A 57,671-nucleotide genomic window follows, 5' to 3' on the forward strand; every position below is an offset into this window, starting at 1 on the left:
AAAATAAATAATTAAATTATCAAAAATCTATTTATAAAAAATCAAAAATCCAAAATCCAAAATCTAATAATCCAAAATCCAAAATCCAAAATCTAAAATCCAAAATCCAAAATATGTTGACTGATTCTTTTATTCGCGAACAAAGCTACACATACTTTCTCAATGAAGTTCCAGAATTACTACAAACTATTGAGCAAGAACTTTATAGCTTAGCACAAGATTATAGCATTGCTAAAGTACATAACTTAATGAGGGCTGCCCATACAATCAAAGGAGGAGCCGCTATTGTTGAGTTAAAAACCATTAACAAAATTGCTCATTCTTTAGAAGATATTATTAGATGTCTTTACAACTCAGAGGTTGTCATTGACGCTGAATTACAAACACTACTGCTACAAGCTTATGAATGCCTTCGTCTTCCTATAACTGCAGAAATCTCAGGTAGCAGTATTAATGATGAGGAAGTGCTTCAACGAGCCACTACAGTGTTTGCACGATTGCATGAAAAACTAGGTAATGCTTTAGACATTGACAATCGTATTCCCACTTCTGTAGAACTGGGATTTGATATTGTACAATCTATATTTGAAACAGGCGTACAACAACGCTTAGAAAGCATTGCTCAAGCTATTCAAGATGTACGCAATACAGATGAACTCGCGGATTTTTTACGTTCTCAAGCTGAAGTTTTTCTGGGTTTAGCAGAATCTTTAAATTTACCTGGGTTTGGAGAAATCACTAAAACAACTCTGGCTGCATTAGAAGCAAATCCAACTTGTACGCTGGAAATTGCAGAACTTGCTCTGGCTGATTTTCAAAGGGAACAAAAGGCAATTATAGCAGGCGATCGCACTGGTAGCGAGCCTCCTTCTGCAGCTTTACGCCAACTCTCACAACCCTTAATAAAAAGTTTTAATACCCTCTTATTACCCCAAGAAGAAGCTCATACAGATATAGTACGTGAGTTAACTGTAGATACCGTAGAAGATTTATGTGTTGATTCACCTGCTACCACTACATTATTAAGAGATGAAATCTCCAAATTATATAAATTTTTAATTAAAGCTGGTAGCACTAAAAATAAATCTTTAACAACTAGAGAAGCTAAGCTTTATTTAAAAGTTATCCGCTACATTTTGGGATGGTTTAATCATCAACTCAAAGTTCCTTATCAAGAACTTAGTTTAGCTCTACTTGTTCCTAAAGTACAGACAGAAAACTCTCTGGAGGAACTGGAAAACTGGTTATCTCAATGGCTTGAATTTTTAACCGAGCCAATGGATAACTATAGTCTTTCTCTCTACCGCCAAGGCATTATCTTCAAAGTTCTTTTTGCAGTTGCTAAATTTCAATATAAAACATTCAATAGCGAGCTTCCAGTTCTTCAAGCACTCAAAAACCGAATTATTCAGATAGCAAAAGAATATAAAAACTATCCTCCAATTACAGAACAAGAGAAAAATTGGCTAGATAGTCCAAAATTACAGAAGCTTTTAGAAATTAAAACAATACATCCTACATTAGCTCAAGCTAATGACTCTCTCATAGAGACAATATGGGGAACTGAGATTGCGAGCGCTTCAAGTATAGAAACGAACAGTGATGAATCAGTAGAATTTCCTCAGTCATTAGTCATTCAAGAATCAGCAACAATAGATAGATCCGAAACAGTTGCTGAATTTGTTACTTCCGATTCCAATTTAAAAATTGAAAAGCAAGTTGATGAAAAAAATCAACCGTCACAGAATGCTCGACAAAATTCATTTATTAGAGTTGATGTAGAGAGTTTAAATACACTTAATTACCAAGCAGGAGAATTACTCATTTGTCAAAAACGACAGCATCTGTACGATGAACAGCTTGGGGAAATTATTGAACAACTATTTCATCAACTCCAAAGACATCAAAAGACTTTAAACCAGTTACGTGAATTACCACTTCAAGGACAAAATTCTGCATCAAAGAACAAGCAAAACTTTGCTGATATAAAATTTGATACTTTAGAAATGGATGAGTATACAGAATTTAATGTTAATTTGTACTCAGCAATAGAAGAGACATTTCAACTCCAAGAAACAACAGAATCACTCGATCTACTCACTAAACAGGCTACACAAATTCAAGAAAAAAGCCAGCGATTAACACTCAATATTATTGACAATTTAGTAGAAGTAAGAATGATACCTTTGGGAGATATTCTCAATCCTTTTCCCCAGATGGTACAAAATTTAGGAAATTTGTATGGCAAACTTATAGATATAAAATTTACTGGGACTCATGTGCTAATAGAGAAAGCAATAGCAGAAAAACTATCTGCTCCTTTATTACAATTAGTCCGTAATGCCTTCGATCACGGTATTGAGCTACCAGAAATTCGACGCGATTTAGGAAAATTAGAACGAGGTTTAATTGAAATTTGTGCTTATCATCAAGGTAGCCAAACTATTATTGAAGTCCGAGATGATGGACAGGGATTAGATTTAGATAAAATTTGCACAAAGGCTGTAGAGCTTGATTTTATATCGGTTGAAGATGCTAGAAGCTATCTTTCTAAAGCGACAGAAGAAAAACTCCTAGAGCTTTTATTTTTACCTGGGTTTACCACTGCTAGTAAAGTCAGTGAAATTTCCGGACGGGGTATGGGATTAGATATTGTCCGTTCTCAATTATATTCTCTCAATGGCTCCATAACTGTTCAATCCTTACCCAATCAAGGAACAACATTTATACTTAAAATTCCTTTCTCTATGACTACCGATAAACTCATGCTAGTACAAGCTGGAGGTATTGTTTATGCCCTATTATTGGACAGTATTGAAAAAATTATTTTTCCTTCCGCTCACACAATTAAAGAATTTGAAGGTAAGAAAGTTTTGTACTGGAAAACAGACAATGATGAATGCATGGTTAGCATCCGTCATCTTTCAGAATTGATTGACTATAACAGTCGTTATGCTAGTGCCAGAACTCTACAAAACAAACAAACAGATAGCACAGAAAACCTGAAGAATCCCGTACTCTTACTAAGACGAAATCAAGAACGTGTAGGTTTAGAAGTTGACCAAATCATCGGTGAACAAGAACTAGTTATTAGACCTTTAGGTCAAACCATCGCTCCACCTAAATATATCTATGGCTGTAGTAGCCTAGCCAATGGAAACATGGTTTTGGTAATCGATGCTGCACTGCTGCTCGAACCATCTAACCAAATGCAAGCAGTACTTGATACCAAAGCATTATCACCAGCCACTTCTCAACAGAAAGCTTTACCTGTATCACCTTCAACACTAAAACCCATACCTCTCCTGAATTCATCATCAAAGCAAGAAGTTAGTCCTTATCAAAAACAAACTTATCAGACACCAAAAGTAGTTTTGGTGGTAGATGATGCTATTAGTTTGCGCCAAACCCTTTCTCTAACCCTACAAAAGTTTGGTTATCAAGTATTGCAAGCCCAAAATGGCGTAGAAGCTTTGGAACAGTTACAAGCACATCCAGAAATTCAAGTTATAATTTCTGATTTAGAAATGCCACGCATGAATGGATTTGAGCTTTTGTCCCATATTCAGCACAACCCAAATTTAGCAAATCTACCTATAGTTGTTTTAACATCTCGCAGTACAGAAAAGCACCGTTGTCTTGCTCGGGAATTAGGAGCCAAAGCATATATCACTAAACCTTACTTAGAGCATGAATTTATTTCAACAATTGAGAGTTTGTTAACAGTTAGCAGCGAGAAGTGAGCAGTAACCAGTGACCAGCACTCGGCGATCGCCTCGATCCGGTGGCTCCGCCACAGAATGCCTTCTAAGAGACTCCGCCTCCTGTCTTATACTCAGCACCGGATCGAGAGAGTGCTTTTAGAAGGGCTGTCACCTTCCATTGACGTTTCACTTATGACAATTGCAGAATTCGTGAGCACCTTGTTTAACTATAAGTGCTGAAACTGCAAATATTGGAACTCCTGAAATTTTAGAAGCTAAAATCTGACTGATGTCTATTGCTAGTTCTACATCACTTTGGTAAGCTTCAAGCTTTTCACAAAATTTCCACTCCTTACAAACAAAAAGGTTGATTTTTTCTTTGATACTTTTCATGTATGTTTTACCTTTCTTATAACTTAAAAAATTAGTTGTATCAAAAGGATTTACATCTATTTTGGCTGATTTTTCAGATAATATTGACTTTTCTAGCAAAGAATTTCCCAGAGCACAATATAACTCATTCTTTTTTCTTGATAAGTAATAAGTTGCATAATCTGTAAAATAATCAAAATGATCTGAGGAATCAAGAAAATTGTTGGATATATTGTTAGATATATTATGCATCTTTGACATCAATTATTTTGAACTCTAACTCTGTTTTTTATATAATGAAACAAATGTAAAGAAATGTAAATCAATAAAAATGCGTAATTTATAATTAAATTTTACACAAGTTATCGCATCAGTACAGCGCTCGACAAACCATAGCTAGTAGTACTTACCTGTGTGGTAGCAAGATGGTAAATTCTGTACCTTCTCCTGGGAGAGATTGACAAATTAAATGACCGCCATGTTTTTCCACCACAATTTGATAAGTGATAGACAAACCCAAGCCATTGCCCTTACCTACTGGTTTCGTTGTAAAAAACGGGTCACACATTTTATTTTGCACCTCTGCTGTCATACCCACACCATTGTCTGCTATACAAATAGCAACTTGATTATCTTGTCTCAATTCTGTGCGAATTCTAATTTGTCCTTTCTCCTTTCTTAATAAGCGATCGCCAAGGATAAATGCCTCTTCAATAGCATCAATTGCATTTGTCAGTACATACATAAATACCTGGTTAAGTTCTGCAGCATAGCACTGGACTAGGGGTAACTTAGCATACTCGTTGATAACTTGAATACTTTCAAGTTTTGAACTGAGAATCATCAGGGTATTATCAATTCCTTGGTGAATATCAACAGCTTTAAGAGCTGCTTCATCTAAACGAGAGAAATTTCGCAATGATTGGACAATATCTCGAATACGAGATGCACCTGTTCGCAATGAAGTTAACAGTTTAGGCAAATCTACTCGGATATATTCTATATCTATCTCCTCTGCTTTTCCAAGAATTTCTGATAAAGATATTAAAGGGTTTTCTAAGTAAATGTCTACTAATCTTAGTAAAGACTGAGTATACTCTGCTACGTGGTTTAAATTTCCATAAATAAAGTTAATGGGGTTATTAATTTCATGAGCAATTCCAGCAACTAATTGCCCTAAACTGGACATCTTTTCATTTTGGATCATTTGTAGTTGTGTTCGCCGGAGTTCTTCTAATGTGTTTTGCAATTCCTGCGTTCTTTGAGCGACTTTTATTTCCAAAGTGTTATAAAAATTTGCATTTTCTAGAGAAATTGCCGCTTGTGCAGCTAGGATGTGTAAGACTTCTACTCTATCTTGGCTAAAAGCACCTTTGGTCAGATTATTTTCTAAGTATAAAATTCCCACAATATTGCTTTGATGCAAAATCGGTAAAACAAGAATAGATTTTGGTTGATGTGTGGCTATATATGGATCGGAATTAAATTGTTGATTCTGGCTGGCATTATCTAAAACCAACGGTACATGGGTACGTTGAACGTAGGTAATTAGGTTCTTTGGCAATAGGTTACAAGCATTTATACTCTTTGATTGGCAAACCATCGCCTCATTGTCTTCACTTAAAAAAGCCTCCAAAAATAATTGATTATTTTTTTTGTTTAAAAAGAAGACTTTCTGAGCGCCTGCATTTTCCCGAACTAAATGCATGAGTTTTTTGAGCAAACACTCTAGAACAATTTCTCCAGATAATGCTTGAGAGGCTTTAACTACCGTTAACATATCAAAAGTTAGAGAAGCATTAATACTAGTAGAAGTTGTGGTAATAGTACTATCTTTAGAGATTAGTGTTGAAGCTTTAACAGTTAGGTAGGAGTACTGTGTTTCTAATTGTTGAACTTTAACTGTAGCTCCCCATTTCATATAACATTGGTAAGCTGTAGTCATATAAAGTTTAATAATCTCTTGTTTACCTTTACTTAACCAAAACTTTGCTGCTAATTCTAATGCCAAGGCTTCATTCTGAATAAACTCTTGTTCTCTAGCTGATTCAATGGCGCGATCGTATAAATCAATTGCTTCTAAATCCTTTCCGGTAATTCGGGCTATTTCTGCTTCTACTAAAAGATACCTATGTAAAAAATTTTCCGGGCAATTATCCGCCCAAATTTTCATTTGCTGCTGATTTTTCTGTAATTGCTCCAGATATTTTGCTTTTTCATTTCCATCAACTGTAGAGATTAAAAGGGAACGGGGAACAGGGAACAGGGAACAGACTGTAACGTAGGGGGATTTAAACCCCAACCGAAACGAGCAACTTGTAGAAGATGGGGTTTTAGACCCCCTTAAAACAGGGAACTGGAACGGTCTCACATGGATGTTTTTACTTCGTAAAAACACCCCTGTTCCCCGTTCCCCGTTCCCTGTTCCCTTCTTCGATAAATTAGCTAAAATGAGTGAAAGATAAAAATAATATTCAGAAGATATTGCGAAACCTACCATTGATTGAAGCGAATCTTCAGACAACTTCATATAATCTAAGGCAGTCTCAAATTGATTTTTTAAATAGGAAGATTGAGACTTGCAAATAAAATAAACACCTAGAGCAAAGAGATTTTTGTTTTGTTGGCATTGTGCCAAAAATTTAGATTCTGAGATTTGGCTATCTTTTTGTTCTAATTCATTGTCAAGCAAATCAAGTATTGCTAATTTGACTGCTAATATTGTCTCACTTCCAAAAATATGTTTTATTTGTTTTGTGAAAGACAAACAAACTGATATTTCGGAAAGAATTGATTTGAGTTCTAAGCCTTGAAAAAACAAATTACAAATTTTACTAAAAAGATTATATCCTCCAAATAAAAGCTCGCCCGATTCTAAACCTGCTTGATAACCGTCATAATTAATATTAGCTGCTCCTTTAATATGTTTTGACCAGCAGTATATAAAACTTCCTAGTGTAAAACTTGCTTTACAGATTTGAGCTTTATCATTAAATTTTGCCCCTAACTCTAATGCGTGTAAACCAAATTCATAACCCGAACTATAATCTTCAAAGAAACAGCCAAGAATCATGCCATAACTACAGTAAGCTTTTACTGATTCAGGAATATTACCGTATTTTAAAGAAAGATTAACTGCTTTTAAACAAACAATGACAAACAAATCAAGATTTGATTTGATAATAGTAGCTGGCTCAACCGCAATAAGTAGTTTTATGGCTAATTTTTTGTCTTCTAGCAATATCTGTGGCTTATTAACTATTGAGGCAATATCTTGATTATGTAATTTTTTTTCAACTTCTAGAATTTCATCCTTTACGACTGCCGTCAAATTCTCTTCAGGCAAAGGAATTTCTAGTAAATGAAGCCCTTTTTTTGCAGCTTCCACTGCTGCATCATATTTAGATTGTAAAGTATATTGTAAAACCAGAAGTCTGTATAAATCTGATTTGTGAAGACTGGATTTTGTTTGGGTAAGAGCTGTATGTATTAAAGTTTCTGCTTTGTCAAAATCACCATTTATAAATTCAACTTCGGCTCGTTCTTTATATAAACCTAGTGTTAAATCATGATGTGTGTTCCAACTATCTGCTGTCAGTAATTCCATAGCTGTTCGTAAGTATTTAACTGCAGGTTCATAGGCAGCAGAAGCTTTTGCCTTCTGTCCAGCTATTAAGTTCAATTGTACTAGCTCATCTTGTTCTACTCGCTCTCTGAAAGCCGTTAGCCCAGCATTTAGTTGGTTAACAATATCAAAAATATTTTCTTGTAATTGTTCTTTTGGAGTTTTAGACAATAGCAATTGACCAATTTTACGATGAGTCGCTTGCTTTTGCCGATTGGGAATCAACGAATAAACTGCTTGTTGTACTCTGTCATGCAGGAAACGGTATTCTAATCGCGACTCATCAAAGTCAAATTGTTTGAGTTCGCTTTCTCTAAAGAGTAAAGGAACTTTATAATCTTTGTTTAATGGCAAAATAAATCCCTGTTGTAGTGCTATCCACAAGTTCTCAGCTACTTCACGAATAGATTTTTGAGTTATAATAGCCAATACATCTAATTTAAAGCGATCGCCAATACAAGCAGCGTAAGTTAAAGTATCTTGCGTTTCTTTGGGTAACTGACTGATATTGCGTGCCATAAGTTCTACAACACCTAAGTCAGTGATTCCCACTGTTTGAATCTGTTCAATACTCCACTGCCATTGTTTTTGAATCAGATCAAACACCAGTAACATTTCTTGTTGTAGTGTCTTCAACACTTGAGTCATAAAAAAGGGATTGCCAGCAGTTTTGTTAAACAGTAAAGATGCAAGTTCTTGTATTTGAGGTGATTCTGTGCAATCGAGAGTATCGCATAGCAATTGATTAACACAAGCTAAATCTAAAGGTTTCACAGCTATATGATTGATTATCGCTCCTGCCTTTTGTATTTCTTCGACTGTTTGCATCAAAGGATGGTAGGGGCTAACTTCATTATCTCGATATGCACCAATTAAAAGTAAATATTGACTGTCTGGATCGGCGAGCGACAATTGCATCAATTTGAGTGAAGCAATATCTGCCCACTGCAAATCATCTAAAAAGATGACTAATGGATGTTCTTTCTGAGTAAAAACATGAAGAAATTTTTGAAAAACTAGATGAAAGTGATTCTGTGCTTCAGTTAGCCCTAGCTGTTGTACTTTTGGCTGTTTTCCAATAATTAACTCTACTTCTGGAATGAGATCGACAATTATTTGTCCGTTATCACCTAAAGCTGCTTGCAGTTTTTCTCTCCATCTTTGTAATGATACAGCATCTTCTAATAATAAGAATTGTATTAAACTTTGAAAAGCTTGAATAATAGCAGCATAAGGAATATTACGCTGAAACTGGTCAAATTTTCCTGAAATGAAATGCCCTCTTTGTCGTAATATCGGTTTTTGTACTTCATTGACGAGAGATGATTTGCCAATACCAGAGTAACCCGACACTAGTATCATTTCAACTTTGGATTTGGGATTGTGAATTCTGTGTTGGGCTTCCTCTTCCTCTGTGTCCCCTGCTACACGATTAAATGCTGCTAATATGTTTAACACTTCCTCTTCCCGCCCGTAAAGTTTTTGAGGAATGAGGAGATCCGGAGCGCGATCGCATTCGCCCGGTTTGAAGCTCGTCATTAGTTTAATATTATGAAGATGTGCAGCAATAAATTCCAAGTCAGCTTTTAGCCCCAAAGCATTTTGATATCTATCCTCAGCATTTTTTGCCATCAGTTTCATAACGATGGCACTAATGGCTGATGGTATCTGTGGCTTGAGTTGTTCAACAGCAGGAGGAAGTTGTGCAATATGACAGTATACTAACTCCAATGGGTCATTACTTTTAAAAGGTAATTCACCGACAAGAATTTCATATAAAGTTACACCTAATGAATAAAAATCACTGCGATAGTCTATAGTGCGATTCATTCTCCCAGTTTGTTCTGGAGACATATAAGCTAAAGTGCCTTCCAGTTGGTTAGTATTTATCGCTTGGGTTGTTTCGCTATCAAGTTGGCTGGCAATACTAAAATCAGTCAGCTTGACAATTCCAGTTGTAGGGTTGATGATGATATTTCCTGGTTTCACATCTTTATGAATAATATGATGTGAATGCAAGTCTGCTAGCGCTTGTGATAGTTGTATCGCAATATTTAGAAATGTAACTAAATCTAATTGTGTTGCATTTAACAGTTCCTTGAGCGATTGTCCGCCAAAGTCTTCAAATACAATTGCCAATCGATTTTTATAAGTTTCTTTTTTTAAAACTTTGACAATTCCGGGCAAATCTAGATGAGCAACAGTTTCGTACTCGTGTAAGAGGCTGGCGATCGCCTCTAAACACGGAGCGTCGGCTTTAAGAATTTTGAGAATAACTCGCTGCTGGTTTTGTAAAGATAGACCCCGATAGATAACAGTATGAATTCCCTCATAAATAATTTCAGTTAAATCATAGCCTGGAATGAATTGGGGCACGAGCATTTTGTAACCCTCTCGATAGACTTCAAAGTATTGGCTAAATACAGGATTCCCAAAATTTGCTCGCTTCTATTAGATAAAGTTGACAGGGTTGTTAATTTCGTGAGCAATAGCTGCAACTAACAATTTTGAGGCTTTGCAGGAAATCACCAATTGCAGCAAGGTTTAAACTTGCCATCCATATCCGTGATGGAAAGATAACCATCCTACAATACCAACTATTGCCAGAAGTGACCGATCGCGGTGATGTTCGGTGTAAACTGAAAGATATGCTTAGTTTTCCCAATAACATTAGTTGTAAACACATCAAAAACCCGGCTTTTTAAAAAACCGGGTTACTGGAAACAGAAAGATACATCAACTCAAACTTGATACAGAACTACAAATATTTGTACTCATTCTTCCAGCACTTGGCTCTGCACTTCGACTGCTGTTGCGGTAACATCAATTGTGCCATCTGGTGTAAAACGTCGAAAATGGCTGTTTTGAACCAATAACTGTTCCCCACAGTTGGGACACTGTAACTGAGTTTTATTTAAACCTGTAAATTCATATTGACAAACAGGACAGCGATCGCTCACCAAGTTACGTTGCAACCACAGACGAAACCCAAAAAACGCAAGAATGGGTGCCAGCAATAGTAGCCCAACAATAATGAGTACGGAATTTACTAACCAGCCCAAGCCCAACGAGCCAAGCAACCACATGAAGACTAGCAAAGTTAGCCAAGGGCGAAGATTAGACAGATTTACCTGAAAAGTTTTAAGGCTCATTTTTAAAAAACGTCTTGCTCTTCCTCTAGAATAGCGAGTTTCTCAGTTAGTTAAATAAGTCATTTGTCATTTGTCATTGGTCATTTGTCACTGGTTACCGGTCAACTGCTCTTGCAAGCGCCTTTGGAAAGCGTTGATGTCAAACAGAGTCAGTACCTGTTGTCTGAGCCATTGACCGTTACAACGCTGGTCTTCTGCTTTAAGTATTTCTATACAAGCTGCTGCTACAGCATTTGGATCTCGGTGCGGCACTCGCCATCCTAGTTTACCATCTTGTAATGGGTCAGCAGACCCATCATCATCTCCCGAAACTACTGGTATGCCGCAGGCCATGGCTTCTAAATAAACAATTCCAAAACCTTCTTGAGAAGGCATTACGTAAGCATCAGCAAGGCGATAGTGTTCTATCAATTCTTCTGTAGGAACAAATCCAGCAAAGATAACGCGATCTCTGACTCCCACATCTAGAGCTAATTGTGCTAATCTAGGCTGGTCATCACCACGACCGATGGCTAAATACTTGACTTCTGGAAAAACACGAGCTATTTGTGGCAATGCTTGAATAGTAATATCCACCCCTTTATAGATATCCCCCGACCACAGACGAGCGACAGTCATCAGTACTTTAGCCCCTGTCAAACCATAACGCTCCATCAATGCAGGTGATTTTGCTCCTGGAGTAAAGCGATCGCCGTTCACCGCACAAGGCATAAGGTTAACTTTACTGGGGTCTAGGTCATTAGCTGCACAGGCAACTTTGCTTGTATAGCGGCTAACTGTCCAAATACGAGCTGCTTTTTGCAGGCTAGATTTCATCGGAGGTGGTAACGGTTGCCAAACCTCTTTGCCATGAGTCATCACCGTATAGGGAATTCCCAAAGGATTGCACAACATAGCAACAAGAGGTGCAAGGTTAATATGACCGCAAAAAACGTGTTGGGGACGTGATTGTAACAGACAAAAAAGTAACGCTATCGAAAGTTTCAGGCGTTCGAGTTGTGGCGATTGAGACTTAAAGTAGTGAAATTTTAACCGTTCCGATTCAAAGGGATTTGAGACGATAGGACGATCTCTCAGAAGAAACACTTCTGCATAATAAGGTGCCGACAACGCCTGATATGCTCTAAAAATATCTTTTACATAAGATTGAATGCCACCCTCTCGTTCAAAAATTTCTATAAACACGAAGACATGATTGGTTTTTGGCATTTGTTATTGGTCATTGGTCATTGGTCATTGGGCAAAAAGGCAAAAGGGCATTAGTCAACAGGGCATCACCCTACTTTCTTCCTTGTCTCCCTTGTCTCCCTTGTCTCCCTTGTCTCCCTTGTCTCCAGTCCCCAGATCTGCAAAGAGAGGGAAGGCTTCCAATAGACCACTCCCCCGATGCGCGAAAATCTTTGAGGTATTTTGTACTCATCAGATTTTTATTGTTGTCCCTGTAGACCGTATTTGACGATGAGCAAGCAATTTCTTCCGTCTGTACCCCGTTCGTAGAGAACTTTATCTGCCAAGCGCCTCAGAAGAAACCATCCATATCCCCCTACTTGAAGAGTTCCTGGTTCTGGTTCTGCGATCGCATCTGGATTAAAAGGATTCCCCTGGTCCCAAATTCTAATCTCCAAGCGATCGATCCATAGAGAAACATCTATCTCTATAGTTGTTTCCGGCGGTAAGGAATGATGAGCGTGACGAACGGCATTAGTAAAGCCTTCTGCTAGTGCCAGGTTTAGGCGATACAGTTGGCTTTCCGACCAACCACGTGGTGGCAGGTTTTGCAGGCAAAATTGCTCAAACCACTGCTGCACTTGGTTAAGAAGCTTGAGTTCGCTCTTCACCGTCAGATGGTCTTGCTGCACTATGCTAAGCATTGACCTTGATTTAAACGTAAATGAGTTAAAAATGTGTGTACCTCTTGTATATCCCAGATTTGTGATTTTGTAATTACGTTTCGCAATCAAAAATAGAAATCTTATGATACACCCTAAATTATTACAATTGACGCCTGTTAATTTTTCTCAAAAGTACATATTTTGCACTTGTTGAAAAATTCACAGGCGTCTGATTGATGTGCTATTCAGCGACTGATTTAGAACAGTCCGAAGGTAAAGGACTTGTCAATTGGAAAAGTCGCACCAATTCCCAACCACAGAGTCACCAAAGTGCCAATCAAGAACACTGTTGTTGCGACTGGGCGGCGGAAGGGATTTTGGAACTTATTCACGTTCTCAATAAAAGGAACGAGAATTAGCCCCAAGGGTACGGAAGCCATCAACAACACCCCTAAGAGTTTGTTAGGAACTGAACGGAGAATCTGGAACACAGGATATAAGTACCACTCTGGCAAAATTTCCAGTGGAGTAGCGAAGGGATTTGCTGGTTCTCCAACCATTGCCGGGTCAAGTACAGACAAAGCCACTATAGCAGCAAACGATCCCATAATAACAACTGGGAACACGTAAAGTAAGTCATTGGGCCAAGCGGGTTCGCCGTAGTAATTGTGACCCATGCCCAGTGCTAGTTTGGCTCTTAACTTTGGATCGCTGAGGTCTGGTTTTTTCTGTGTAGCCATTTTTTAATGTGCTCTCCTAACTTAAATACATTTTAGTTGGTTGTTAGTTGTTAGTTGTTAGTCGTTGGTTGCTAATAACCACTAACCACTAACCACTAACCACTAACCCTTGAATTACAATGGACCCGAAATGCCTTGCTTGCGAATCATCAAGAAGTGCAACAGCATGAAGACTGCAATCAACCAGGGCAACACAAAAGTGTGTGCGCTGTAATAACGGGTCAATGTAGCTTGACCAACGCTGGAACCACCGCGCAGGAGGTCAGCTATGAGGGTACCAACTACAGGAATTGCTTCTGGTACACCACTAACGATTTTCACAGCCCAGTAACCAACTTGGTCCCAAGGTAGAGAGTAACCAGTCACACCAAAGGAAACAGTGATCACAGCGAGGATGACACCACTGACCCAAGTCAGTTCGCGGGGCTTTTTGAAGCCTCCGGTGAGGTAAACTCGAAAGACGTGCAAGATCATCATCAGCACCATCATGCTGGCAGACCAGCGATGAACGGAGCGAATCAGCCAGCCAAAGTTTACACCATTCATGATGTACTGCACGGAAGAATAAGCTTCCGCAACGGTTGGCTTATAGTAGAATGTCATGGCAAATCCAGTGGCAAACTGGATGAGAAAGCACGTCAGTGTGATTCCACCCAGGCAGTAGAAGATGTTGACGTGGGGAGGGACGTACTTGCTGGTTACGTCGTCAGCTAGCGCCTGAATTTCCAGACGCTCCTCAAACCAGTCGTAAACGTTGGCCATACAATCTCAATTTCCTAAAATTGACTCGCGGTTGATAAATCTATAAAGTTCTGAACTTAACTTCGCCTGTTATACCAATTTGAACAAAGAATGCTATAGATAGTTGGCTGAAATCAAGTCTACAGGACTTTCTCAATCCAAAATCTAAAATCTAAAATCCAAAATGGCATTTAGCTATGCTGCGCTCAGACTTTTCCCTAGTCCAGACTTTGGGATTTGAGCAAAGAGTATTTATACTCGTTTGCTTTTTCAATTGTCACAGTGTTAATAGTTTAAAAAAAACTTTACACTCTGACTAGAGGGAATGTATTGCGTTCTGTCTGCAGCCAAGCACCATCGGGTGATGGACACAAAGCAGAGTTTGGGGTTGGCGATAGTGAGTGCGTGCTGAATCTAACGGATAGAAAGGTTGATGACAGCGATGCATCACTTCTATAAAAAAAGTAACATAGTCGAGAGATAGATTTCACAAATGCAAACTAGCTGAGCTAACTCTGGCAATTTGGGTTGAAGTGATAGTGAATATGGGGTTCATGCACAAACACGTTTTTCGAGTAGGATTGTCATTCTTCGTCGCTTTTTGGTTGGGCTTTTGCAGCTTTTGTCAACCTGCGACAGCTTTAACAGAACAACAAAAGTTGATATCAGAAGCGTGGCGAATTGTTAATCGTACATACTTGGATGAGACGTTTAATCATCAGAACTGGGCAGTGGTACGGCAGAAGGCTTTGGAAAAGCCAATCAAAGACGACCAAACGGCTTACACGGTCATTCAGAAAATGCTTAAGAGCCTTGATGACCCTTTTACCCGGTTTCTTAACCCGGAACAGTACCGCAGTTTACAGGTCAATACCTCTGGAGAACTGACAGGGGTGGGATTGCAAATTGCTCTCAATCCCGAAACCGGTAAGTTGGAAGTTGTAGCTCCCATATCCGGTTCGCCAGCAGAAAAGGCTGGGATTAGACCGCACGATCGCATTCTCAAAATCGAAGGGTTTTTCACAGAGAATTTAACCCTTGACGAAGCAGCGACGAGAATGCGGGGACCAATTGGTAGTACCGTCACGCTGCTGATAGAACGAGATGCGGGGAGAGAGTTAGAAGTTCAGCTAGTGCGCGATCGCATTTCGCTCAACCCTGTGATTGCGGAATTACGCACATCTCCCCAAGGAACGTCTATAGGTTACATTCGCCTCACACAATTCAATGCCAATGCTCCAATGGAATTGGCACACGCTATTTCTAGTCTAGAAAAAAAAGGGGCTAATGCCTACATTTTGGATTTGAGAAATAATCCTGGTGGACTGTTACAAGCAGGAATTGAGATAGCCCGTTTGTGGTTAAACTCCGGTACTGTTGTCTACACCGTAAATCGCCAAGGGATTCAGGGAAGCTTTGACGCCTTTGGTCCGGCGCTCACCGATGACCCCCTAGTGGTTTTAGTGAATCAAGGAACCGCGAGTGCCAGTGAAATTCTAGCAGGAGCATTACAAGATAACAAACGTGCCCTGCTAGTGGGAGAAACAACCTTCGGGAAAGGTTTAATCCAGTCCTTATTTGAGCTATCAAACGGTGCTGGCTTAGCTGTAACCATCGCTAAATACGAAACTCCCAACCATCACGACATCAACAAACTGGGAATTCAGCCCGATATGCAAATTCCCACAGAACCCATCACCCGCGAACAAGTTGGTACAGAAGCAGATACCAATATCAAGCAGCCGTCACAACTGTTGAAAAAAAATGCGGTAGTGGCTAGGGGTAGGGTTAGGGACAAGGGGACAGGGAGACAAGGGGACAAGGGGGACAAGGAAGACAAGGAAGAAGCATTAATAACTAATCTTCAATCCTACCCCCTACTCCCTACTCCCTACCCCCTACCCCCTACCCCCTCCCAAGACGCAAGGCGTTCATAGGCATTGTCAATGAAGCGCTGTCCCGAAGAAAGCCAGTATTGGCACCAGGGCAAATGTAGTGGAGTGTTTCTCTCGTAAAGTTTTTTAGCAGCAATTTGGTACTTTCAATTTGCCGCCACCAATGAAAGGTTTTAGCAGTCCTTAATGGCATCGGCTCGCCCTGTAGATTGGGAAGAAGATGACGACCGGAAAACAACACACCCCCTTGGCTGCTGTAGTAAAGACAGGAGGAACCGGGAGAGTGACCGGGTGTCCAAATCATCCGTACTGTTGAATCTAAGGTAAACTCCTGACCAAAGGTAGTAATTGTTAACCCTGGTAGCAAATAAGCTTCTTGCTCTTGAATCAAAACCTTGCAGTTAAAGATTCGCTGAATTTCTTCTGTCTTACCAATTGCCCCTCGATGGGTGAGAAAGAAATAACTGACGCCCCCATGGGAATGTAAAAAATCCTGATTTATTGTGTCAATTGCCGGACAATCGATCAGGATATTGCCTTCGTTTCTTACAATAAAGTAAGCAGTCCCTCCCAATGTGTCTCTATTTGGTGGAAATGCAAAAATTGTTGTACCAGGCGAGAGGTCTGAACTGAGACTTCCTCCGTCTGGGAGTTCATTTGAGAAAATTGCTCGTGGTGATTTGGCTGTATTGCTTGACTCTTGAGGCAAGGGACACATGAGGAAAACTGTTATTGTGGAGGAGTTGTAAAAAATTGCACTTACAGTATACGCCAATGGTCAATTTTTTGACCGCGAGCCAAAATTAACACATTAAAATAACTGCAAATAGCATGACTTTTTGGTTTCTTCTTCTACTGGGACTCATTACTTACTTAATGGTTCAGCGTAGTGTCGCTAAAATCACTAAAACACCAGTGTGGTTGTTATGGTTGGTTTTAATGACACCAGCTTTGCTGTGGACTGCATGGACTGCAATATACGGAGCACAACAACCACCACCCAAAGAGCTAATGTTTTGGCCGCTCATTATATGTCCCGTATTATACTGGGTTTTATTTCAGTGGGGACGTCGTTCGCTTAAAGAAACACAAGTTGAAGCAGAAGCCCAAAAAACTTCACAGTTGCGAGAGTTACAATTGGATGTAGATCCTATCGCAGAACCAGTGCCAGTGCGTCCCATCGAACCCTCGGAAGAAACCCAGCTGCGAAATTGTTTTCCCTGGTCTGTATACTACATTCAAAACATTGAGTATCGACCGCAGGCGGTTATTTGTCGCGGTCAGTTAAGAACTGCACCAGCTAACGCATACGAAAAAATTAAGGCAAATATCGAAGCACAATTTGGCGATCGCTTCTTAGTCATTTTTCAAGAAGGTCTCAATGGCAAACCTTTCTTTGTGCTTGTTCCCAATACCCAATCTTCTAAAAGCACACCCAATACAGGCAGCGAAAAACTGACACGACCCGTGTTAGCTTCGATGCTATTAGCTGTCACATTGCTATCTACAACTTTAGTAGGAACCAGAATTGCAGGTGTCGCTACGGCAACATGGCAAGCTAACCCGGCTGAGTTATTGAAAGGTTTACCCTATGCTCTAGCACTGATAACCATTTTAGGTATTCACGAATTAGGTCACTATCTTGCAGCACGGTATTACAAAATTCGTGCAACTCTACCTTACTTTATCCCCATGCCTTTCTTTTTGGGAACCTTTGGTGCATTTATTCAAATGCGGAGTCCAATTCCCAATCGTAAAGCTTTATTTGATGTGAGTATCGCAGGACCAGTAGCAGGTTTTTTAGCAACATTACCGTTACTATTTTGGGGTTTGGCAAATTCTGAAGTCGTGCCAATGTCAGAAAAAACAGGAATTTTAAATCCTGATGCTCTGAATCCCAATTACTCCATACTGCTAGCAATAATTGCAAAATTAGCCTTAGGGAGCCAGTTAACAGCAAAATCAGCGATTGATTTGCATCCAGTAGCCGTTGCAGGGTTTTTAGGATTGATAGTCACGGCATTGAATTTAATGCCAGTGGGACAACTTGATGGGGGTCACATTATCCATGCCATTTTTGGACAAAGAACAGCAGTCGTCATCGGACAAATTTCTCGCCTATTACTGCTGCTACTTTCTTTAGTTCAGCAGGAGTTTTTCTTGTGGGCGGTTATTTTATTATTCTTACCACTGATTGATGAACCCGCTCTCAATGATGTAAGCGATTTGGATAACAAACGCGATATTGGGGGACTGTTAGCAATGGTCGTGTTAATTGCGATCGTGCTTCCATTACCGCAGTCTCTGGCCCATTTGTTACAAATTTGATTTGAATCTTCTCCGCATTACGAATTACGAATTAGTATTATGCCTTCACCTTTTCCTGGAATGAATCCTTATTTAGAAGATTCGGAAATGTGGCCAGAAGTTCATCACTGGCTAATTACAGTTATTGCTGAGCTACTGGTTCCACAGTTACGTCCTAAGTACAGAGTTGCTATCGAAAAACGAGTTTATCAAACGACATCTGAAGATTCTGTGTTAATTGGTATTCCAGATATTTCTGTGGGGCGAAATTTAAGTAGTGTTAAAGAGAGATCCAATCTTGCAGTTGCTTCACCCCCTGCAACACCTGTTACAGTAGAAATACCCATGCTAGAAGAAGTGGAAGAAGGATTTTTGGAGGTTCGAGAGGTAGGAACGGGTGAAGTTGTAACAGCAATTGAACTTCTCTCACCTAAAAACAAGCGATCGGGAGAAGGAAGGCGAGCATATGAAAGTAAGCGTCAAAAGATTTTCAGCAGCCTAACCCATTTAGTAGAAATCGACTTGCTCAGAGGGGGAACACCCATGGCTATTTTAAATGGAGCCATTCAAGCAAGTTATAGAATATTGGTAAGTCGAAGCGATCGCCGTCCACTAGCAGATTTATACCCCTTTGAATTGCAGCAGTCAATTCCTGTTTTTCCACTACCGCTACGAGAGGGAGATACTGAACCACTCGTAGATTTACAAGCGTTGCTACATGGGGTGTATGAGAGAGCAGGGCTAGACATGGCTATTGATTATACTTCAGAACCAGTCCCACCCCTGTCTGAAGCTGATGCTACGTGGGCACATGATTTGTTGAAACAGCAAGGTTTACGGTAAAGTTTAGAACCAAGAAATACGTACTATTGTAATTTTATTTACGGAATATAAAATTTCCTATTTGGTTCGTAGTAGCGCTTTAGCGCATACATCCATACTACAAACTAGTAATAAGTATTTATACTGCTATCTTGCACCTACACCCTAGAAGGGTGAGGCCATACAACAATACGGTTCAGTTAGAGCTAGAAACCTGATTTTGCGTAGGTTGGGTTGAGGAACGAAACCCAACATTTTGCAGACGTTGTTGGGTAACGCTATCGCTCTACCCAACCTACAATTATCCTTAACTGAACCGTATTGCGCTATACAAACGAAGAGGGCACTACGCAGGCTAGAAATTCGTATTTTTCGTCTTATTGATAAAAATATAAGTTTATTAAAAACTTGAAAATTCAGTATTAATACTTTGGTGCAAGATGTGAGTATACTAACTTATTGATACTAAAGGAAAACTTTAGTAAAGATCTTGCGCTTCTGCATAAGCAAATTTTCTCAGCGTGTGTCCGCCACAGACTGCGGTTAATTATTCATTTTTTTGTACTTTTAGAAGAACTTTATTATACCTGCTTAAATTGACTGAAAATTTATTTGAGTTTTTGGGAATTCTAAGAAATATGGCAACCCTAAGGTAGGGATACCAAATTCCACATCTCGAAAACATACCTGGCTGGGAATAGGACATGGAACGAGAAACACCAAAAAAGTTAGAAATTACATGCTCTCTCAATCTAAATCCTGAAGATTGGTTATGGGCTACCTGGCCAGTCTCTAAATCTCGCACGTTGGCGATAGAAATATAACGAGGCTTCGGCAAATACCCTTTCGTAAAGTTGTTCGTCTTTCTGAAATTGTACTTCACAGAAATAAACAACTCCCGCACCTTCATTTTCTGGTGGGAGAAATACCCCATCAATCTCAAATTTAGGTTCTTTGACAGCTACCGAATCAAATCGGTATGCACTCGCATTGTTTGGGGCATTTGTCAAAAGTTCAAAAAGCAGTGAGGGGGATTGTTGAAACAATTTATAAAAGATGGAATCGCGGCGCATGAATCATTTAAATTGAAGGAAACAAATTGACAATACATTTTATATTACATCCCCTGCATATTTATTTTCCTAATAGGATATACAATTTCCCTTTTTGGTTAGTTTTGTCAGAGAAAAATCAAATCAACATTGCTGGGATTTAAGCATACCTGAATTTTCTTATACACTCGCGTTTGTTGTAGTGTAATCTTCAACATCGAATCTAACTCTACTTAGCTCAACTGTTCAAACTTGTAAACTATAATTGTCGTTACTATCTCTAGTATCATCTAGCTCAATAGTGAGGCGACTTCTTGACAAGTTCTGGTTAACAAATGCCTTGCTTCTTCTGGTGCTTGTTCTTTAGTGACGGTGGTGGTGAAATATGGGTAGGATTGTCATCCTACCCAATGAGATAGTTGATTTTTTGCAATTCTTTAACGAAAGAATTGGGTGAGGCGAACTGTTTGACTTATGAAAGATTGTTTAACCAAGCCTGCAAATCAGTCAAACTGGTAAAATCCAACAGTGCTTCGCTCAAATCTTCCAGAACAGGTAATGGCAAACCGGAAATTTGCTGACTTACTTCCTCTGAGAGTTTCTGCCCAATGCGTTTAGTTAGGAGTCGAAGAATGAGGTTAGCAGCCTCTTCTTTTCGTCCTTCAACACGTCCTTCAACACGTCCTTCTTCTTTAATTTCCTTGTACACTCGTGTTTGTTGTAGTGTAATCCCTAACATTAATTCTACCTCCACTCGGCTCAACTGTTCAAACTTATAAACCATGATTGTCGTCACTATCTCTATTATGACCTGACTCAATGGTGGGGGGGCTTCTTGACGAGTTCTGGTTAATAAATGCCTTGCTTCTTCTGGCGCTTGTTCTTCGTTGATAGTAGTGAGTACCATCAGTGCTACCCATAAAGGCAAGGAACGGATATCACCTAACTCATTCAAGTACACCCGATGTACTTGGTCGCCGTTGAGTAAGGTGCGATGTGGATAAACATCGCTTTGTTCAAGACTGCGTGTTGGGTAAATTATCACTGCTTGCCAGTCTTTAAATCTTGCACGTTGGCGATAGAAATATAAGGCTGATTCAGCAAATAACCTTTCATAAAGTTGCTCGTCTTTCTGAAATTGCACCTCACAGAAATAAACAACTCCCGCACCTTCATTTTCTGGTGGAAGAAATACCCCATCAATCTCAAATTTAGGTTCTTTGACCGCTACCGAATCAAATCGGTATGCACTCGCATTGTTTGGGGCATTTGCCAAAAGTTCAAACAGCAGTGAGGGAGATTGTTGAAACAGTTTGTAAAATATTGAGTCGCGGCGCATGAATTATTCTACTTAATTGAACGCAGAAAATTGGCAATAGATTTCATCTTACATCCCCCGCTATTTATTTCTCTAACAAGATATGCAATTTCCCTTTTTGGTTACTTTTTGCAGAGAAAAATCATCGCCTCTTGCGCGAAGGATTTTGATAAACTACCAGTAGGTAGGGCTAAAGCCCACCAGATTATTCTATTTTCGCTAATACATGACTTGGTGTCTTTGTATGACGAGCCAGATATCTGTCAGCACCAAATTAAGAGAGCCTTTCCAAAATATATGATTGCTTATCGGGGTAATGCGATCGCGTGCTAATTCTTGCAAAATCTCAGCAGGTGTACTGCGATTAGCAACTACTTGTGCGCGTACTATTTCATCTTCATCTTGGGCTAATTGCGTGAGTACATCAATAGGTGTGTTTGGATTGCTAGCAACAGCTTCGCGGACAAAATATCTTACCTTTTGACCGTTGAAGCCACAGCCACTTTTATCTATTGCTAACTGTCTCAATGTATCAGGTAAAGTGTTGGGATTATTTGCTACTTCAATACGAACATCATGATAGTGATGTTCGGCTATTTTTGCCAATACATGATTTGGTGTGTTTACATGACGAGTCTGGTAGCATGCTCGACAGCGTCATTCATGCTGCGGTCACTGCGGCGATTTTCTTTGGTTTAAAGCAAGTGCGTACCCACCTCTGTTTGTTTGATACGTCAGTGGTAGATGTCACAGAAGAATGTTCCGACCCAGTGGAAACCATTATGAAAGTTCAGCTAGGAGGAGGAACGGATATCGGTCAAGCTTTAACTTATGCTGCATCTCTAGTCGATAATCCCCGCAATACAATTGTTATTCTAATTACAGACTTCTACGAAGGAGCGCCAGTACAGCAACTGCTAACCACTACCAAGCATTTGGTTGAAAGTGGTGTCACGCTATTGGGTTTAGCAACTTTGGACGAACAAGCAAATCCCGATTATGACCGAAATATTGCCCAGCAAATGGTTAATCTTGGTGCTCATGTAGCAGCCATGACTCCCGGAGAATTAGCCCAGTGGGTAGCCCAAAAAATACGCTAAATAAACTATGCTACGTTCAGATTTACTTGCACTGACTGCAGATGATTTAACGGTTCTTAGCAACCGGGGTTTGGTGAAACGCGCTCTCAAAGAAATAGAAGAAGGAAGAGTGTCATCTACCATAACAGAAGATGCTCGAGGAAATGTTATTGTACGCTGGTCGGATGAAGTAGAATGTGTTGTGCCAGCAGGGGAAGAATTGAGCGATAAACATTGTAGTTGTTCTGCGATCGCTGTTTGCCGTCACGTTATTGAGTTAATCAAAAGCAGCAAACCCATCGCTCGCATTCACACCCTAGCTTGTACTGTCAAATTTTTAGTTCCAGGCGATATCCGCTACACTTACTGCGACTGTTCCGAACCCAGCCCCTGTCGCCATACTCTGTTTGGGGTATGGGCTTTTCGCCAACTCAGCAGCGAGCAAATGAGCGGGATAATTTCTACTCAAAAAGAAACCACACCCGTTCCTATCGATGTCTTAGATGAGATTGAAAATAACTTGCGATCGCTACTTTTTGTTGGAATGAGAGGGCTATCTGCGACTGCAATTGGGCGTTTGCGTCGTTTGGAACAAACTTGTCGCAATTCAGGGCTGATATGGAATGCAGAAATTTTGGCGGAACTGGTGCAAGAAAAAGAACGCTATGATTCACGCGATGCTCGTTTTTCACCCACAAAGGTGGTGGAACTTATAGGGGAACTTTGCATTCGTTGCGATGCAATTCGTAACGATACCGGAGCTGTCCCTCAATTATTTATTCATGGCTCTCAAGCAGACAAACTCACGGAAATTGGAGCAGCCAGATTGCTTGGTTTGGGGTGTGGCGTCCAAGTACAAAGGCAAAATGTGCGCTTAATTGCTTACTTCCAAGATACAGATTCAGGAACGGTTGTTGCTGTGTGTCAGGATTTTGCCGAATCTTCACAGGAAGCCAACACAGAACCTCCCGAATTTTGGAAAATGGCTGAGAAACCAGCCTTCAAACAGGTGAGTTTTAAGACATTGGGTGCGGGAGAGATGTTGCTAAAAGGAGGAAAGCGAACTCCCAATTATCAATTTTTACCAAGTCGCACTCAGGTCATAGTAAACCCTCAAACCTTTGAGTGGGAATCATTGCGTTCGCCCTTATTGGTGGAAGATTTTCACTCACTGCGATCGCATTTGCAGCTACAACCCCCCAGTTCCCTTCGTCCAAGACGGCTCACTGAAAATTTTCATGTTTTCTGGGTTCATCAAGTAGAAAATGTTCAATTTTCAAGCATTGAACAAGCCGTTATTGCAGTGCTTTATGACTGCGATCGAAACCAAGCCATTCTAAAGTTTCCTTACACTTACCGCAATAGAGTAGGTACTGAAACTCTGTTAGAACATCTCTTAAATAAGCGCTTGCTATTTGTTGCAGGGCATATCTACTTAAGTACGGAGGGATTAGTCATTACACCAGTTTCTTTGATTTTCCAAACAGGTGAAAGTCGCATTATGCTGCAACCTTCGATTTGTCAACCTCTAGAAATTGACAGCAATTTAAATTTATCAAATACAGAAAACACCTTTTTAAAGGACGATTTATTAGATGGTTACAATCGCCATCCGATCGCCTCTTTTTTAGAACAGCTACAGCAGGTTATGAGCGATCTAATCGTTATGGGATTAGAAAGAATTGACTCTCAAAGTTTACGCCATTGCCAAAACATTTGTGATTTTGGTAAAGCTATGGGTTTTGTTGATTGTATAAAACGGATGACTCAATTCATTAAAATTTTAGAACAAAAGAACAATAGTTTGGATTGGGATTGGCAACCCGCCACTGAAATTATTTTAGAATTGTCTCTTTTAATTAAACTCTCTCAGGATATAATGTACCGCGATTGAGTAGTGAGTACAACTGCCTTACCTCACAGTTCATAACACTTGTTCAGTTCCTAATGCATTAAAGCATTAGCTCACCCTTATAGTTTCTTTTTTTATTTTATATGTCCAATATACAGAATCTGAGAAAATTTTGGTGGCAGTGGGTATTAGCTAATACTGTAAGCATATCTGTAAGCTTAACTCTTTTTTTAGTTTTCACAAAACTTTTGAAAAATATTAGACCACCCTTAGAACATAATTTAGGGGTGACCATAGTTTATCTGACCTTTGCTGTTCCTGGGACTTTAATTGGACTAGCCCAATGGCTGGTAGTTAGAAAAAAAGTTCCTAGAGTTAGTCCTTGGTGGATACTAACGAATATCCCCGGTTTGTATTTAGGAACGATGAGCAGCTATCTTGTTTTTTTTGTTGGTATAGGGTTTCTCTCCGCACCTTTACTGGCGTTTGAGGAACGAAACCCAACATTTATCAGCATTTGTTGGGTTTCGCACACGGTAAACCCAACCTACTATTTCCCAAAACCTACGTAGTATTGGTAATGCCCCTAATTAGGTTGGCACAAACTGATTAATGCGTTCTAGCCAAGTGTGATTGTCATCAATTGTAAGAATAATTCTATTAAAAGATTCATTTTTAAGATCTAGAGTCAAATAATCTCGGTCTCTTGCGACGTACCAAAATTCCTTACCTCTGCTACTATAGTAGGTTCCCACTTTAAGTACCCCTGGAATAATCAGACCGGGGCTACGAATTTCTGTCCAACTACTTGTTGGTGGAACAATCGAAACGGCTTCAATATGATTGAGGGGAATCATAAAATTTTTGTTGATATTGAATGCCAGCATTTGCTCATACCATTCCCATTGAATTTCTAATTTTTCATTCATCAAACTGATATTCATTTGAATTCCTCTTTATAAGACTTGGATAAGTTAAATTTAAAGAAATAATTGAATGAGGCTTGTTTGCTTTGTCCACACCTCTAATTTTGTTCTTAGTTAATTTAAAATTACAAGATATCACCCGATTGGCTCTTCCTCCATTAGATTCAACCAATCGGGTGATAAATGAATGGGAATGATGAACATCAACTTTCATCCGTTTCGCATTTGTCCAATCTTGTACTTAAGTAAGTCGGCGTAAATAATCATTATTGGTTCGTAGTTGCGCTTTAAGTTTACTATTAACAACATGACTAGTACAGCACGGCATAAATAAGGCAACCATTAATAACATACAAAAAGCTTAAATTACAAGCTTTTGCGCCTTCTGCCATCTGCCCCCGAACTTCTGCCTTCATGTACTAGCATCACACCCCCGGCTTAAGTACTTGTTATGGCGACAGGATCGGGTTACGCGAGTCTTCTTACTTATGAGACGTTATCTAACCAAGCCTGCAAATCAGCCAAACTCGTAAAATCTAACAGTGCTTCGCTCAAATCTTCCAGAACGGGTAATGGCAAGCCAGAGATTCGTTGAGTGAGTTCCTTTGAGAGTTTTTGCCCAAAGCGTTTAGTTAGGAGTCGAATAACGAGGTTCGCTGCTTCTTCAACACGTCCTTCAACACGTCCTTCAACACGTCCTTCAACACGTCCTTCAACACGCCCTTCAACACGTCCTTCTTCTTTAATTTCCTGATACACTCGTGTTTGTTGTAGTGTAATCCCTAACATCGCCTCTATCTCCTTTCGGCTCAACTGTTCAAACTTATAAACCATGATTGTCGTCACCATCTCTATTATGACCTGACTCAATGGTGAGGGGGCTTCTTGACGAGTTCTGGTTAACAAATGCCTTGCTTCTTCTGGCGCTTGTTCTTCGCTGACGGTGGTGAGTACCATCAGCGCTACCCACAAAGGTAAGGAACGGATGTCCCCCAACTCATCCAAATACACCCGATGTACTTGCTCGCCATTGAGTAAGGTGCGATGAGGATAAACATCGCTTTGTTCAAGACTGCGCGTTGGGTAGATGATAACAGCTTGCCAGTCTTTAAATCTCGCACGTTGGCGATAGAAATATAATGCAGATTCGGCAAATAATCTTTCGTAAAGTTGTTCGTCTTTCTGAAACTGTACTTCACAAAAATAGACAACACCTGCACCTTCATTTTCTGGTGGGAGAAATACCCCATCAATCTCAAATTTAGGTTCTTTGACTGCTACCGAATCAAATCGATATGCACTGGCATTACTTGGCGCATTTGTCAAAAGTTCAAAAAGCAGTGAGGGTGATTGCTGAAACAATTTATAAAAGATTGAGTCGCGGCGCATGAAGCATTCTACTTAATTTATTCAGGAAAATTTGCAATACATTTCATCTTACATTTCCCGCGCATTTATTTTTCTAAAATTCTACGCAATTTCCCTTTTTGGTTCCTTTTGGTAGAGAAAAATCAACTCCCCTTAATGTTAAGAAATTATCACTCTTCCAACCGCAGAACATCAAACTTTAACAGATACATCAGCGTGCGAAATAATTCTACTGGAGGAATATGTGGATGTTTGTTAAGGATTGTCTCAAGAGATTGGGAGCCATCTTTGACAAACGTAGCTAATACAGTATCTAGGGTGGTTTTTGTATTTCTTCTCTCTGCACCAAAGCTAGTCATCCAATTTTTCTGAAGTTCGCTTAAACCTTCTGAAGTTGCCATAGAACCAAGCCCTAAAACTAATTCATTGGTTAACTTGGGATTTGGATAATGAGCAAACAACGCGAATGGATCGTCACACAGAGGGTAAGGTGGCTGACCGGACTGCATGGGAACAGAAAGCGTCCCTGTAGAGCGAATTTCTGCTAGTTCTTGCCATAAATTCTCGTAAGCAGCAATAACTACTTTCCAGTCATATACCTCTCTAGCACGTTGCTTTCCATTTTCCCCAATGTGCCGTCTGAGTTCGGGATTTGTAATTAATGTTGCGATCGCATTTGCCGCCGCCTCAATATCTACAGCTGTTACCATTGAGGTATGAGCAATATAAGAACTGTAATTCACGCTTTCATTAAGATATGCAAAAGCCAAATCCCGTGCTGAACCGGGAGGTGGTATGAGAGTAGGAATTTTCCAACCATCAATTTCATGACGCACGGATTCTTGATAACCATCCCAATCAGAAACAATGACAGGTAAACCAGCAGCCATTGCCTCTATAGGTGTCAATCCAAAAGTTTCTTGAATATTATCAGCTAGAGAAATAAAAATATCAGCAGCAGACCAAATGCCCGAACGAATTTCTGGTTTGCGTCCATCTACAAAAATACAATTGACTGATGGACAAAAAACTTGAGGACTGTTTTTAAAACTAGCTTCCTCTTTTTCATCTTCAAACCAGCCTGCTTGTACAAAGTGAATTTTAGTTTTAGTAGCTTGTGCTGCTTTTTCCAAAGCTAAATACATTGGTACGGGATGGGCTTTCGCATAGAAACACAACCGTCCAACAAATAAAACAACAATCTCATCTTGGGGAATACCAAGCACTTGACGCAAACGACTGCGAGTGGAAGCAGCAGCAGTTCCCTGTGGAAAAGCATCACAATCCACACCAAGAGGAATAATTGGTAATTGAAACTCAATTTTAGGTCTGCCACCCGTTCTTTGTGCCAAATAATCAGCCCAAGTATTTAGGAAACGCTCAACAGCAGTTTTCACTGCAACAGATGTGCAAATCAAAGCATCCCAAGACTGAAGAGGAGCAATAAGGAAATCCCCAATTCCCTCCATCGCTCCAATACTTGCAATCGTATGAGTCACTCCACAAATACTGTATGCGTTTTGATCGGCAAATCGCCGTTGCCATGCCTGTTTGGAAAGTAACGGTTCGGGACGGTAAATTGTACCTGCTTGTGATAAAAGTTGAGGATTGTGAGATGTCAACCACTGAACTTTACGTTGAGATTTCATCCATGGTTGGATGCGCTGACAAAATTCTGAAAACTCATTTAAACTTCCCGTATAACAAAACAAGGACTCCGCAGTGCCATGCTCAACTAAGGCTTTGAGAAAACCTTCACCTGCAGCTTGACGACCGAGGAGTCTTTTTCCACGAGTTTCAAACCCATCTGCTTTATAAAAAACTGCTGCTGTATTAGTCATATCTCAGTCACCAGTTATCATACCAATTTTGGATTTTAGATTTTGGATTTTGGATTGAACTGCTCTGCATTTGAATTGTTTCAAAACGCGCAAACAATAGTCATGATAACTGGTCACTGGTCATTGGTCATTGGTCAAGTGTCATTTGTCAAGTGTCAATGAAGTAGTTGCTTCCGTCGCTTTTGCAGGTTGACCTCCACCCATGCGAATTTCAGTCGTTAGGGTTGCCATGCTAAAACCGCCAAACCGCTTTAGAGTACCAACTCGCATCCGCAAATTGGGACTGGCAAACCAAAGACGTTCCTCAGACCACATCGTTTCGTACTCTGTTATCAGAGTTAAGGTGTCATCACTGCCCATCTTATAGCGTCCCGCAACGGGCGCTTTCTCTGCATAGCCCATTTCCCGCAATAACCTACCTTCATTGGGATTATCTTCATCTGGTACAACAGCTAACACTGTGGAACCAGCATGCTTTTCTTCATCCCATTCCATCGTGCCATTCCAAGTTACCCTAGCACCACAGGAAGCAAGGCTTGGATCGATTTCGTTATGCTGGCAAAGTTTGATGACTTCAGGATGATCTTTTGCTAAAGATTCAATTACAATGTCCGATTTACCATCTTCCGATTGCTTAAATGCCAAATGATGACTGGTACGATGGGAAAACCATTTCCCACCACTTAGTTCAAAAAACTCTTTTATATCCATAGAAAGAATCTACCTTTCTTCACAATCCTTCTCTTTTCCCACTTATTTTAAAGGTAGCAGGAGGTGTGCAAGTTAATCGATTTTAAATCTTGAACCGCACCCTCGACGCAGATGAACGCGGATAGAAGAAAGATTTATGCGCGTGCGTCTGCTACGGGCTGCGGTTTTATTTATTTTCTCTCAAGCTTGATAACCTGCTTCTTCAAGTCGCTTCAAAGAAATTCTTGATGCTTCACAAACGTGTGGATGGTTATCTTTTTCCAGATATTTTAGGGCAGAGACGCTCTTGGGGGTGGGAAGATTTCCTAAAGCTTCTGCAAGACGTTGGCGTACCAACCAATCTTCTGACTGGGCAAAGCGTAAAATCAAGTCTACAGACTCAACATCTTTAATTTCTCCAAGCGCTGAAATCGCAGCTTGTTGCAAAACTACTTCCTTGCTGTCGAGAGCTTTAATAAGGATATCACGGGCACGTTGGTCTTTAAGATTACCAAGCGATACGGCAGCGCTAAAGCGTACTAACCAATCAGTATCTTCGTAGAATGCACGCATCAACGGCTCAACGGCTCTTGGATCTCCTAAGTAGCCTAAAGCACCAGCAGCATCAGCACGCATACCGTAATCTGGATCTGTTTCCAGAATTTTGATCAGAAGAGGATAACATTCTTCTGTTTGCTTGATGCCTAGAGCAAAGATTGCCATCGATCGCAGTTGGATGGATTCGTCATCTAACACTTTCTTAATCAAAGGCACTGCGTCTTCTGCAGGAACTTCCCTCAAAGATGCAAGGGCTACCATGCGATCGCGTAAATTCTCACTTTCCAACTGGGTGGAAATTTCCTGTATGCTTGGAGTCGCCATTTAGTTTAAGGTATTTCTCTTATCTCTGTTTGTATTAAGTATTATTACAAATTCTCAGGCAAATGCGATCGCCTTAGCAGTGTGTATATCCGTACTGGGGACTGGGGACAAGGGGGACACGGGAGACACGGGGGACATGGAGTCCGCAGGAGAATTAAATAGCTTTTACAATCCACGCATCCACGCATCCAAGCATCCCCTCACTTATTTTGCCGTTCTTGTAGTTGCAGCACGATTTGCGCGTGTAGCTCGCGGGTAAGGGGATAAAAATAAGCTAAAACTAAGCCAAGAATTAAAGCGATAGCTGGTATGGGACCAATAGAGAAGCGAATGACATCTAATACAGATTCTGGTTGGTTTGGTAGCGGGATTTCTGTTGTAGGTTTAATATACCCAGCTGCACCTAACCTTTGCAGGACTATGTTCACAGCCAATCCCAAACAGATTTTCTGCACAAACACGATGAAACTATAAAAAATGCCTTCCCGACGCTGTCCTGTGTTTAATTCATCAAGTTCAATCACATCAGGTAGCATCGACCAGGGAACAAGATAAGCTGTGGATACTCCAAAACCTGCTAAAACTGCTAAAACGTACATCAACACAATTTGACCGGGTTGTACGAAAAAAAGCCCACTCTGAGCAATTAGCCACAAACCCATTCCCATAAAGTACACGGCTCGTTTGCCATAACGTCTACTGATACCACTCCAAACAAATAGCATAGCCATAGCGGTTCCTTGCACTGCCAAGAGTACTGAGCTAATATGCCATTGGGGAAGGCGCATCCAACTGGTGACAAAGTAAGGAATAATACCAGCTGTTAGCTGAACTGCTAACCAAGAACATAAATAAATGCCTATTACAAATAAGAAAGGGCGATTTGTAAAAGCGATTTTAAGTTGCTGTAGAAAAGGAATAGAAACTGTTTGTTCTAGTTGTGGGTGTTGCTTTGCGACAGCTTGAGCGCGACTTTTAGTTCCCCAAACACACCAGTACAAGGGCAACACTGAGACAATGGCACAGATAGCTCCTAGTAGTAAATACTGTGTACTTTTGTTATCGGGAACGACTAGGGAGATGACTAAACCAATTATGAGAGCAAGAATGCTACCGCCAATGGAAAAGCTAAAGCGAAAACTGTTGAGACTGGTGCGTTCGTCGTAGTCTTGAGTTAATTCTGCTGTGAGAGCAGTGTATGGTAAATTAACAACCGTGTAAAATGCATTAAACAAAATTGAAATAGCAGTGTAATACCAAAACAAGCCCCACTGATTCGCATTTTCGTTATTACTAAAATGAGGGACAATCCACTGCAAAAAAAAGAACACTCCAAAGGGAATTGCTCCCCAAATCATCCAGGGATAACGCCTTCCCTGCTGACTTTGAGTGCGATCGCTCAACACCCCCACCATCGGATCGTTGATTGCATCCCACACTTTGCCCACAAGCTGAGTTTGTCCTGCTAATTGGGGTTGCAAACCTGCAACATCAGTAAGGAACGGTGATAGATAAGAAATCCCAATCATAGCAGTAATTGCCGTACCCAAATCTCCAGCACCAAAAGCTAATTTGGTACTTAAGTCTAGCTTTTCACTTTCCGGAGTTTGCTGGGCATAGCCATCAGAGTCAGAATTGTTCATAAAACTTTATACTTATAATGAAATCAACTATGTTGCATATTGTCCAGTGTCGTTTGTCATTTGTCATTGGTCATTTGTCATTGGTCATTTGTCCACTAACCACTGTACGGGCGCAATGCAAGAGCGCCCCTACTAACCACTAACCACTAACCACCAACCACTAACCAACATGCCAGACCTTTACGTTTCTTGGTCAGATTATCACCGAAAAATTGAACAACTGGCTGCTAAAGTCTACCAGTCTGGGTGGGAATTTAACCAGATTGTTTGTCTTGCGAGAGGAGGACTGAGGGTTGGAGATATTCTTTCCCGCATTTATAAGCAGCCTTTGGCAATTTTGGCAACATCATCTTACAGTGGTTCGGGAAAGCAAGAGAGAGGAAATCTCATCTTTTCTCGCCACATAACCATGACAACTGAACATTTGGGTTCGCGCATTCTTTTAGTGGATGATTTGGTGGATTCTGGGATTACGCTTCAACAGTGCATTCCATGGTTACGGGAAAACAGCGATTCTCCCATAGAAGATATTCGGACAGCTGTCCTCTGGTGCAAAGCTTGCTCTGTTATAGTACCGGATTACTACGTCGATTACCTACCAGACAACCCCTGGATACACCAACCTTTTGAACCATACGAATTAATGAATCCTGCGGATTTGGTCGAAAGGGTTAGTAGATAGTGGATAGTGTTTGGTTGTTAGTTGTTGGTTGTTAGTTGTTAGTTGTTAGTTGTTGGTTGTTGGTTGTCAACAACTATCCACTAACAACTATCCACTATCCACTATCCACTAACAACTATCCAAAATGGCAAAGTAAACAGCAGTAGCACAGTTCCCATTGCTAATGCAGTGACAGCAAGATCTCGATCCAGGTTGAAGGTTTCGGCAAGAACTAATGTGGCAAAGGCTGGAGGCATTGCCATTTGTAGCAAAATAACTTGTGCTACTGCTCCCGTTAAACCAAACAAAGGTATAATGCTGCTAACTAATAAGGGAACAACTAACATTTTGATCCCCACACTGATGATGGCTCTTGGGAAACTTCGCCAAGAATTGAGTTTGCTCAGCCGCATCCCGATTAATACAAGGGATATGGCAACAGAACACCACGCTAATTTCTCCAAAAGAAAATCGATGGGTTGGGGAATTTGAGCCTGTCGGAAGAGGAAACCAAATCCAAAACTCCATAAAGCTGGATTGATGAGAATAGCTTGGAGCACTTGCTTGTGACTTTGGGCAGTATCGCCAAAACGGGCTGCTAGAGCAACACCCAATCCGTAAGCTCCTAATGTCGATCCCAGCAAATCGTAAAATAATGCCCATGCAAAATACTGAGTGCCAACTATTGACAGTGTGACAGGATAGCCAATATAACCTGTGTTACCCACCATTGCCGCTAAGATAAAACTACCTTGCGTCGGTTTCTGGGGTGTAGTATTGGTCAAATGGGTTTGTCCTTTAATTCCTAGCCAAGCTAAAAACGCCCCTAGTAAAATGGCTAAGAAGGCGATCGCTGGTGCAATCCATATCGGTCCCGACAAGTCAGCTTTTCGTAAAAAAATTACAATGCTTATCGGTACTCCTACCCAGAAAAGGAATCGACCAACTAGGGTAGGAACTGTGGCGGGTGACTTGCGTCCCAGGATATATCCTAAAAGGACTAGACCCACTAGCAAAAGGTAGAGTTCTAAGAGTTTAATCAAAACTGGGACTTATATAAGTAGATGCAAAATATTACCTAATTTCGTTTCCTTATATCTAGTTTACAATTTTTATGGTTATTTATAAAAGGCAGGAGTGGACTTGTGAGTAATGCTGGTTTTCCCGAACAACCACAGGGCACACCATCTAGTAAAAGTGAGGATATCCCGGCAGCTTTACGCGATACTCCTGATGCAGAAACCAAGGTGCGCTTCCGATGGTTCATTTGGTTGGGTGGAGGAGTAGCAGGAATTGTCCTGCTGGCTTTGTTGAGTGGTTCGTTGTTTCTTTTTATTGAATCTAAAAAACCAAGTAATTCCAAACTTGCTCCTGCAAGTCCAAATTCTGCAACTTCGCAAGAATCTCGAAATTCTGAAATAAATGAAGATTTAGTTTTGGGGCATTTTTCCTACTCGGAAGCCCCTTTAGCTGAACTTAAACCGATTACTGGTGATGGACGTATCAAATTGAGAGCCACTGCTGCTCAAAAATATCAAGAGATGGCAGCAGCAGCAAGAAGCTCGGGGGTTATTTTAGTTCCAATTTCCGGTTTTCGCTCCATGCAAGAACAAGAACAGTTATTTTTTGTGGTTGGTGCTCAGCGAAACCAGACACCCGCACAACGGGCGGCTGTGAGCGCCCCTCCCGGTCATAGCGAACATCATACAGGTTACGCTGTAGATATTGGCGATGGAGCTGCACCATCGACTAATCTCAATACTAATTTTGAAAAAACAAAAGCTTTTCAGTGGTTGCAAGCAAATGCAGCCCGTTTTAGTTTTGAGTTGTCATTTCCTCAAGGGAATCCTCAGGGAGTGAGTTATGAGCCTTGGCATTGGCGTTTCGTAGGCGATCGCGGTAGTTTGGAAACTTTTTACAGAGCTAAGAATTACAAACCAGCCCAAGAAAAATAACGTTACCGTTTGCACAAAGCTGCATAGAGAGCAATAATTGAATCGAATACGCTCGATTGTAGGAGCGCTATGGTATTGCGCCCCTACATCTATGATAACATTCATCTGAGAACCAAATAATGAGTCATAGGTTTGTGTGTGAATGGTTTAACGCTCCCATGATTGACGCCACGGGTCAGGTTTTAGGTGGTATTTCAGTAGCTGTAGATATTAGCGATCGCAAACGTGCTGAAGCTGCTGTCATTCAAACCGATGCTCAGTGTAAAGTGAGTGCTAACATACACGACGGACTCGATAGCACTCTCCTCATTCTCAAATATCGCCTCAAAGCCAACGAACACCGCCCTGCGATCGATGTTATTAAAGAATATAGCGAGTTGCCTCAAATCCAATGCTTCCCCAGTCAAATCAATCAAGTGTTTATGAACATTTTGGCAAACGCCATTGACGTGTTTGATGAGATGGCTCAAACTCGGTCGTTTGCTGAAAGTCAAGCTAATCCGCAACAAATTACTATTTATACAAAGGCGATAGAAAACTGGGTACAAATCCGGATTCGCGATAATGGTAAGGGGATGACACAAGAGGTATCAGCCAAAATTTTTAACCATTTGTTTACCACCAAAGCTGTTGGCAAAGGAACGGGATTGGGACTGGCGATCGCCCGTCAAATTGTAGTGGAAAAACATAATGGATACCTAAGCGTACACTCTACACTAGGTCAAGGAACAGAGTTTACAATTTTGTTACCTGTGAAAGAATAAGCTGGCAAAAACACCTCAAATGTATTGCGTAGGTGTCTTAATGTTTACCAGGAGATTTGTGGCGGAAATATTCTTCCATAACTTGCAGTACCATAGGAGCCGCAACGCTACCGCCACCACCGCCAGAGTGTTCGGCAAATGCTAAAACCACAATTTCTGGCTTATCACTTGGACCATATGCACCAAACCAAGCGTGGTTTGCTTTGACTCGCCGCTTCCATGCTTCAGCAGTACCGCTTTTCCCAGCAGATGGAGGAATGGTGGTCACATTAAGTGCTTTCCCCGTACCTTCAGACACCACTTTTCGCAAGCCGTCGCGCAAAATTTTCACGGTACTTGGCTTCATCTTTAGCGATTCCCGCCAATTTTTCAATTCTTCGTTGTCTTTCAGTAAGTGCGGTTTCACTCGATAGCCACCGTTGGCTGGAACAGCAAACATGACAGCCACTTGTAGCGGTGTCGTTTGTAAAGCCCCTTGACCGATAGACATATTAATGCTGTCCCCCACAGTCCATGGCATTTTCCAGACTCTTCGCTTCCATGCTTCGTCAGGAACGTTCCCTTTGGTTTCTTCAGAGACAAACTCTATTCCTGTTTTCTTACCAAACCCGTATTTCCGCGTCCAATCAATTAAAGTAGGACCACCAACGCCCCGACCAATTTGGTAGAAAAATGTATCGCTACTCCATGCCATAGCCCCTGTAAATCCTAGAGGACCGAATCCTGCATGGTTCCATTCTCCAAAAGTCACCCCACCAACTGTCAGAGAACCATAGGTCTGCAGTACGGTGTTGGGAGAAAACTTACCTGATTCTAACCCAGCTGTTGTAGTGACAATTTTGAAAGTACTGGCGGGTGGATAGGCACTGCTGACAGCCCGATTGAGCAAAGGATGGTTGTCTCCCTGTACGGTTTGCCAATCTTTTTTAGAAAGTTTTTGCTTGGAGAAAATATTTGGATCGAAGGTGGGGTGAGATACTATTGCTAAAACAGCACCGTTACGTGGATCGAGGGCAACAATAGACCCGTCACGACGACCTAAAGCTTTTTCAGCGGCTTTTTGTAGGTTTAAATCTAAAGTCAGGCGAATATCGTTCCCTGCTTTTGCTTGTTTTTCTCCCAATACCCGAATTGGGCGACCTTTACCATCCACTTCCACTTGCTGACCGCCCCATTCACCCCGCAGTGTTTTTTCATACGCCTTTTCTACACCCATTTGACCGATGACATCACCAAGTCGGTAGCCGTCTTTTTTCTTTTCTCTCAACTGTTTTAATGTCAATTCTCGTGTATAACCTAGTACATGGGCAAAAGCTTCCCCGTGAGGATAATAGCGGACAGCCTCCGTATGAATTTCTACACTTTGCAGTTCATTGGCATACTCTTTCAAGGCAGTCACTTCCGCTTCGTTGAGGTTGCGGGCAATCCGCACAAGAGCCATGTTTGGACCAGCCTCTTCTAATTTCTTGATAATCTCGTCTTCAGACATATCAAGAATTTTTGACAAACGCGGACCGACAACCGACCATGATGGTTTTGTGTGTGCCATGGGCCATAAGTACACGGAACGAGGATAGCGAGTCGTAGCTAGCAGTTTGCCATTGCGATCGAAGATATTGCCTCGTTCTGGTTGTTTGGGGATCATCCGAATCCGATTGGACTCTGCTCTTTCTCGAAATTTTGGTCCCTCAACAATTTGTAAGTATACTAAACGAGTGGCAATCCCCGCAGTCAGTAGTAAGGTAAATATGATTAAAAATAAAGGCTGAGAACCGCGTCCAACGGTACGTGTTTCTCTTTTTTTAACTAGCGGTTGAGGTGATTGCAGTAGTGCCATATAATCAGCAGGAATTGCAAGAACGGGAGTATTTGTATAGGATTACACTAAAATTTTACCTAGTTTTTAGGAAACTAACTAGAGTAGTGCGGTTTTATGTAATATGTTTTAGCTAAAGAATAAACCAAAGTGTCACCCGTAATCTGCTTAGCAGAATACACATATAGGAATCATTTCAGGAAAATTGCAGAATTTACCAAAAAATTAGTCCGAATTGTAATTCCAGATCGGTGAACCATGATAAACCCTTGCTAATTTTATACTATTTCTTTCATAGCTGCCCTGTGTCCTTTGCCCTCTGCCCATATTTGTAATTTCTATGGTTCAAATTTTTTATACTTACTTGGATTTTTCTTGTGGAAGTACTCCTCTAAGACTTGTAAAACTATAGGTCCACAATCGCTACCTCCATGTCCACCAGAATTTTCACCAAACGCCACCACCACAATTTCTGGCTTATCTGCTGGAGCGTATGCCCCAAACCAAGTATGATTGGGACGACCAACTCCAGCCTCAGCAGTACCGCTTTTTCCAGATGTTGGAGCAATAGATGGTACGTTCAAACGCTTACCTGTCCCTTCAGTCACTACCTTCCGCAGTCCATCTCGAAGAATTCCGATTGTACTTGGCTTCATGTTTAATGATTCTCGCCATTTTTTTGATTCTTCGTGGTCTTTAAGCAGATGGGGTTTGACTCGATAACCACCATTAGCTGGAACAGAGAACATAATAGCTGCTTGCAGTGGCGAGACTTGTAGCGCACCTTGTCCGATGGACATATTAATGGTGTCACCCACAGTCCAAGGAATTTTCCATGCTTTGCGCTTCCATTTATCATCTGGAACTAATCCTTTCGATTCTTCGTCTGTCAACTCAATTCCAGTTTTCTTGCCAAAGCCATACTTACGAGTCCATTCGATTAAGGTAGGACCGCCAACTCCCTTACCAATTTGGTAAAAGAAGGTGTCGCTGCTCATTGCCATTGCCTTTGGAAAGCCCAAGGGTCCGAATCCAGCATGGTTCCACTCTCCAAAGGTTACGCCACCAATGGTTAAGGAACCGTAAGTTTGCAGCACCGTACCAGGAGAAAATTTTCCCGATTCCAATCCCGCAGTTGTGGTGATGATTTTAAAGGTACTGGCGGGAGGGAAAGCACTCAGGGCGCGATTGACAAGGGGATGGTTTTTCCCTTGTACGCTTTCCCAGTCTTTTTGAGTGAGCTGTTGTTTGGAAAAAATATTGGGATCGAAGGTGGGGTGAGATACTAGTACCAAGACAGCACCGTTGTTTGGATCGATCGCCACAATGGCACCCTTGGGAAATGTTAAAGCTTTTTCAGCTGCTGTTTGTAAATCTAAATCTATAGTTAGGTGAATATCATTGCCTGCGCGAGCTTGTTTTTCTCCCAACACGCGAATTGGACGATCTTTGCTATCCACTTCTACTTGTTGACCGCCCCATTCTCCTCGCAACAACTTTTCATACGCCTTTTCTACCCCCATTTGACCGATGACATCTCCAAGTTTATAACCTTCTTGTTTCTTCTTTTTCAACTGTTCTTGGGTTAATTCACGTGTATAACCAATAACATGGGCTATGGCTTTACCATGAGGGTAATAGCGTACTGCTTCTGTATGAATTTCAACGCCAGAGAGTTCGTTTTCATACTCTTTTATAGCCGTGACTTTGGCTTCATTCAGGTCGCGTGCTATCCTCACAAAATTTGTTGCATCCGGACCGGCTTGGTCTAATTTCTCTTCCATCTCCTCTTTGGAGATTTTAAGAACTTGCTCGAGACGCGAACTGACCACCGACCATGATGGTTTTTTATGCGCCATAGGCCACAAGTACACAGAACGGGGATAGCGCGTTGTTGCTAACAGTTTGCCATTGCGATCGAAAATGTTACCTCTTTCTGGTTGTTTGAGGATTGTCCGTATCCGGTTTGCTTCTGCTTTTTGTCGCAGTTTCGGACCTTCAACAATTTGTAAATATACTAAGCGAGCGTTAATACCAGCCATCATCGCAATGGTAAATATGATAAAAAATATAGACTGGTAATTTTTTCCAACAGTCCGTAAGCCCTTATCTCCGAGAAATCCACTAAATCCAGATGATTTTAAAGAAGCCATAAAACAATACCATTATCAGTAAGAATTCTTTTTGATATAAAACGATCGGAAAAAATAGAAATAAGTGTATTTACGGGGAAAATAAACTTAACAGTATATTTTTCTGTAAGTTGTTTTTGACCGATAGAATAAACCAAAGTGTAACTTCTCATTTGCCTAATCGACTACTTCCATTAACAAAAACACTTATACTCTCAGGATTAAATCAAGTACTATGGCTCAGACTCTAATCCAGAATCAAGGGGGAACTGCAGGTTTTGAACCACTAGATGTGGAGTTACTTAACGTTTTTAAGTTTTTTAACCAGGAACCTGCTGTCCACGGAGTAGACTTGGATATTCGACAAGGAGAATTTTTTAGTATCCTTGGTCCTTCTGGTTGTGGAAAGACGACCACACTTCGGCTTATTGCTGGGTTTGAAAGAGCAGATGCAGGTCAAGTGCTGATTCGCGGTCAGTCTATGACTAGTGTTCCCCCATATCGCCGACCTGTTAACACTGTGTTTCAAAGTTATGCTCTGTTTAACCACTTGAATGTGTGGGAGAACGTTGCTTTTGGACTGCGTCTCAAAAAATTCCGCAAGCAGGAAATAGAAAGCAGAGTCAAACAAGCTCTAGAATTGGTAAAGTTGGAGGGTTTACGATCGCGTTCTCCTCTTCAACTGTCAGGGGGACAACAGCAAAGGATAGCCTTGGCAAGAGCGATCGTCAACCGCCCTGCAGTCTTGCTTCTAGATGAACCCCTTGGGGCGCTTGATTTAAAATTGAGGAAAGAAATGAGGGTTGAACTGTCCAATTTACACAAAGAATTGGGCTTAACTTTCATTATGGTGACTCACGATCAAGAAGAGGCGCTGTCTTTATCGGATCGGGTTGCTGTCATGAATCAAGGTAAAATTGAACAAGTGGGGACTCCCAGCGAAATTTACGAACAACCCCAAACAGTATTTGTTGCTGATTTTATTGGCGATACCAATTTATTGGCTGGTGAAATCACAGGTGTGGACGCTTCTAACGTTAAAATTTTAACAAAAACAGGGCTTTCCATTGTTGTGACTCGTGAGGAAAATACACCCACCGAATTATCACAAGCTGTAATTGTCAGCGTGCGCCCTGAAAAAATACAGCTATCTCTTTATAAACCCAGCGTAGAAAATAACTGCTTTGAAGGACGGTTAGTTAACATTATGTATTTGGGAACGCACATCAATTATGTTGTGCAATTGATAAACGGTTTACAGATTAATGTTTTACAACCTAATACGTTTGTTAATTTGCCAGATCGTGAAACTCCTATCTATGCTTGGTGGATAGAAAGTGATTGTTTGGCTTTAGTCAATGGTCAATAGTCAAGATTGCGAGAGGCTCCTTGAATGAAACTCAGCACTGGTTAAGACGAGCTTACAAACGCCATCTCCTAACAACGGAACAGATAAATTCAATGAAAACAATCATTAACGAACTAGCGCCCAAATTAAATTCATATCTAAACTCCATTGGGAACGTACCTAATACAAATGACAAATGACAAATGACAAATGACAAACAGAAGAAGATTTATTAGAGGAATAGCAGCGCTATCTGGCTTGTCCCTAGCAGGCTGCGGTTGGCGGCTTGGGAACGTGCGTGCATCCGCTACGACAGGTTCCCGCGACCAAATGTACATCTACACATGGGAACAATACACTAACAAGGATTTACTAAAAACTTTTAGCGCTCAAACGGGGATCAAAGTATTGGCAGATTTGTATGATTCCAATGAAGCCATGCTCAGTAAAATCCAAGCGGGCGGTGGTAGTGCCTATAGCGTGATTTACCCAAGCGATTATATGGTACGGAAAATGGTAGACTTGGGATTGCTGACAAGATTGGAACGCGATCGCATAATCGGACTAGATAATTTATTTCCCAGGTTTCAAAATCCTATCTACGATCCCAATAACCGTCATAGTATTCCTTTTAGTTGGGGAACCACAGGTTTTATTTATAATTCCGAAAAGCTAAAAACTCCACCTGAGAACTGGGACTATCTTTGGGAGAACAAACAACTTCTGTCAAAGCGGATGGCGTTAATGAACGATTTCCGAGAAGTCATGGGTGCAGTTTTGAAGATGCTTGGTTATTCTTATAACTCAACAAATGAAAATGAAATTAAACAAGCTTTTGACACGCTAAAGGTTCTTCAACCAGATATTGCTGCTTTTACAACTGATGCATGGCGCAATCAAATTATTGCAGGAGACTTGCTCCTAGCAATGTGTTATTCATCAGATGCCGTTAAAATTATTAAAGAAAATCCCAAACTTAAATACGTTATTCCCAAAAGTGGTTCTTCTTTATGGACTGACACTGTCGTCATTCCCAAAATAGCCCCCAATATTGAAGCAGCTTATGCTTGGATTAACTTAATCTTACGACCGGAAGTGGCATCTGAAATGAGCCAAACTTTAATTCTTTCCACTCCCAACCGTGCTGGATTTGAGCAATTGCCAAAGAAAATACAAAATAATTCTAGTTTGTTTCCCCCAGAAGCGATTTTAACAAAGTGCGAACGTCTGGCTCCTTTGGGTCAAGAAGTTGAAGCGCTTTACGAACGTTACTGGATTGAGTTAACTAGTGGTTAGTGTCACTCACCGCTCAATAAAGTCTACCCAAACTTACCCACAAGTGGATAAATGTGGTCAACCGGAAAGATAGCGGTCAATCTTTCCTCCCCAGAAGGATTCACACCTTCACTACCAGACGGGGCATACACTCCCATGCTTGTGCTGAAGCTTTGGAAACCCAAAATTTCCGGTGTTCACCAAGCTGTCGCCTGTAGACCCTGTGAGAGTAGGTAAACCGAACCAAGCATGACGAGAACCTAGCTTCAAGTAATACTTATTGAATCTCTGCCAATATGCAAAGACGTGCTGACGAGGTTCGGGTTGAATCGAACTCTGAAAGGCGTATCTCACTGGCATTCTCTCATAGTAAATGTTCATCCCACGACGCGCTAAAACTAAAGAGGCGGCGCTATCACTTCCCATACCATAGCGTTTCATATATTTGACAACGCCGATTTGGCTAGAATATTTGGGACTTACCTCAATCACTTTGATGCCTAATTTTAAGCATCTAGCTTTTAACAATTCTTTGAACTTAGCATATGCAAAACCGGATAGCATCCGATTGTACTTACGACCCCTGGAAAATTGTTTCTTCTTTTCAGAAAAGTCTAACTTCTCAATCACAATTGGCTTTTTAGTAGCTAGCGCTCTGTTGGTCAGTTCTGTAATGGCACCAGCCAATCTTGCTTCAGTTTGGTCGGTTGAGCATGAATGTAAATCTAAATTGACTTTTCCCCAAGCTACAGGATTCCCATGACAGTTGGTCGCACACCAGCCAACAGAGTCCGGATTTATATCTAAGCCAATGCATCCCAACGATTTTTCGTTACTAGTAATAGCAAAATCTACTAAACAGGTAATAGCGACTACCCATTTCCCTTTGGGATTTTTACTAAACACATAAGTGAGAGCCTGGTTTAATGCCCAAGCAGTAACTATCTTGTCATAACCATGAGGATTAATTTTGTAGAGTGGTAACTGTACTTGCGCTCCAAACGTTTCTTCTAAAAAATAAGGAACACGAATTTTCAACTGTGGAATAACATCTGGAATTAGCTGACAGATTTGATTACTGTTAGTTTCGTTGGTACTACCTACAAAAGCCACTTGACCCAAATTCCCCAAATTTACCTTGACACCACCCTGGAGCACTCTGGACTTGCGATCTAGATACATCCTCAGTTGACGCTTCTTTTGATGTAACTGTTGTTTAGCTAGTTGCAAGTAAGTCTTGCCATGAGACTTGCCATTAATAGGGCAGGCATCATCAAATTCCGGCTTTTTATTTAAAGGGGACACTTTCTTTAGTTTCCCAGTTTTAGTTTTTTGTGGGGATTTTATTGCTAAGTTACGTTTTTCTACTGTCCGGACGTATTCCCGATGAGCTTTGAGTCTTTTATTTAACTTTTCCGTCTCCTGCTTAACTAATTTAATTTTGGCATCCAATATCTCAAGATGTTTTTTGTAAGATTTTTCAGCTGAGTCTAATTCCCCAGTGACAAAATTAATCACACTATTGGCGTGACGTTTATTAACGTTAAATGTATTTTGAATTAAAGAATTAAGTTTTTCTTTTTTCATGTCACTTTCTAAGCCAGCTAAGACCATCTGTGACATGGATGCTGCTATAGGTGAAAATTGCTCCAACATATCAAGAGCAAATATTTCCCCAGACAAATTATTAGAAATTTGAGTGACATAAGTTTGATAAACTTGAGGCATTGCTTCGACTTATCAACGCATCGTATATTGTATCAATATACGCAGGAGATGTCAATGCCATTTCCCAAAAATCATAAACTAGGTGCGTTGCCCTATGGGGATGAACCTAAGAACAGCAAACCTATTTGCTTTAAAGGTCGATGCATGTCAATGGGAGAAACTCAAGGCAGTTCCCAACTGGCTTGAGCAATTAAGAGGTTTTGTCGATCAACTCATATCAGATCTCCCCAAAGACGACTAACAATGGGTAGAAGTGGGTAGCAATCAGCTAACAGTTGCTAGCCCTAAGATAGCTCTTTCCAAGGTGCTTGCTACCAAACTACATATAAAAAAAACTAATTACGCGCTTGCTCAACTTAGGCAGAGAAAACGGTACCATAGCTTGTAATATGTCTTCCGTGGTTGTGGTCGAGATTGATAATCTCAGGCAGTAAGAGGGTCTTTGGATAAGATTCCCTGTAGTTAGTATCGCTTGTAGCTTTAAGAGCAAAGCGGTGAATTTAATTTACAGGCAGGAAATTAGTACCCAATTTCTCATGACTCTTGATTCTCTACTTGCAATTGTAAATCACAAGCTATTGGAAACCCAAAACCGTCCTCTGAATGATACAGAGACCCTGATACTGCGAGGTATTTGGCAGAGTCAAACTTACGGTCAAATGGCTCAAGCAGGAGGATATAGTCCTGGCTACTTGACTAATGTTGTTGCTCCAGGGTTATGCCAAAAACTATCTTTGATTGTTGGTAGGCGCGTGACCAAAAAAAACTGTCGGGCGCTGTTAGAGTTTTATGCAACTGCACAAGCTTTTCCAACAAGAACTGCTCCGTCAAAACAACTTTCCACTCACTTTTTGACAAATAAACAAAAATCCCCTCGCTTTCCGAGTGGTTCCGTTCCTGTGGATTCACCCTATTATATTCACAATACTGCTATTCAGGAACAAGCGTTTGCAGAAATTAGCAAACCAGGAGCTTTAATTCGGCTTAAAGCGCCGAGGGAGATGGGTAAAACCTCTCTGCTGTTAAGAATTCTAGAGTACGCTAAGAATCTTGATTATTTTAACGTTAGCCTAAATTTAGAGGAGCATCTTGAAGGAGAAATTTTAAGCGACCTCAAGCGATTTTTGCGGTGGCTGTGTGCTAATATCTCTTTGCAATTAGGACTTGAGCTAAAACTAGACGACTATTGGAATTGGGATTTGGGTAGTAAGGTCAGCTGCTCTCTTTTCTTGCGGAATCAAGTGCTTGAGCGTATTAGCTCTCCAATAGTTCTGGCATTGGATGATGTCGATCCTATTTTTAAACATCCGCAACTGGCAAAAGAATTTTTTCCTTTGTTGCGATCGTGGTACGAAGAGGCTAAAAGACATTCCATTTGGCAAAAGTTGCGTCTGATTGTCGTATATTCCACAGAAGTTTATGTTCCTTTACAACTTCATCAATCACCCTTTAATGTGGGATTGCCGATTCAGTTAAGGCACTTTAATCTAGTTCAAGTACAGCAGTTATCCCAAAATTATGGGATTGATTGGGCAGATGATAATGAGGTAAAATTTCTCACAGATATGGTTGGGGGGCATCCAGCACTAGTCCATCTGGCACTATATCACCTGAGTGGTGGTGAAATAACTTTAACGCAACTTCTTGAAGATGCTCCTACGCCAGTGGGCATTTACTATCATCACTTGCAGCGTCATTGGGCTGCTTTACAGGCACAACCAGAACTCGTATCTGCTTTTGAAAGGGTCATACAGACCACGAACCCTGTATTACTAGAACCCGTACTCGCTTACAAGCTGAGTAATATGGGATTGATTAAGCAGGAAAACGATCGCTCGATTCCTAGTTGCGAGTTGTATCGGCAGTATTTTCAGCGAAAGTTTTCCTCTCCTACCTTGAAAAAGCTAGTATAATTCTGAGTAAATACAACCATCAGAAAGTTCGCATTAAAAATTTTTGTGGTAATTGGGGAGCGTCAGGAAAATTAGTTGAAAGGAGGATAACAGGCTTTACTAGAACAATTTGTACTGCCTGGAATGAGTATGATAATAAGTATATAAAACCATTTGAAATAAAGTGAAGTGCAAACAATGGAAAAATAATATTAATTTCATAGATTGTTCTATTGTTAAAGAAACAGTTATCACAGTTAAAGCAATTGTTAATACAAATCAATTTTGGCAAACTGTGAGTAAGTCTCATAGGTCAAGAATTGACTATTACGAAATTGAACAATTATGAGTAGGTTAGTTGTTTTAAGCTTGGGTCAGGGAAATTTGCGTGATGGCTTTGCTACTGTCACTGCACAAATTGGTGAAGCCAGCAACTCCTACCAGATGAAAATTAATGCTAGTTTACCAGCAGCACCAAAAATTTTAGAACTCTATCAAAACTGGCAAGCACTTTACTATGCTTTCTATCAACGCCTGAGTTGTTGGCGTACCAGTCTTGAAACAGACGATTATCTTGAAATTTCAGAAGTGGGACTCACTCATGTTTCTGAGGTTGATATCGCTAAATTATCTCAAAAGCTGTCAAAAAGACTAAATACATGGTTGGACTCTAGAGAATTTCGTAAAATCGATCGGCAATTACGTACACAATTAAAACCATCGGATGAAATTCGCTTCATTATCGAAACAAACGATCCTTTATTGAGACGTCTGCCCTGGCATTTGTGGGAGTTTTTTGAGGATTACCCCTATGGAGAAGTAGCTTTAAGTGCAACAGAGTATCAAAATTCTAATAAATTTCCCATTAATCATCGAAAGTTTCAACTGAAAATTCTGGCGATTTTTGGGAACGCGCAAGGAATTGATATCAGTCATGATAGGATATTTTTAGAAAAATTAACCCATCGAGCAGAAATTAAATTTTTAGTTGAGCCAAACTTACGCGATTTGAATGACCATCTTTGGCAGGAAGGTTGGGATATTCTTTTTTTTGCAGGTCATAGTTCCAGTCAAGACGAAGGAATTCTACAAATCAACCCCACAGATACAATTTCCCTTGAGAAACTTAGGTATGCTCTTAAGGAAGCGATGGGACGTGGGTTAAAACTCGCAATTTTTAACTCCTGCGATGGTTTGGGGTTGGCGCAACAACTCGAAGATTTGAACATACCTCAAGCGATCGTGATGCGGGAGGCTGTTCCAGATGTGGTTGCTCAACAATTTTTAAGGTATTTTATAACTGAGTTCTCCTCTGGTAAATCCTTATATGCTGCAGTACGTTCTGCACGAGAAAGATTGCAAGCGTTAGAGAAAGAATATCCTTGTGCGACTTGGCTACCAATTATTTTCCAAAACCCAGCCGAACCATCAATAGTTTGGTTGCAGGATGGGATTCGGATTGAGTGGGAGGACATGGTGAGTTCGCCAACATTAACTCCTAGTTTTAATCTTAGGGGGATGCAACCAGAAATGCGATCGCCCGTAGCCACCCAAGTTTTTTCCCAACCCATTAATGTCCATCAAGACCTATTACCTCCGTATCCCAGTGGTTCTGTTCCCCTAGACTCTCCTTACTATGTTGAAAACACTGTAGTTAGCGCACAAGTTTGCAGAGAAATTACTAAACCGGGAGCTTTAATTCGGATTAAGGCTCCAATGTCCATGGGGAAAACTTCTCTGTTGTCAAGAATACTGGAATATGCCAGCTGCATTGGCTACCGCACCATCAGCTTGAACTTAGAAGAACAAATTGACCGAGAAATTCTGAGCGATTTGAATCGATTCTTACGTTGGCTGTGTGCTAATATTTCCCGTCAGCTTCAGATAGCACCACAGTTGGATGACTATTGGGATGAAGATATTGGGAGTAAAGTCAGTTGTTCGCATTACTTGCGAAACTACATACTCGAACAAATTGATTCTCCTGTGGTTTTGGCTTTGGATGAGGTGAACCAAATTTTTGAGCATCCACAGGTGGCGAAAGAATTTTTGCCGTTGTTGCGATCTTGGTACGAAGAAGCGAAAAGACGACCGATTTGGCAAAAGCTGCGTCTGATCGTAGTTCATTCTACAGAAGTGTACGTTCCCTTGCAATTTCATCAGTCCCCTTTCAATGTCGGGCTTCCGATTCAGTTAAAGGGCTTTAGTTTTGAGCAAGTCCAGCAGTTAGCGCTATGTTATGGATTGTGTTGGAAGGATGGTTTGGAAGTCGAACTTTTAATGGAGATGGTTGGAGGACATCCAGCCCTTGTACACTTGGCACTTTATCATCTCAGTCAGCAACAAATCACTTTGGCACAACTGCTGCGAAGTGCTTCTACATCCACGAGCATTTATTACCATCACTTGCAGCGTCATTGGGAAATATTGAAAGCACAGCCAGAATTAGCATCTGCTCTTCGGACAGTGATAAATGCTACTGAAGCCGTGCAGTTAGAATCTGTTGTTGCTTATAAGCTCAGTAGTATGGGGTTGATTAAATTGGATAACAATAAAGTAACTCCCAGTTGTCAGTTATATCGTGAGTATTTTCAGTCTAAGTTTCCTCTTTTCAAGTAATTGATGAGTTTGAAAAAGGGAGTAGAGAGTGAAGAACTTTCCTTTTTCATGTTTGGTTGTGGAATTTTTCCATCATTAGCTGACTTGAAAATAGAGGATAGGGCATATTTGCCCATTTTATACGTCTTGCTGCACGCAGTTTATGACAGCTACTTAGTTTTTATATTTTGCAATTTTGATGTTTGTAGTTAAGTCGAGCAAACAAATTAAACTTTAGCGATAACAGGGAAACTACGAACATTTATGTTTTTTTAAAGTTGAACTACTTATTAGAATTGCAGATAAAGATTGTCTAATCAAACAAACTATTAGAAATAAACAAAATTAGTATTATATATAAATTTTGTTCTATCAAACTCATAGAAAACTCATATCTACTAGAAATATAAAAAAATGTAACTTTTACAGAAGCTTATGTTCTGTAATATGTAGAATAAACGTATTCTGTACTTGGGTATTACATTACGGGTGTAAGTAAAAGAAGCCAAATCCCTAAATACTATCAATCAAGACTGTAGTTTGAGTTCTACTAAAACTGTTAGTCGAATGGAGCAAAAAATTAACCCATTTTCTACAGAATAATTGCTATTAATACAGGCTTGTACTCATTAAAGGTGTCCTTCGAGGTAGTTGCTGAATAACCCGTTTTCTTGTAGATGCACGCTATGGTGTGTTTGTACATATAGGAGATATCAAGCTTTGCAATAGAAAGCAACCGGGTTTTTTGCTCTCCTGGTTGACTGCTGTACCGACGATATAGCGCGGCATAAATTATAATCACTGCAACACAATCGATATGAGAAATATTCGAAATCTCATTTTCATTTCAATTATCTCTATTTCAATTGTGGTCTTAGGTTGTGTTTCGACAGGGCTGGCAGACACTCAAACCAACAAAGAACTTCAGAGTCAGAGCCTGTTACAATTCAAACCAGAAATCACTTCTGAAATTCCACACAATCCCAATTTAGCTAAACAACAGTCGCTTTATCCCAACACACCAAGAGTAGATTTTATCGACAATTTTGCTTGGCAGGTTTTCCTTGCTTTAAATTGGCCTGCTGATTGTCAGCAAGGAGAACCCTTACGAAATGAGAAAATTGGTGAGGTTCCAAATGCTCCCCGTGTTTGGGAGTTCTATCATACTCCAGAGACGATATTCCTTTCAGCAGGAAAAGAACCATCCACACAACCAACTAAACCTTTTACTTGTTTAAGTCTTATCTCTGAAAGAGGTTTACAGACAGAAGACTCAAGCTTACAACTGACAGAGTCAGAGAAACTAGATGGCAACGAAAAGGGTACAAATGCAAATAAACCCCTTGTTGACCAGCAAGGCAACTACATTATTATGGAGGCATACATTAACCCACAAGAATTCAACCAAATTGTTGAAAACAAGTGGTATGACGCTGTCAACTTACAACAATTCAATAACGAAGACAAGAAGTTTGCGCTTGTGTGTAGCGAAGATGCAAACGCCAATTTGCTCAATGTCCCTTGCAGCACGTATCAGAAAGAAGGTGCGATTGAGATCAAAGCCGCTTGGCGAGTTTTCGCTCCACAGACATCTAACGAGGAGAAAGCTCGTTACTACACAACTAAGAGACAGAGGACGATCCCAGCACAGTCAACCGAATGTACAGAAGGTAACGCACTTTGTAGTGATATCGGTCAGGAATTTAGTCAGATAGTTGAGGTAGGTTTAATAGGCTTTCATATTAAGCATAAAACGAGTGAGCAGGGGTGGATTTGGTCTACCTTTGAACAGGTAGATAATGTTCCCGATAACACTTCAAGCCGGACTCGTTACACGCTGTACAACCCAGATTGTAAGGAAAACTGTAAAGAAAACAAGCCATATGTAGAAAAACCATACCTTTGGCGTCAAGAGGCTCCCCATGCTGTCAAAAAGGTAGGAGACAAAATTGAGAATCAAATTCCGTCACAGATAACTCGCTCACCAAATTCATCGCTCAGTTCTCAAAGATTGGAACAGAATAAGCACTGGCAAGAAGCATTGACAGAAATCTCTCAATCATCGGTCTGGCAATACTACCAACTCATTGGTACTCAGTGGCTAACAAACCCTAGTCTGCCGTACAACACAAATCTCAGGGACGTTACGCCAAAGTCCCCGTTAGCCAATGTTGCTATAGAACCCTACATCCCAAATAGTAGTTGCATAGAATGCCATACCGGAGCAAAACTGCGAGCTAGTAATCATCCTTACGCAGACTTTAGTTTCCCAATAGGTAGAGCTAATCCTAGTAATTATAGCCCGACAAACACTCAATAGATCGTTCTAGGGCTAGTGTTACTACCCAATGACCGTTTTCTAGCTAAACTTGATTGTTTTGATATCTAAAATCAACCAACTTAAGGAGTTTTAAAAATGGCAGAACAGTCTAATACAACCTACATGACATCATTACCTGAAGAGTTACGCACTCCAGAAAATATCGCAAAGATTCGGATTATTATCAAGCAATGGACTCAAATTATAGCTTGGACATGGACTACTTTTTTGGCATTTGATGGAGATGAGGCAAAGAAAAAGGAAGAGCAACAACTCAAGAATTATTTCAGTTCCATTCTTAAAAAACAAGCCCTAGCTCGTCTGGCAGCAATTGAGTATGGCGATCCCCCATCAGCTCAATTAGCAGAAGAAACAAGCAAAATTATCAAAGAAGTTATAATTGCCAATCAAACTGCACCAGATATTCAACTGACCTTATCTGATGTTTACCGAAAACTGACTACAAACGACTACATTTTTACCGATCCTCTCATACAAGAGTTTCGCTTTGAGGTAGTAGTAGATTCCTTTACTGGTAGAATTCGCAAAGATGAAGCAAATCAGGCAAAATACCTTGCTACTATTGCCTATCCACCACGTCCTGAATTGAGTGAATTTACTGTCACAGAAGAACAATTGAATCAGTGGATAAAAGACAACAATAGCGGTGAATACCTCCCTCCATCTGTTTATATTCCTGTTTCTGGCTCCTAAACTTCCAGAAATTTAATGAATGCTAAGTAGTTCAAAGTAAAAAAATATAAAATGTTTGTAGTTGCTTTAAGCCCAAAGACAACGTAACTACGAGCTTAAAAACATTTTATATTTAATTTATTTGAGCTAATGATAAAGAGGTAGAAATTATAAACAAAAAAATTAATTTTTTTGATTCTACCTCTTTTTTTATATAAAAAATTTATCTTTGGGCATTTTACTGTCAACTTTAAATAGCATATGTTTAGAAAACCTAAGTTTAAGACTTGCTTTCGCATCGAAACAGTTGAGACAGAAGGAGTGTTCCTCGTGTCTGAAAGAGACACGATTGTACTTCAAGATCGCATCTACCAGTTATTATGTCCCTTGCTTGATGGTAATCAAACTGTGGATGAAATTATTCAGCAACTCCAAGATAAGCTACCGATGCCCTACATCTATTACGCGCTTATGGAATTGGAGCAAAAGGGTTATATTGTCGAACATGAAGAGGTTTTGCCTTCAAATATAGCTGTGTTTTGCGAGCATTTGAAAGTTAACAATGAAGATGCCCACCGCCGATTACAAACAACTAGAGTGACTGTCAGAGCTTTAGGAGAACTGTCCGGATCGGAATTGATTGCTACTCTCGAATCGCTGCAAATTCAAATTGTAAAAGAGGGAGACTTTGAAGTTGTCTTAACAGACGACTATTTGCAAGCAGAATTGGTCGAAATTAACCAAAAAAACTTGGAGCGCTCGCGTCCTTGGATGTTGGTCAAACCAATAGGAACCGTTATCTGGATGGGACCGATTTTTCATCCTGAAAAAACAGGTTGTTGGGAATGCCTATCCCAACGCTTGCAAGGTAACCGCCCAGTTGAAGGATTTATCCAAAGACGCAATAATGTTTCATCACCTTTAACGCCACCACTGGCTGACTTACCTTCAACACGACAAACTGCCATAACAATGGCAGCAACTCAAATCCTTCAGTGGATCGTAAAGGCAGAAAACAAGCGCCTCGAAGGGATACTAGTGACCCATGATACTATTACACTAGAGACACAAAAACATTATCTCATCAAACGTCCTCAGTGCCATAGCTGTGGCATTCTTAAACAGCAGCATTTGAAACCCGTACCTTTGATACTTGGAAACAGGAAAAAAACCTTTACGGCTGATGGCGGACATCGCTGCGTTTCGCCAGAAGCCACCTTTGAACGGTATCGATACCATATAAGCCCTATTATAGGAGTAGTGCGAGATTTGGGCAAACTCTCCTTCGACGCGAACAGTTTAACTCATACCTATTTCGCCAAGCATCATTTTGCCTCAGTGTTTGATGACTTAAGTGTTTTAGAAAAGAATATTGGAGGCAGAAGTGCAGGAAAAGGGAGAACAGAAGCTCAAGCAAGAGCAAGTGGTTTTTGCGAAGCTATTGAAAGGTACTCTGGCGTTTTTCAGGGGGACGAAATCAGAGTCAAGAGCAGTTACCGAAAAATGAACAACAAGGCTATCCATCCCAATACCTGCATGAACTTCAGCCAAGCTCAATATGATGAACGGGAGGTGTGGAACGCTCATTGTGGCAGTTTTTTTCAGAGGGTTCCTGAACCGTTTGATGAAGAAAGAGAAATTGAATGGACACCTATTTGGTCATTAACTTACCAAGACTTCAAGTATCTACCAACCGCTTATTGTTATTTTGGCTATCCCATGCCTTATAAGCCAGACTGTTGGGCAGACACTAATGGGTGTGCAGCAGGCAATACTTTAGAAGAAGCGATCGTACAAGGTTTCATGGAATTGGTAGAGCGAGACAGTGTTGCCTTGTGGTGGTACAATCGTACTCAAAGAGCGGCAGTAGATTTGGAGAGTTTTGACGAGCCGTATTTTCAAGACTTGAGACATTACTACCAATCGCTCGATCGCGAACTTTGGGTTCTTGATATAACCAGCGACTTGAATATTCCTGTCTTTGCCGCAATAAGTTACAAAAGCAAATGCCAGGTTAAAGACATCATATTGGGTTTTGGTGCTCACTTCGATCCAAAGCTTGCCGTTCAAAGAGCGCTGACGGAAATGAACCAAATTCTTCCTGCTGTCTTAACTGCTGATGCCAATGGCATAACTCAATATGCTAACTCTGCTGAGCCACCCGTTCTCCATTGGTGGAAAACGGCAACGCTGGAAAATCAACCATACTTAATACCAGATAAAAGTGCTGCCCTCAAAAAGCCCTTTGATTATCCTTATATAGAAAAAAATGATAATTTTCTTGATGATATTAAGCTCTGCCAGCAAATTGTAGAGCAACGTGGCATGGAAATGCTAGTCTTAGACCAGACCCGTCCTGATATCGGACTGAAAGTTGTTAAAGTTATAATTCCTAGAATGCGCCACTTTTGGAAGCGCTTAGCACCAGGACGACTTTATGATGTTCCAGTAGAACTGGGTTGGTTGAAAGAACCGATACCAGAAGATTTCCTGAATCCAATACCCATGTGGATGTAATTTTAGTTGTTGGTCAACCCTGTCATGCTTGAAGGATATCGAATTATTGATGCAGATTCCCACGTCTATGAGCCACACCATATATGGCAAGAGTACCTCGAACCTGCGTTTAAGAGCTTTGCGCTGTCTCCAGAACTAACGCTTGCAGGCGAAAAGATTGTAAACAAATACTCCAATCGGCTCCGTCAAGAAGGTGCCAAACAAGTGACTCAAGCGTATCCCCTATCATGGTTGAACAACTTTGATGCTGAGTCTCACGTGCAAGCTATGCAGCAGATGGGGGTTGATATATCGTTTATTTATCCAACTTACTTCTCATGGATCGTTGCTGTGGACACGATCGCACCGCAATTAGCTGGTGCATTTGTGCGTGCTTATAATAATTGGCTTCGAGATTTCTGTAGCTATAATCCACAAATTCTTCGAGGTGTAGGTGTTGTCAATTTACACGCACCAGAAGAAATGGTGCTTGAATTGCAGAGGATAGCAGAGTTTGGCTGGAAATCAGTTTTTTTACGCCCCAACCCTGTCAAAGGGAGGATTCTGAGTGACTGCGCTTACGAACCGTTTTGGACGAAGTGCGAGGAATTAGGGATCGCTGTCAGCCTTCATGAGTCCACTCATAGTCGCTTACCTACCGCAGGAGCAGATCGCTTCAACACTCGCTTTGCACTACACGCTTGCTCTCATCCAATGGAACAAATGATGGCGTTGCTATCGCTGATCGAAGGCGGAGTCTTAGAACGTCATCCCAAGCTGAGAGTTGGATTTCTTGAGTCTGGGTGCGGTTGGCTTCCTTACTGGTTATGGCGGCTCGATCGCGAGTACGAAGATCTTCGTTGGGAAGTTGCAGACAACATCAAAATGATGCCTTCCGAGTACTTTCGCCGTCAATGCTTTATCTCCATGGAGCCTTCAGAACCTTATCTGAGTCAGATCCTCGAGCATCTTGGTTCAGATAACTTAATCTTTGGGTCGGATTACCCTCATATGGATCACCATCCAAAAGTCGTTGCAGAAGTCGTAGCACTTCAGAATCAGCTTCCTAAAAAAGTTGTACAAAAGATTCTTTGGGATAATCCGGCTCGATTCTATAACCTGAACTAATACTCGACCATATTGATTTTGAGGGGCGTAAAACTACTGCGAGCGCTAGAATACTCTATGCAAATCACGGTTGAAATTCCTGATGAAATTGCCAAGCGATTAGACTAAGCGTGGGGTGGTCTTTCTCGTCGTCTGTTAGAAGTGATTGTCGCAGATGCTTACCGTTGCGGGGAAATTAGTACATCTGAAGTCCGACAAATACTTCAGTTAAGGTCTCGTTTAGAAACCCATGCCTTCTTGAAACGGATGGGTATTTATCTTAATTATGATGCGACTTAATTATAAAGAGATATTCACACTCTGAAGGAAATTTAGCAGGTAGGGCAAATACATCTGAATATGACTTGCTTTATGTAGTGTATAAGACTACAATTTGATATAATATATTATTAAGTAATTACTCTTTGGTAATCAGTAAGATAAAATACTACAGACCAGTTACTTGAGTCGAGCATCAAAAGTGCATCCTTTGAAAAAAAATCTAACAATGAGTGCTATTGCCGACTACCAAATTATCTCCAAAATATACGAAAGCGCTAATTCATTAGTCTATCGATCTGTCTGTAACGCCATAGATCGACCCGTTATTCTCAAAATTCTTAAAGAAGATTACCCGATTCCTTCAGAACTAACTCGGTACAAGCAGGAGTACGAAATTACCCGCTCTCTAAAAATTGATGGAGTGGTTAAAGCTTATAATCTATTGCCTTATAAAAACACGCTGGCAATGATTTTAGAGGATTTCGGGGGCAAATCGTTAGACCTTGTGATGCAATCCAAACAATTTGCACTTCTGGACTTTCTCTTCATTGCCATTCAGATTGCGGAGACACTTAGCCAAATTCATGCTGCTAATGTCATTCACAAAGATATCAATCCTTCTAATATCGTTCTTAACCAAGAAACCGGGCAACTTAAGATTATAGACTTTGGGATATCCACAGTATTTACCCGTGAAAATCCAACGATAAAAAATCCTAACGTTTTGGAAGGAACATTAGCTTATCTGTCTCCCGAACAAACGGGTAGAATGAATCGGGTACTCGATTACAGTACTGATTTTTACTCACTTGGTGCAACTTTTTACAAGATACTGACTCAAAGGCTACCTTTTGAAACTAACGACCCTTTAGAGTTAGTTCATTGTCATATTGCCAAGCAAGCTGTTCCTCCCCATGAAGTCGATTCAAAAATTCCTCGAACTGTTTCCAATATTGTCATGAAGTTACTAGCAAAAACTTCTGAGGAACGGTACCGGAGTGCATTGGGGCTTAAAGCAGATTTAGAAGAGTGTCTGACACAGTTACAGCAAACTGGGCAAATTTCAGAGTACCCTATTGGTCGTCACGACATTTCAGACCGATTCAAAATTTCACAAAAACTTTATGGTAGAGACGCTGAAATAGCAACCTTACTCTCAATATACAAGCATATTGCTCAATCCAATCCACTTGAGGAACACGCGTTCAAAAGAACAGGTAGAAAGCAGAGTGAAATGGTGCTAGTTGGGGGTTATTCCGGAATTGGGAAATCAGTACTAGTTCAAGAACTATACAAACCTATCACCGAGCAACGCGGCTACTTTATATCTGGAAAGTTCGACCAGTTTCAGCGTAATATTCCTTATTCCGCCGTTGTTTCAGCATTCAAGTCTCTCGTGCGACAGTTATTAACTGAAAGTGAAGCTCAACTGGCTAGGTGGCGGGAAAAACTCCTCGCTGCTTTTGGCGTTAACGGTCAAGTCATTATTGAGGTCATTTCTGAAGTAGAACAGATTGTTGGACCTCAGCCTCCCGTACAACCATTGGAACCAACTGAGGCTCAAAACCGCTTCAGTGTAGTCTTTCAGAATTTTATCCGGGTTTTTTGTCAGCGATCGCATCCATTGGTTATTTTCTTAGACGACTTGCAATGGGCTGACTCTGCGAGTCTAAGGCTAATTGAACTGATGATGACCGATAACTATTTGGGGTATTTGCTATTGCTTGGTGCTTATCGCGATAACGAAGTGAGTGCCAATCATCCCACAATGTTAATGATTGAGCAATTGAAAGAGCAAGGGGCAATTGTCAACACTATCATTCTCAACCCCTTAAAACTGGAGGAAATCACTCAAATGGTTGCGGACACCCTCCATAGCGATCGAGAAATAGTAAGACCTCTAGCAGAATTGGTCTATCGCAAGACTTCAGGAAATCCCTTCTTTATTAATGAATTCCTCAAAACAATATATCAGGAAAGCCTTCTGACTTTCGAGCGACAGCAAAAGTGCTGGCATTGGAATATTTCTCAAATTGAAGCTTTGGGCATTACGGAAAATGTGGTAGATTTAATGCTCGGCAAGCTTAGGAAACTCTCAGAATTAACCCAAAAAGCATTGCGTTTAGCAGCTTGTGTTGGAAACAGTTTCGACCTCACTACACTCTCAATTATTTACGAAAAATCACCTCCCGAAACTTACAGATCCCTCCTGTCAGCAATTCAATTAGGTTTAATTCAGCCTATCTCAGAGCTAGAAACAACTTCAGATATACCAATTGAGGCGGAACTCGTTATTCAGCATTATAAGTTTCTGCACGACCGGGTACAGCAAGCAGCTTATGCGCTGATTGATATCGATTTGAAGAAGACAGTTCACCTTCAAATCGGTAAACTTTTGCTGGCTAACATGAGTGAAGCAGAACGAGAAGGAAAAATCTTTACTTTGGTCGATCATCTAAATAAAGGACGAGAATTGATAGAAAATTTGGCGGAAAAGAAATCTCTAGCAGAATTAAATTTATATGCAGGGAAAAAAGCTAAAGAGGCAACTGCTTATACAGCTTCTAGGGAATACTTAATTTTAGCGGAAAATGAATTTCCAGGCAATATTTGGAGCGAGCGCTATGAAATGGCACTAGACCTGTACAAGGAACTTGCAGAGGTCGAGTATCTCAATGGCAACTTCGAAAAATCTCAGTCCTTGCTTGACACATCTCTTCAGCAAGCAAAATCAACTCTTGATTGTACGGAATATCACTTTCT

The 57,671-nt window shown here is 40.7% G+C and carries 37 protein-coding genes and 4 pseudogenes (1 of these 41 running past the window's edge); 20 read left to right on the forward strand and 21 right to left on the reverse strand.

What is annotated here, in order from left to right:
- Window positions 1-113 precede the first annotated feature (113 nt).
- Entirely contained in the window at window positions 114-3,743 is a 3,630-nt protein-coding gene (locus F7734_RS26135; protein ID WP_155747552.1) for a hybrid sensor histidine kinase/response regulator, read from the forward strand.
- Between the two features lie 147 nt (window positions 3,744-3,890).
- Here the strand turns inward: F7734_RS26135 and F7734_RS26140 are convergent, their stop codons facing one another.
- From F7734_RS26140 to petB, 7 genes are all read right to left on the reverse strand, one after another.
- The gene (locus tag F7734_RS26140) at window positions 3,891-4,328 is read right to left on the reverse strand and encodes a hypothetical protein (RefSeq protein ID WP_155747553.1); all 438 of its coding nucleotides are present in this window, start codon (window positions 4,326-4,328) and stop codon (window positions 3,891-3,893) included.
- A gap of 154 nt (window positions 4,329-4,482) precedes the next feature.
- Window positions 4,483-10,083 carry an ATP-binding sensor histidine kinase gene (locus tag F7734_RS26145; RefSeq protein WP_155747554.1) on the reverse strand — a complete coding sequence of 1,867 codons (5,601 nt, stop codon included), beginning with the start codon at window positions 10,081-10,083 and terminating at the stop codon, window positions 4,483-4,485.
- Window positions 10,084-10,475: 392 nt separating this feature from the next.
- Window positions 10,476-10,853, reverse strand: a complete 378-nt coding sequence (locus F7734_RS26150; RefSeq protein ID WP_155747555.1) for a hypothetical protein — start codon at window positions 10,851-10,853, stop codon at window positions 10,476-10,478.
- Window positions 10,854-10,940: 87 nt separating this feature from the next.
- Window positions 10,941-12,062, reverse strand: coding sequence for a glycosyltransferase (locus tag F7734_RS26155; protein WP_155747556.1), 1,122 nt, complete (start codon window positions 12,060-12,062; stop codon window positions 10,941-10,943).
- 218 nt (window positions 12,063-12,280) lie between these two features.
- The gene (locus F7734_RS26160) at window positions 12,281-12,724 is read right to left on the reverse strand and encodes an anti-sigma regulatory factor (protein WP_155747557.1); all 444 of its coding nucleotides are present in this window, start codon (window positions 12,722-12,724) and stop codon (window positions 12,281-12,283) included.
- 218 nt (window positions 12,725-12,942) lie between these two features.
- Window positions 12,943-13,425 (reverse strand): cytochrome b6-f complex subunit IV, encoded by a 483-nt coding sequence (petD, locus tag F7734_RS26165; RefSeq protein WP_155747558.1) that lies wholly within the window; start codon window positions 13,423-13,425, stop codon window positions 12,943-12,945.
- 114 nt (window positions 13,426-13,539) lie between these two features.
- Entirely contained in the window at window positions 13,540-14,187 is a 648-nt protein-coding gene (gene petB / locus F7734_RS26170) for a cytochrome b6 (RefSeq protein ID WP_038084233.1), read from the reverse strand.
- Window positions 14,188-14,711: 524 nt separating this feature from the next.
- On the opposite strand from petB, the gene ctpA reads away from it, so the two are divergent.
- Window positions 14,712-16,103: a carboxyl-terminal processing protease CtpA gene (ctpA, locus tag F7734_RS26175; RefSeq protein WP_243147094.1), complete on the forward strand. Its 1,392-nt coding sequence runs from the start codon at window positions 14,712-14,714 to the stop codon at window positions 16,101-16,103.
- Here ctpA and F7734_RS26180 read toward each other — a convergent pair.
- Window positions 16,058-16,779, reverse strand: a pseudogene (locus F7734_RS26180) (MBL fold metallo-hydrolase). The gene ctpA and the pseudogene F7734_RS26180 overlap by 46 nt on opposite strands.
- 113 nt (window positions 16,780-16,892) lie before the next feature.
- Here F7734_RS26180 and F7734_RS26185 point away from each other — a divergent pair.
- Entirely contained in the window at window positions 16,893-18,389 is a 1,497-nt protein-coding gene (locus F7734_RS26185; RefSeq protein ID WP_155747559.1) for a site-2 protease family protein, read from the forward strand.
- A 39-nt stretch (window positions 18,390-18,428) separates the two neighbouring features.
- On the forward strand, window positions 18,429-19,211 hold the full coding sequence (locus tag F7734_RS26190) for a DUF4058 family protein (RefSeq protein ID WP_155747560.1): 783 nt from the start codon (window positions 18,429-18,431) through the stop codon (window positions 19,209-19,211).
- 764 nt (window positions 19,212-19,975) lie between these two features.
- Here the strand turns inward: F7734_RS26190 and F7734_RS26195 are convergent.
- The 3 genes and pseudogenes from F7734_RS26195 to F7734_RS26205 form a co-directional block, all read right to left on the reverse strand.
- A pseudogene (locus F7734_RS26195) lies at window positions 19,976-20,263 on the reverse strand (DUF2887 domain-containing protein); the annotation flags it as partial.
- A 451-nt stretch (window positions 20,264-20,714) separates the two neighbouring features.
- Window positions 20,715-21,581: an Rpn family recombination-promoting nuclease/putative transposase gene (locus F7734_RS26200; RefSeq protein ID WP_155747561.1), complete on the reverse strand. Its 867-nt coding sequence runs from the start codon at window positions 21,579-21,581 to the stop codon at window positions 20,715-20,717.
- Between the two features lie 198 nt (window positions 21,582-21,779).
- On the reverse strand, window positions 21,780-22,166 hold the full coding sequence (locus tag F7734_RS26205) for a hypothetical protein (RefSeq protein WP_155747562.1): 387 nt from the start codon (window positions 22,164-22,166) through the stop codon (window positions 21,780-21,782).
- Here F7734_RS26205 and F7734_RS26210 point away from each other — a divergent pair.
- From F7734_RS26210 to F7734_RS26220, 3 genes are all read left to right on the forward strand, one after another.
- A complete protein-coding gene (locus F7734_RS26210; protein WP_155747563.1) occupies window positions 22,088-22,660 on the forward strand; it encodes a VWA domain-containing protein in 573 nt (190 codons plus the stop codon). The genes F7734_RS26205 and F7734_RS26210 overlap by 79 nt on opposite strands.
- Before the next feature lie 7 nt (window positions 22,661-22,667).
- Window positions 22,668-24,533, forward strand: coding sequence for a hypothetical protein (locus F7734_RS26215; RefSeq protein WP_155747564.1), 1,866 nt, complete (start codon window positions 22,668-22,670; stop codon window positions 24,531-24,533).
- Between the two features lie 206 nt (window positions 24,534-24,739).
- Window positions 24,740-25,063 carry a hypothetical protein gene (locus F7734_RS26220; protein WP_155747565.1) on the forward strand — a complete coding sequence of 108 codons (324 nt, stop codon included), beginning with the start codon at window positions 24,740-24,742 and terminating at the stop codon, window positions 25,061-25,063.
- An 18-nt stretch (window positions 25,064-25,081) separates the two neighbouring features.
- On the opposite strand, the gene F7734_RS26225 is transcribed toward F7734_RS26220, so the two are convergent.
- The 6 genes from F7734_RS26225 to F7734_RS26250 all read right to left on the reverse strand — a co-directional run bounded on the left by F7734_RS26225 (window position 25,082) and on the right by F7734_RS26250 (window position 31,841).
- Window positions 25,082-25,435, reverse strand: a complete 354-nt coding sequence (locus tag F7734_RS26225; protein WP_155747566.1) for a hypothetical protein — start codon at window positions 25,433-25,435, stop codon at window positions 25,082-25,084.
- Between the two features lie 468 nt (window positions 25,436-25,903).
- Window positions 25,904-26,806, reverse strand: a complete 903-nt coding sequence (locus F7734_RS26230; RefSeq protein WP_155747567.1) for an Rpn family recombination-promoting nuclease/putative transposase — start codon at window positions 26,804-26,806, stop codon at window positions 25,904-25,906.
- Between the two features lie 149 nt (window positions 26,807-26,955).
- Window positions 26,956-28,626 carry a glycosyltransferase family 4 protein gene (locus F7734_RS26235; RefSeq protein WP_155747568.1) on the reverse strand — a complete coding sequence of 557 codons (1,671 nt, stop codon included), beginning with the start codon at window positions 28,624-28,626 and terminating at the stop codon, window positions 26,956-26,958.
- A 141-nt stretch (window positions 28,627-28,767) separates the two neighbouring features.
- Window positions 28,768-29,337, reverse strand: coding sequence for a phycobiliprotein lyase (locus F7734_RS26240; protein ID WP_155747569.1), 570 nt, complete (start codon window positions 29,335-29,337; stop codon window positions 28,768-28,770).
- 180 nt (window positions 29,338-29,517) lie between these two features.
- On the reverse strand, window positions 29,518-30,198 hold the full coding sequence (locus F7734_RS26245; protein WP_155747570.1) for a HEAT repeat domain-containing protein: 681 nt from the start codon (window positions 30,196-30,198) through the stop codon (window positions 29,518-29,520).
- A 200-nt stretch (window positions 30,199-30,398) separates the two neighbouring features.
- Window positions 30,399-31,841 carry an MFS transporter gene (locus tag F7734_RS26250; protein ID WP_155747571.1) on the reverse strand — a complete coding sequence of 481 codons (1,443 nt, stop codon included), beginning with the start codon at window positions 31,839-31,841 and terminating at the stop codon, window positions 30,399-30,401.
- Between the two features lie 169 nt (window positions 31,842-32,010).
- Between F7734_RS26250 and F7734_RS26255 the strand changes: the two genes are divergently transcribed.
- Window positions 32,011-32,523 (forward strand): phosphoribosyltransferase, encoded by a 513-nt coding sequence (locus tag F7734_RS26255; protein ID WP_155747572.1) that lies wholly within the window; start codon window positions 32,011-32,013, stop codon window positions 32,521-32,523.
- A 101-nt stretch (window positions 32,524-32,624) separates the two neighbouring features.
- Here F7734_RS26255 and F7734_RS26260 read toward each other — a convergent pair whose 3' ends face one another.
- The gene (locus F7734_RS26260; protein WP_155747573.1) at window positions 32,625-33,545 is read right to left on the reverse strand and encodes an AEC family transporter; all 921 of its coding nucleotides are present in this window, start codon (window positions 33,543-33,545) and stop codon (window positions 32,625-32,627) included.
- 102 nt (window positions 33,546-33,647) lie between these two features.
- Between F7734_RS26260 and F7734_RS26265 the strand changes: the two genes are divergently transcribed.
- Both F7734_RS26265 and F7734_RS26270 read left to right on the forward strand, forming a co-directional pair.
- The gene (locus tag F7734_RS26265) at window positions 33,648-34,457 is read left to right on the forward strand and encodes a M15 family metallopeptidase (RefSeq protein WP_166482160.1); all 810 of its coding nucleotides are present in this window, start codon (window positions 33,648-33,650) and stop codon (window positions 34,455-34,457) included.
- 263 nt (window positions 34,458-34,720) lie between these two features.
- Window positions 34,721-35,221: pseudogene (locus F7734_RS26270) on the forward strand (HAMP domain-containing sensor histidine kinase); the annotation flags it as partial.
- Between the two features lie 37 nt (window positions 35,222-35,258).
- On the opposite strand, the gene mrdA (F7734_RS26275) reads toward F7734_RS26270, so the two are convergent.
- Both mrdA (F7734_RS26275) and mrdA (F7734_RS26280) read right to left on the reverse strand, forming a co-directional pair.
- A complete protein-coding gene (gene mrdA / locus F7734_RS26275) occupies window positions 35,259-37,058 on the reverse strand; it encodes a penicillin-binding protein 2 (RefSeq protein WP_155747574.1) in 1,800 nt (599 codons plus the stop codon).
- A 317-nt stretch (window positions 37,059-37,375) separates the two neighbouring features.
- Window positions 37,376-39,190, reverse strand: coding sequence for a penicillin-binding protein 2 (gene mrdA, locus F7734_RS26280; protein ID WP_155747575.1), 1,815 nt, complete (start codon window positions 39,188-39,190; stop codon window positions 37,376-37,378).
- 214 nt (window positions 39,191-39,404) lie between these two features.
- Here mrdA (F7734_RS26280) and F7734_RS26285 point away from each other — a divergent pair, with 214 nt between their 5' ends.
- The 3 genes and pseudogenes from F7734_RS26285 (at window position 39,405) to F7734_RS26295 (ending at window position 41,813) form a co-directional block, all read left to right on the forward strand.
- On the forward strand, window positions 39,405-40,538 hold the full coding sequence (locus tag F7734_RS26285) for an ABC transporter ATP-binding protein (RefSeq protein WP_155747576.1): 1,134 nt from the start codon (window positions 39,405-39,407) through the stop codon (window positions 40,536-40,538).
- Window positions 40,538-40,717, forward strand: a pseudogene (locus F7734_RS26290) (four helix bundle protein); the annotation flags it as partial. The gene F7734_RS26285 and the pseudogene F7734_RS26290, both read left to right, overlap by 1 nt.
- A gap of 10 nt (window positions 40,718-40,727) precedes the next feature.
- Entirely contained in the window at window positions 40,728-41,813 is a 1,086-nt protein-coding gene (locus tag F7734_RS26295; RefSeq protein ID WP_155747577.1) for a spermidine/putrescine ABC transporter substrate-binding protein, read from the forward strand.
- A gap of 111 nt (window positions 41,814-41,924) precedes the next feature.
- Here the strand turns inward: F7734_RS26295 and F7734_RS26300 are convergent, their stop codons facing one another.
- The gene (locus tag F7734_RS26300) at window positions 41,925-43,520 is read right to left on the reverse strand and encodes an IS200/IS605 family accessory protein TnpB-related protein (protein ID WP_155747578.1); all 1,596 of its coding nucleotides are present in this window, start codon (window positions 43,518-43,520) and stop codon (window positions 41,925-41,927) included.
- A 494-nt stretch (window positions 43,521-44,014) separates the two neighbouring features.
- On the opposite strand from F7734_RS26300, the gene F7734_RS26305 reads away from it, so the two are divergent.
- The 7 genes from F7734_RS26305 to F7734_RS26340 form a co-directional block, all read left to right on the forward strand.
- The gene (locus F7734_RS26305) at window positions 44,015-45,433 is read left to right on the forward strand and encodes an AAA-like domain-containing protein (RefSeq protein WP_347566286.1); all 1,419 of its coding nucleotides are present in this window, start codon (window positions 44,015-44,017) and stop codon (window positions 45,431-45,433) included.
- Between the two features lie 324 nt (window positions 45,434-45,757).
- Window positions 45,758-48,031: an AAA-like domain-containing protein gene (locus F7734_RS26310; RefSeq protein ID WP_155747579.1), complete on the forward strand. Its 2,274-nt coding sequence runs from the start codon at window positions 45,758-45,760 to the stop codon at window positions 48,029-48,031.
- Between the two features lie 796 nt (window positions 48,032-48,827).
- Window positions 48,828-50,330, forward strand: a complete 1,503-nt coding sequence (locus tag F7734_RS26315) for a hypothetical protein (RefSeq protein ID WP_155747580.1) — start codon at window positions 48,828-48,830, stop codon at window positions 50,328-50,330.
- A gap of 96 nt (window positions 50,331-50,426) precedes the next feature.
- Window positions 50,427-51,044 (forward strand): hypothetical protein, encoded by a 618-nt coding sequence (locus F7734_RS26320; protein ID WP_155747581.1) that lies wholly within the window; start codon window positions 50,427-50,429, stop codon window positions 51,042-51,044.
- Window positions 51,045-51,284: 240 nt separating this feature from the next.
- Window positions 51,285-53,540, forward strand: coding sequence for a TOMM precursor leader peptide-binding protein (locus F7734_RS26325; protein ID WP_155747582.1), 2,256 nt, complete (start codon window positions 51,285-51,287; stop codon window positions 53,538-53,540).
- A gap of 24 nt (window positions 53,541-53,564) precedes the next feature.
- Window positions 53,565-54,647, forward strand: coding sequence for an amidohydrolase family protein (locus F7734_RS26330; protein WP_155747583.1), 1,083 nt, complete (start codon window positions 53,565-53,567; stop codon window positions 54,645-54,647).
- A 487-nt stretch (window positions 54,648-55,134) separates the two neighbouring features.
- Window positions 55,135-57,671, forward strand: the 5' portion of a protein-coding gene (locus tag F7734_RS26340) for an ATP-binding sensor histidine kinase (protein ID WP_155747584.1). 2,911 nt of this gene lie beyond the right edge of the window; only the first 2,537 of its 5,448 coding nucleotides appear in the window; the start codon lies at window positions 55,135-55,137; its stop codon lies off the right edge, out of view.

It is taken from the genome of Scytonema sp. UIC 10036 (assembly GCF_009725235.1).

Bases quoted from the DNA above. Each gene is read 5' to 3' on its own strand.
- F7734_RS26135 (WP_155747552.1), top strand. From the start codon at position 114: ATGTTGACTGATTCTTTTATTCGCGAACAAAGCTACACATACTTTCTC.
- F7734_RS26140 (WP_155747553.1), bottom strand. From the start codon at position 4,328: ATGCATAATATATCTAACAATATATCCAACAATTTTCTTGATTCCTCA.
- F7734_RS26145 (WP_155747554.1), bottom strand. From the start codon at position 10,083: ATGCTCGTGCCCCAATTCATTCCAGGCTATGATTTAACTGAAATTATT.
- F7734_RS26150 (WP_155747555.1), bottom strand. From the start codon at position 10,853: ATGAGCCTTAAAACTTTTCAGGTAAATCTGTCTAATCTTCGCCCTTGG.
- F7734_RS26155 (WP_155747556.1), bottom strand. From the start codon at position 12,062: ATGCCAAAAACCAATCATGTCTTCGTGTTTATAGAAATTTTTGAACGA.
- F7734_RS26160 (WP_155747557.1), bottom strand. From the start codon at position 12,724: ATGCTTAGCATAGTGCAGCAAGACCATCTGACGGTGAAGAGCGAACTC.
- petD (WP_155747558.1), bottom strand. From the start codon at position 13,425: ATGGCTACACAGAAAAAACCAGACCTCAGCGATCCAAAGTTAAGAGCC.
- petB (WP_038084233.1), bottom strand. From the start codon at position 14,187: ATGGCCAACGTTTACGACTGGTTTGAGGAGCGTCTGGAAATTCAGGCG.
- ctpA (WP_243147094.1), top strand. From the start codon at position 14,712: ATGGGGTTCATGCACAAACACGTTTTTCGAGTAGGATTGTCATTCTTC.
- F7734_RS26185 (WP_155747559.1), top strand. From the start codon at position 16,893: ATGACTTTTTGGTTTCTTCTTCTACTGGGACTCATTACTTACTTAATG.
- F7734_RS26190 (WP_155747560.1), top strand. From the start codon at position 18,429: ATGCCTTCACCTTTTCCTGGAATGAATCCTTATTTAGAAGATTCGGAA.
- F7734_RS26200 (WP_155747561.1), bottom strand. From the start codon at position 21,581: ATGCGCCGCGACTCAATATTTTACAAACTGTTTCAACAATCTCCCTCA.
- F7734_RS26210 (WP_155747563.1), top strand. From the start codon at position 22,088: ATGTATCAGGTAAAGTGTTGGGATTATTTGCTACTTCAATACGAACAT.
- F7734_RS26215 (WP_155747564.1), top strand. From the start codon at position 22,668: ATGCTACGTTCAGATTTACTTGCACTGACTGCAGATGATTTAACGGTT.
- F7734_RS26225 (WP_155747566.1), bottom strand. From the start codon at position 25,435: ATGAATATCAGTTTGATGAATGAAAAATTAGAAATTCAATGGGAATGG.
- F7734_RS26230 (WP_155747567.1), bottom strand. From the start codon at position 26,806: ATGCGCCGCGACTCAATCTTTTATAAATTGTTTCAGCAATCACCCTCA.
- F7734_RS26235 (WP_155747568.1), bottom strand. From the start codon at position 28,626: ATGACTAATACAGCAGCAGTTTTTTATAAAGCAGATGGGTTTGAAACT.
- F7734_RS26240 (WP_155747569.1), bottom strand. From the start codon at position 29,337: ATGGATATAAAAGAGTTTTTTGAACTAAGTGGTGGGAAATGGTTTTCC.
- F7734_RS26245 (WP_155747570.1), bottom strand. From the start codon at position 30,198: ATGGCGACTCCAAGCATACAGGAAATTTCCACCCAGTTGGAAAGTGAG.
- F7734_RS26250 (WP_155747571.1), bottom strand. From the start codon at position 31,841: ATGAACAATTCTGACTCTGATGGCTATGCCCAGCAAACTCCGGAAAGT.
- F7734_RS26255 (WP_155747572.1), top strand. From the start codon at position 32,011: ATGCCAGACCTTTACGTTTCTTGGTCAGATTATCACCGAAAAATTGAA.
- mrdA (WP_155747574.1), bottom strand. From the start codon at position 37,058: ATGGCACTACTGCAATCACCTCAACCGCTAGTTAAAAAAAGAGAAACA.
- mrdA (WP_155747575.1), bottom strand. From the start codon at position 39,190: ATGGCTTCTTTAAAATCATCTGGATTTAGTGGATTTCTCGGAGATAAG.
- F7734_RS26285 (WP_155747576.1), top strand. From the start codon at position 39,405: ATGGCTCAGACTCTAATCCAGAATCAAGGGGGAACTGCAGGTTTTGAA.
- F7734_RS26295 (WP_155747577.1), top strand. From the start codon at position 40,728: ATGACAAACAGAAGAAGATTTATTAGAGGAATAGCAGCGCTATCTGGC.
- F7734_RS26300 (WP_155747578.1), bottom strand. From the start codon at position 43,520: ATGCCTCAAGTTTATCAAACTTATGTCACTCAAATTTCTAATAATTTG.
- F7734_RS26310 (WP_155747579.1), top strand. From the start codon at position 45,758: ATGAGTAGGTTAGTTGTTTTAAGCTTGGGTCAGGGAAATTTGCGTGAT.
- F7734_RS26315 (WP_155747580.1), top strand. From the start codon at position 48,828: ATGAGAAATATTCGAAATCTCATTTTCATTTCAATTATCTCTATTTCA.
- F7734_RS26320 (WP_155747581.1), top strand. From the start codon at position 50,427: ATGGCAGAACAGTCTAATACAACCTACATGACATCATTACCTGAAGAG.
- F7734_RS26325 (WP_155747582.1), top strand. From the start codon at position 51,285: ATGTTTAGAAAACCTAAGTTTAAGACTTGCTTTCGCATCGAAACAGTT.
- F7734_RS26330 (WP_155747583.1), top strand. From the start codon at position 53,565: ATGCTTGAAGGATATCGAATTATTGATGCAGATTCCCACGTCTATGAG.